56 protein-coding genes and 1 pseudogene (1 of these 57 cut by a window edge) are annotated in these 57,529 nt (G+C 61.1%); 14 read left to right on the top strand and 43 right to left on the bottom strand.

Annotation, left to right across the window (positions count from 1 at the left end):
- Positions 1–54: 54 nt before the first annotated feature.
- Both DPV79_RS19205 and DPV79_RS19200 read right to left on the bottom strand, forming a co-directional pair.
- The gene (locus tag DPV79_RS19205; protein ID WP_113046197.1) at positions 55–855 is read right to left on the bottom strand and encodes a lysozyme inhibitor LprI family protein; all 801 of its coding nucleotides are present in this window, start codon (positions 853–855) and stop codon (positions 55–57) included.
- 136 nt (positions 856–991) lie between these two features.
- Positions 992–1,912 (bottom strand): hypothetical protein, encoded by a 921-nt coding sequence (locus DPV79_RS19200; RefSeq protein ID WP_113046196.1) that lies wholly within the window; start codon positions 1,910–1,912, stop codon positions 992–994.
- Positions 1,913–1,993: 81 nt separating this feature from the next.
- On the opposite strand from DPV79_RS19200, the gene DPV79_RS19195 reads away from it, so the two are divergent.
- The 4 genes and pseudogenes from DPV79_RS19195 to DPV79_RS43390 all read left to right on the top strand — a co-directional run.
- Entirely contained in the window at positions 1,994–2,671 is a 678-nt protein-coding gene (locus DPV79_RS19195) for a vWA domain-containing protein (protein ID WP_113046195.1), read from the top strand.
- On the top strand, positions 2,581–3,453 hold the full coding sequence (locus DPV79_RS19190; protein ID WP_341867608.1) for a PP2C family serine/threonine-protein phosphatase: 873 nt from the start codon (positions 2,581–2,583) through the stop codon (positions 3,451–3,453). Before DPV79_RS19195 ends, DPV79_RS19190 begins: the two co-directional genes overlap by 91 nt.
- The gene (locus tag DPV79_RS19185; protein ID WP_113046193.1) at positions 3,437–5,386 is read left to right on the top strand and encodes a helix-hairpin-helix domain-containing protein; all 1,950 of its coding nucleotides are present in this window, start codon (positions 3,437–3,439) and stop codon (positions 5,384–5,386) included. The genes DPV79_RS19190 and DPV79_RS19185 overlap by 17 nt, the downstream gene beginning before the upstream one ends.
- A 518-nt stretch (positions 5,387–5,904) precedes the next feature.
- A pseudogene (locus DPV79_RS43390) lies at positions 5,905–6,186 on the top strand (hypothetical protein); the annotation flags it as partial.
- A 47-nt stretch (positions 6,187–6,233) separates the two neighbouring features.
- Here the strand turns inward: DPV79_RS43390 and DPV79_RS19175 are convergent.
- The 10 genes from DPV79_RS19175 to DPV79_RS19130 all read right to left on the bottom strand — a co-directional run bounded on the left by DPV79_RS19175 (position 6,234) and on the right by DPV79_RS19130 (position 15,507).
- Positions 6,234–7,850, bottom strand: coding sequence for a CBASS cGAMP-activated phospholipase (locus tag DPV79_RS19175; protein WP_113046192.1), 1,617 nt, complete (start codon positions 7,848–7,850; stop codon positions 6,234–6,236).
- 193 nt (positions 7,851–8,043) lie between these two features.
- Complete coding sequence (locus DPV79_RS19170) at positions 8,044–8,706, bottom strand: uracil-DNA glycosylase (protein ID WP_113046191.1); 663 nt, start codon at positions 8,704–8,706, stop codon at positions 8,044–8,046.
- Positions 8,703–9,842, bottom strand: coding sequence for a nucleoside triphosphate pyrophosphohydrolase family protein (locus tag DPV79_RS19165; RefSeq protein ID WP_113046190.1), 1,140 nt, complete (start codon positions 9,840–9,842; stop codon positions 8,703–8,705). The genes DPV79_RS19170 and DPV79_RS19165 overlap by 4 nt, the downstream gene beginning before the upstream one ends.
- A 3-nt stretch (positions 9,843–9,845) precedes the next feature.
- Positions 9,846–10,472, bottom strand: coding sequence for an Nmad2 family putative nucleotide modification protein (locus DPV79_RS19160; RefSeq protein WP_113046189.1), 627 nt, complete (start codon positions 10,470–10,472; stop codon positions 9,846–9,848).
- Positions 10,472–10,939, bottom strand: a complete 468-nt coding sequence (locus DPV79_RS19155; protein WP_054315297.1) for a TIR domain-containing protein — start codon at positions 10,937–10,939, stop codon at positions 10,472–10,474. Before DPV79_RS19155 ends, DPV79_RS19160 begins: the two co-directional genes overlap by 1 nt.
- 201 nt (positions 10,940–11,140) lie before the next feature.
- Entirely contained in the window at positions 11,141–11,794 is a 654-nt protein-coding gene (locus DPV79_RS19150) for an SLOG domain-containing protein (RefSeq protein ID WP_113046207.1), read from the bottom strand.
- A 2-nt stretch (positions 11,795–11,796) separates the two neighbouring features.
- Positions 11,797–12,957, bottom strand: a complete 1,161-nt coding sequence (locus tag DPV79_RS19145; protein WP_113046188.1) for a toll/interleukin-1 receptor domain-containing protein — start codon at positions 12,955–12,957, stop codon at positions 11,797–11,799.
- Between the two features lie 4 nt (positions 12,958–12,961).
- The gene (locus tag DPV79_RS19140; protein ID WP_113046187.1) at positions 12,962–13,450 is read right to left on the bottom strand and encodes a TIR domain-containing protein; all 489 of its coding nucleotides are present in this window, start codon (positions 13,448–13,450) and stop codon (positions 12,962–12,964) included.
- A gap of 45 nt (positions 13,451–13,495) precedes the next feature.
- Positions 13,496–14,311 carry a toll/interleukin-1 receptor domain-containing protein gene (locus DPV79_RS19135; protein ID WP_113046186.1) on the bottom strand — a complete coding sequence of 272 codons (816 nt, stop codon included), beginning with the start codon at positions 14,309–14,311 and terminating at the stop codon, positions 13,496–13,498.
- 209 nt (positions 14,312–14,520) lie between these two features.
- Complete coding sequence (locus tag DPV79_RS19130; protein WP_244321775.1) at positions 14,521–15,507, bottom strand: hypothetical protein; 987 nt, start codon at positions 15,505–15,507, stop codon at positions 14,521–14,523.
- Positions 15,508–16,588: 1,081 nt separating this feature from the next.
- Here DPV79_RS19130 and DPV79_RS19125 point away from each other — a divergent pair.
- Both DPV79_RS19125 and DPV79_RS19120 read left to right on the top strand, forming a co-directional pair.
- Positions 16,589–17,422 (top strand): DUF932 domain-containing protein, encoded by an 834-nt coding sequence (locus DPV79_RS19125; protein ID WP_113046184.1) that lies wholly within the window; start codon positions 16,589–16,591, stop codon positions 17,420–17,422.
- Positions 17,423–17,553: 131 nt separating this feature from the next.
- Positions 17,554–19,794, top strand: coding sequence for a ParB/Srx family N-terminal domain-containing protein (locus DPV79_RS19120; protein WP_113046183.1), 2,241 nt, complete (start codon positions 17,554–17,556; stop codon positions 19,792–19,794).
- A gap of 47 nt (positions 19,795–19,841) precedes the next feature.
- On the opposite strand, the gene DPV79_RS19115 is transcribed toward DPV79_RS19120, so the two are convergent.
- From DPV79_RS19115 to DPV79_RS19105, 3 genes are read right to left on the bottom strand one after another with little or no spacing between them, the layout of a single operon-like run.
- On the bottom strand, positions 19,842–20,555 hold the full coding sequence (locus DPV79_RS19115) for a hypothetical protein (protein ID WP_208866732.1): 714 nt from the start codon (positions 20,553–20,555) through the stop codon (positions 19,842–19,844).
- Positions 20,542–21,249: a nucleotide-binding protein gene (locus tag DPV79_RS19110; protein WP_425267361.1), complete on the bottom strand. Its 708-nt coding sequence runs from the start codon at positions 21,247–21,249 to the stop codon at positions 20,542–20,544. Before DPV79_RS19110 ends, DPV79_RS19115 begins: the two co-directional genes overlap by 14 nt.
- Positions 21,250–21,258: 9 nt before the next feature.
- A complete protein-coding gene (locus DPV79_RS19105; protein ID WP_113046181.1) occupies positions 21,259–21,723 on the bottom strand; it encodes a hypothetical protein in 465 nt (154 codons plus the stop codon).
- Between the two features lie 854 nt (positions 21,724–22,577).
- Between DPV79_RS19105 and DPV79_RS19100 the strand changes: the two genes are divergently transcribed.
- Positions 22,578–23,009 carry a hypothetical protein gene (locus tag DPV79_RS19100; protein WP_113046180.1) on the top strand — a complete coding sequence of 144 codons (432 nt, stop codon included), beginning with the start codon at positions 22,578–22,580 and terminating at the stop codon, positions 23,007–23,009.
- A 251-nt stretch (positions 23,010–23,260) separates the two neighbouring features.
- Here DPV79_RS19100 and DPV79_RS19095 read toward each other — a convergent pair whose 3' ends face one another.
- The 27 genes from DPV79_RS19095 to DPV79_RS18950 form a co-directional block, all read right to left on the bottom strand.
- Complete coding sequence (locus tag DPV79_RS19095) at positions 23,261–24,274, bottom strand: relaxase/mobilization nuclease domain-containing protein (RefSeq protein ID WP_113046179.1); 1,014 nt, start codon at positions 24,272–24,274, stop codon at positions 23,261–23,263.
- A 1-nt stretch (position 24,275) separates the two neighbouring features.
- Complete coding sequence (locus DPV79_RS19090; RefSeq protein ID WP_113046178.1) at positions 24,276–24,812, bottom strand: plasmid stabilization protein; 537 nt, start codon at positions 24,810–24,812, stop codon at positions 24,276–24,278.
- Between the two features lie 8 nt (positions 24,813–24,820).
- Positions 24,821–26,344 carry an LPD7 domain-containing protein gene (locus DPV79_RS19085; protein WP_113046177.1) on the bottom strand — a complete coding sequence of 508 codons (1,524 nt, stop codon included), beginning with the start codon at positions 26,342–26,344 and terminating at the stop codon, positions 24,821–24,823.
- A 56-nt stretch (positions 26,345–26,400) separates the two neighbouring features.
- On the bottom strand, positions 26,401–28,254 hold the full coding sequence (locus DPV79_RS19080; protein ID WP_113046176.1) for a PriCT-2 domain-containing protein: 1,854 nt from the start codon (positions 28,252–28,254) through the stop codon (positions 26,401–26,403).
- Positions 28,251–29,969, bottom strand: coding sequence for a type IV secretory system conjugative DNA transfer family protein (locus DPV79_RS19075; RefSeq protein WP_113046175.1), 1,719 nt, complete (start codon positions 29,967–29,969; stop codon positions 28,251–28,253). Before DPV79_RS19075 ends, DPV79_RS19080 begins: the two co-directional genes overlap by 4 nt.
- Complete coding sequence (locus tag DPV79_RS19070; RefSeq protein ID WP_113046174.1) at positions 29,966–30,340, bottom strand: hypothetical protein; 375 nt, start codon at positions 30,338–30,340, stop codon at positions 29,966–29,968. Before DPV79_RS19070 ends, DPV79_RS19075 begins: the two co-directional genes overlap by 4 nt.
- A 9-nt stretch (positions 30,341–30,349) precedes the next feature.
- On the bottom strand, positions 30,350–31,468 hold the full coding sequence (virB11, locus tag DPV79_RS19065; protein ID WP_113046173.1) for a P-type DNA transfer ATPase VirB11: 1,119 nt from the start codon (positions 31,466–31,468) through the stop codon (positions 30,350–30,352).
- A complete protein-coding gene (virB10, locus tag DPV79_RS19060; RefSeq protein WP_113046172.1) occupies positions 31,465–32,691 on the bottom strand; it encodes a type IV secretion system protein VirB10 in 1,227 nt (408 codons plus the stop codon). Before virB10 ends, virB11 begins: the two co-directional genes overlap by 4 nt.
- Positions 32,684–33,508, bottom strand: a complete 825-nt coding sequence (locus DPV79_RS19055) for a TrbG/VirB9 family P-type conjugative transfer protein (protein ID WP_113046171.1) — start codon at positions 33,506–33,508, stop codon at positions 32,684–32,686. The genes virB10 and DPV79_RS19055 overlap by 8 nt, the downstream gene beginning before the upstream one ends.
- Positions 33,505–34,200 carry a VirB8 family type IV secretion system protein gene (locus DPV79_RS19050; RefSeq protein ID WP_113046170.1) on the bottom strand — a complete coding sequence of 232 codons (696 nt, stop codon included), beginning with the start codon at positions 34,198–34,200 and terminating at the stop codon, positions 33,505–33,507. The genes DPV79_RS19055 and DPV79_RS19050 overlap by 4 nt, the downstream gene beginning before the upstream one ends.
- Before the next feature lie 209 nt (positions 34,201–34,409).
- A complete protein-coding gene (virB5, locus tag DPV79_RS19040; RefSeq protein ID WP_113046206.1) occupies positions 34,410–35,105 on the bottom strand; it encodes a P-type DNA transfer protein VirB5 in 696 nt (231 codons plus the stop codon).
- Between the two features lie 16 nt (positions 35,106–35,121).
- Entirely contained in the window at positions 35,122–36,285 is a 1,164-nt protein-coding gene (locus DPV79_RS19035; RefSeq protein ID WP_113046168.1) for a TrbL/VirB6 family protein, read from the bottom strand.
- The gene (locus DPV79_RS19030; protein ID WP_113046167.1) at positions 36,282–38,750 is read right to left on the bottom strand and encodes a VirB4 family type IV secretion/conjugal transfer ATPase; all 2,469 of its coding nucleotides are present in this window, start codon (positions 38,748–38,750) and stop codon (positions 36,282–36,284) included. The genes DPV79_RS19035 and DPV79_RS19030 overlap by 4 nt, the downstream gene beginning before the upstream one ends.
- Before the next feature lies 1 nt (position 38,751).
- On the bottom strand, positions 38,752–39,072 hold the full coding sequence (locus tag DPV79_RS19025; protein WP_113046166.1) for a VirB3 family type IV secretion system protein: 321 nt from the start codon (positions 39,070–39,072) through the stop codon (positions 38,752–38,754).
- A gap of 17 nt (positions 39,073–39,089) precedes the next feature.
- Entirely contained in the window at positions 39,090–39,383 is a 294-nt protein-coding gene (locus DPV79_RS19020; protein ID WP_244321776.1) for a TrbC/VirB2 family protein, read from the bottom strand.
- Positions 39,384–39,476: 93 nt separating this feature from the next.
- Positions 39,477–40,154, bottom strand: coding sequence for a lytic transglycosylase domain-containing protein (locus tag DPV79_RS19015; RefSeq protein WP_113046164.1), 678 nt, complete (start codon positions 40,152–40,154; stop codon positions 39,477–39,479).
- 357 nt (positions 40,155–40,511) lie between these two features.
- Positions 40,512–41,357 (bottom strand): ParA family protein, encoded by an 846-nt coding sequence (locus DPV79_RS19005; protein WP_165843532.1) that lies wholly within the window; start codon positions 41,355–41,357, stop codon positions 40,512–40,514.
- A 756-nt stretch (positions 41,358–42,113) separates the two neighbouring features.
- Positions 42,114–42,362 carry a helix-turn-helix transcriptional regulator gene (locus tag DPV79_RS18995; RefSeq protein WP_043177505.1) on the bottom strand — a complete coding sequence of 83 codons (249 nt, stop codon included), beginning with the start codon at positions 42,360–42,362 and terminating at the stop codon, positions 42,114–42,116.
- A gap of 254 nt (positions 42,363–42,616) precedes the next feature.
- Positions 42,617–43,075: a hypothetical protein gene (locus tag DPV79_RS18990; protein WP_113046161.1), complete on the bottom strand. Its 459-nt coding sequence runs from the start codon at positions 43,073–43,075 to the stop codon at positions 42,617–42,619.
- 153 nt (positions 43,076–43,228) lie between these two features.
- A complete protein-coding gene (locus DPV79_RS18985) occupies positions 43,229–44,266 on the bottom strand; it encodes a porin (protein ID WP_113046160.1) in 1,038 nt (345 codons plus the stop codon).
- A gap of 61 nt (positions 44,267–44,327) precedes the next feature.
- The gene (locus DPV79_RS18980; protein WP_113046159.1) at positions 44,328–44,882 is read right to left on the bottom strand and encodes an amino acid synthesis family protein; all 555 of its coding nucleotides are present in this window, start codon (positions 44,880–44,882) and stop codon (positions 44,328–44,330) included.
- Positions 44,879–46,291 carry an amidase family protein gene (locus tag DPV79_RS18975; protein WP_113046158.1) on the bottom strand — a complete coding sequence of 471 codons (1,413 nt, stop codon included), beginning with the start codon at positions 46,289–46,291 and terminating at the stop codon, positions 44,879–44,881. Before DPV79_RS18975 ends, DPV79_RS18980 begins: the two co-directional genes overlap by 4 nt.
- Positions 46,292–46,342: 51 nt before the next feature.
- A complete protein-coding gene (locus DPV79_RS18970) occupies positions 46,343–47,521 on the bottom strand; it encodes an ABC transporter substrate-binding protein (protein ID WP_113046204.1) in 1,179 nt (392 codons plus the stop codon).
- A gap of 8 nt (positions 47,522–47,529) precedes the next feature.
- Positions 47,530–48,300, bottom strand: a complete 771-nt coding sequence (locus DPV79_RS18965) for an ABC transporter ATP-binding protein (RefSeq protein WP_113046157.1) — start codon at positions 48,298–48,300, stop codon at positions 47,530–47,532.
- Positions 48,287–49,021 carry an ABC transporter ATP-binding protein gene (locus DPV79_RS18960; RefSeq protein WP_113046156.1) on the bottom strand — a complete coding sequence of 245 codons (735 nt, stop codon included), beginning with the start codon at positions 49,019–49,021 and terminating at the stop codon, positions 48,287–48,289. The genes DPV79_RS18965 and DPV79_RS18960 overlap by 14 nt, the downstream gene beginning before the upstream one ends.
- Positions 49,021–50,094: a branched-chain amino acid ABC transporter permease gene (locus DPV79_RS18955; protein WP_113046155.1), complete on the bottom strand. Its 1,074-nt coding sequence runs from the start codon at positions 50,092–50,094 to the stop codon at positions 49,021–49,023. The genes DPV79_RS18960 and DPV79_RS18955 overlap by 1 nt, the downstream gene beginning before the upstream one ends.
- Positions 50,095–50,097: 3 nt before the next feature.
- The gene (locus DPV79_RS18950; RefSeq protein WP_113046154.1) at positions 50,098–50,973 is read right to left on the bottom strand and encodes a branched-chain amino acid ABC transporter permease; all 876 of its coding nucleotides are present in this window, start codon (positions 50,971–50,973) and stop codon (positions 50,098–50,100) included.
- A 180-nt stretch (positions 50,974–51,153) separates the two neighbouring features.
- Between DPV79_RS18950 and DPV79_RS18945 the strand changes: the two genes are divergently transcribed.
- Entirely contained in the window at positions 51,154–51,504 is a 351-nt protein-coding gene (locus tag DPV79_RS18945) for a helix-turn-helix transcriptional regulator (RefSeq protein WP_113046153.1), read from the top strand.
- A gap of 64 nt (positions 51,505–51,568) precedes the next feature.
- Entirely contained in the window at positions 51,569–51,895 is a 327-nt protein-coding gene (locus DPV79_RS18940; protein ID WP_113046152.1) for a helix-turn-helix transcriptional regulator, read from the top strand.
- Positions 51,896–52,771: 876 nt separating this feature from the next.
- Here the strand turns inward: DPV79_RS18940 and DPV79_RS18935 are convergent.
- Complete coding sequence (locus DPV79_RS18935; RefSeq protein WP_113046203.1) at positions 52,772–53,608, bottom strand: FadR/GntR family transcriptional regulator; 837 nt, start codon at positions 53,606–53,608, stop codon at positions 52,772–52,774.
- 230 nt (positions 53,609–53,838) lie between these two features.
- Here DPV79_RS18935 and DPV79_RS18930 point away from each other — a divergent pair, with 230 nt between their 5' ends.
- The 5 genes from DPV79_RS18930 to DPV79_RS18910 form a co-directional block, all read left to right on the top strand.
- Entirely contained in the window at positions 53,839–55,098 is a 1,260-nt protein-coding gene (locus DPV79_RS18930; RefSeq protein WP_113046151.1) for an acyl-CoA dehydrogenase family protein, read from the top strand.
- 32 nt (positions 55,099–55,130) lie between these two features.
- Positions 55,131–55,409: an acyl carrier protein gene (locus DPV79_RS18925; protein ID WP_113046150.1), complete on the top strand. Its 279-nt coding sequence runs from the start codon at positions 55,131–55,133 to the stop codon at positions 55,407–55,409.
- Positions 55,410–55,530: 121 nt separating this feature from the next.
- Positions 55,531–56,430: a 3-oxoacyl-[acyl-carrier-protein] synthase III C-terminal domain-containing protein gene (locus DPV79_RS18920; RefSeq protein ID WP_244321774.1), complete on the top strand. Its 900-nt coding sequence runs from the start codon at positions 55,531–55,533 to the stop codon at positions 56,428–56,430.
- Positions 56,427–57,374, top strand: a complete 948-nt coding sequence (locus DPV79_RS18915) for a 3-oxoacyl-[acyl-carrier-protein] synthase III C-terminal domain-containing protein (RefSeq protein WP_113046148.1) — start codon at positions 56,427–56,429, stop codon at positions 57,372–57,374. Before DPV79_RS18920 ends, DPV79_RS18915 begins: the two co-directional genes overlap by 4 nt.
- A 51-nt stretch (positions 57,375–57,425) precedes the next feature.
- Positions 57,426–57,529: the 5' end (the start) of an acyl-CoA ligase (AMP-forming), exosortase A system-associated gene (locus tag DPV79_RS18910; protein WP_113046147.1), read on the top strand. It continues 1,516 nt past the right edge of the window; the window shows 104 of its 1,620 coding nt (coding positions 1–104); its start codon is at positions 57,426–57,428; the stop codon falls past the right edge of the window.

Raw genomic sequence — 57,529 nt, 5'->3', positions numbered from 1 at the left:
CCCTAGTCTCGAGAAATCGGCTGAAAAACCACTACCGCGACCCGAGAAAAAACTTTACTGCTTCTCGGTCTGCGAATCGGTAGCAAGCAACGGCTTCGAGCCCATCGATCCCAAAAACTGCCCAATGCGTTCTCCGTACAAACGACGGAGGCAATCAACGTCCTTATCGCACATTCGCCGAGCCAGCACCCAATCAGACTCAGACCGCTTCAGAGCCTGCGGGTCCGAGATAGTTCTCATCGATGCAACGTACAACTGACTCAACCGCCGGTCCATAGCTGCCAGCCCCGCATCGCCGCAAATCGCAATTTCATCGTCGTGAGTTGCCCGCCTGCAGTCGAAGCTTGTCACGAACGTTTGCGATCGGCCTGTCGGCATAGCACCTGCATCTGCAACACTGCCGTTCCGTGGAAGTTGTGCCGGTTTGCCCCCATCTCCGGAGACTGCATCAGAATTCGAGATACGCTCATTTGAGGCCAGCACATCGGGACTCTGCTGAGAGATTTGTGCAGCGCTTGGATCTAGCTTTACCACAGCAGTTGACGACAGGTTTGCATCGCTGGCGGCAGCCAAAACAGGTTCCGGTGCAGCCGCGTGCTGGCTTTCGACGGTGGCTGCAGGGGGCACTCCGTCTTTCGAATCAAGGAAACTATTGACAGCCGCTCCGATGATGCAGATTCCAATCCCGTACAGTAAAACCTTACCTGCGCGGCCGAAATTTCGGGTATCAGGTTCGTTGTTCTTATAGCCGGTCTTATATCGCCGATCCACCTTACGGGTGTCGACAAAGCCTCCCACGCCCGCCAAGGCTGTGAGCACACCAACTACCATCAGGCCACTTCCCAAGGCTGCCATGCTGTTCCCCAATAGCACGCTGAGCGTGCTAATAACTGGTCTTGTGTTTTCTTGTGCGTGCAAAGCTCATCAGTGCTGGACCACCTACCCTGCGGATAGACAGTATAACTGGCAATCGAATTTTCTACGAAACAGTTCAAAGTTCTGCTATGCGATTCGCCGCAAATCCCTCAAAGCATTGGAATCGCTCCTGCGATATAGGCGGATATTTCTGACATTCGCTTTGCGCCGCCTGCTCGTACACCTGCTCTGACGCCGCAAGCTCGGGTGAACCAACTGCCCCACCCGCAGCCTTCAGGCGTCTCAAATAAAGGCTATGTTCCGTCGCCTGCGCACTAGCTCGCTTGTATTCCAACGACGGATTCGCCTTTATCAGAGAAGAAATAATTATCGTTGCGCCAGCAAGCGTGCCTTTTATATTTTCAGTGCAATATAAAAGGGTCGTGGGGCGATTGGCCGCCAGCATATATGCGTAGAGACAAGACTGTTGGCCCGAAGATGACAACGCTGGTGGACCCGATGCGGTTCCATGAATCGCAATCGCGCCAGGAGTATCTGCTTGAGGAACAAGTTCAGCGTCCGTGAAAGCCGCGCTCGTCACACGATTCGCCTCGTTCCCAAGTTGCCGGGTCAGTACGTCAGCAGGCAGCGTATGCAGCGATTGAATTTCTTCTTCGAACCATGTTGCAGGTACAAAACGGTCGCGCTGTGTAACCACACGCACCTGCCAGTGAGGATCATCAGCCGCTGCATTTGATGGCTCGCAGATACTGACTTCGTCTTCGCCAGGCCCTGGCCGTATGCATTTTGCATTTCCCGGCAACACAGGCAGCGCCGCGCGCAGTCGCAATGAGCCCATACTCAAGGTTTGCGACTTCCAGACAACAGGTTTGGCAGCGCTTACATCTCGCTGTAGAGTCGCGGTTGCCGGCGCGCTCGCAATCTCTGGAGAAGGAGCCGCAGCGCTCGGCGTAGTCCTATTTGCCCCAGAAATGAGCACGCCAGCAGCGACAGCGACGAGCAAACTGAAGTACGCCGGAGCTTTACTTGCGGACATGTTTCTTGGATTATTATCACCTCAAGAATGAATACTAACGCGCGGTTTCGCGAATAGCTAGCGCCGCACAGCGAGAAGACCATGAACGAACTCAACGACTTCGCCACCCAGGTAGCGTTCGGCACGGACAACTTTGCCGAAAACCCCGAACAACGATGCCCCTGCGTCTTGGTCCTGGATCGCTCCGGCTCGATGGCCGGCGACGCGATTACCCAACTGAATGCGGGATTGGTAACGTTCAAGGACGAATTGGCAGCCGATTCGCTCGCGATGAAGCGCGTTGACACGGCGATTGTCAGCTTCGGCCCCGCCACGCTGGAAATGCCGTTTCATACCGCGCCGAACTTCTTCCCGCCGACGTTGACGGCACAGGGTGATACACCGATGGGGGCGGCAATCAACCTCGCACTGGACACGCTTGAGGCACGCAAAGCTGAGTACAAGGCAAACGGAATTTCGTACTATCGTCCTTGGGTATTCTTGATTACGGACGGCGGCCCGACTGACTCGTGGCAGGCAGCAGCGGCGCGCGTTCGCGAAGGCGAAGCTTCGAAGAAATTTGCGTTCTTCGCGGTGGGCATCCAGGGCGCAAATATGGACGTCTTGGCCCAGATTTCGGCCCGTCAGCCAGTTTCCCTGCAAGGTCTCAAATTCCGCGAGCTCTTCAAGTGGCTGTCGTCCTCTATGGGCGCCGTCTCCCGCTCCACTCCAGGCACCGAAGTCCCGCTTGCAGTGCCTACTGGCTGGGCGTCGGTGTGAACTGGGCGGTCGTTGGTGCTTCAGTCGTCGGTAGCTCCCACAGCCATAGCTCGGACCCGTGCCAAGACAGTTGCTTTTACCATGTAACCGTTGACGCCGCTGGTGCGAGTTATCTTGTTGCTTTGGCTGCAGACGGTGCAGGGAGCGCGAAATTCGGCGAAATCGGCTCCGAGATTGCATGCGAGACTGGCGGACAGACTCTCCTCGCCGAAGTGGAAAGATCTGGCGAAGGAGCATTTTCCCCATCGCTGGCATCACGGGTCCTCGATGCCGTACAAGCGAAGATAGAAAGTGCAGCAATGGAACGAGAGGTCACGACCCGCGACCTTGCCTGCACTATGCTCGGCGCGATTATTGGACCGACACAGGCGACGTACTTCCAGGTTGGAGATGGAGCAATCGTCGCGCGCCGTGACGGTGTCTTGTCGCCGGTCTTTTGGCCAGAGTCCGGCGAATACGCCAACATGACCTACTTCGTGACCGACGCGAACGCCGCCGCGCATCTTCGCTGCGAAACTCGTGACACAACGGATGAGGTCGCATTGTTCACGGACGGGTTGCAGCGATTAGCGCTTGTTTTCGCAACGCAAACGGTACATGAGCCGTTTTTTCAGCCGATGTTCACGGTTCTCCGGGCCTCTTCGGATGACCAGACCGATGAGCTTTGCTCCGCACTCAAGCGGTTTCTGGCTGGCGACGCGATTAACGAGCGCACAGACGACGACAAGACGTTGATTCTTGCTACGCGAATGTCAGGAGCAGGCAGTGTCGGCGGCGTTTGATGAGCAGGGTAACCAGCTTCAACTCGGCAAGAAGCTCGGTGAAGGCGGTGAAGGCGCTGTATTCGACGCCGTGCATAATGGTGAAAACGTTGCTGCGAAAATATACCTGCACGCACTTCCCTCTGAACGCCAGGCGAAGCTTCGCGCGATGGCGCAAGTCGGCGACTCCTATCTCAAACAGATATCCGCATGGCCTATCAGCATCCTGCTTTCGAAGCGTCCGGGCCCTGTCAGCGGCTTCACCATGCCGAAGTTCTCCGGCTACCACCCGGTACACGAACTTTACGGTGTGGGAAGTCGTCGTCACCAATTTCCAAAGGCTGACTTCGCATTCCTCGTCGGAACGGCGCGCAACGTCGCGGCGGCGTTTGATGCTATACACGCCCACGGCCATGCCATAGGCGACGTCAATGAAAACAACATCATTGTCAGCCATCAAGGGACCGTCAAGCTACTCGACTGCGACTCGTTTCACGTCAATACGTCGACGACAAGCTACCCTTGCACGGTAGGCGTTCCTCATTACACGCCGCCCGAGCTTCAGGGGCTCAATTCATTCCACGGAGTGACCCGAACGGCGAACCACGATAACTTCGGACTCGCCGTCCTCATATTCCAGTTGCTCTTTATGGCGCGGCACCCATTCTCGGGTGTTCCGAAGACACGCTACGACCTCCCGCTAGAACGATCGATAAAAGAGTTCCGTTTTGCGTACGGCCGAGACCATCTCGCCCGTATGAACGACATGCCGCCCAAGGCCCTGAGTTTGGACTATCTGCCGTCCAACATCGGCGATATGTTCTGGCGGGCCTTCACGGAGGTCGGCGCGAAGTCCGGCCGGCCAAAGGCTGCAGAATGGGTTAGCGCGCTTGAGGGACTGCTGCACTCTCTTCGAGCGTGCAGTGTTGAACCAAAGCACAAGTACCCTAATCATCTGCATACTTGCATCTGGTGCGAGAAAGATAAAGCGGGGACGCCATACTTCACGCACGCGGCAGCAACGGGACCGAACATCAATTTTCAGACTGTCGGCGCCAATATTGCAGCGCTATGGTCCCAGATTCAGACACTCGGCACGTTGCCAGCGCTACCTGCGTTCACGCCGTCACCACTTAACCCGACCGGCGCGCCAATTCCAGCGTCCGCCCGCAAAGGAGTGTCGAATGTCACGTTCGCGTATGGGTTCATTTGCTTCATCGCTTTTGTGCTGGCCCTAATAGCACCAAAGCTTTGGTGGCTGTGGCTGTTTGCAGGCGGGTTTGCAATCAGGGGCATCAACCCACCCTCCCCCGTCGAGCTGAATACCCGCAGAGCCAAAGTTGATGTCGCACAGCGGAACTACGATGGCATCTTGCAGGAATATGAGCGCCTGCGAGCCGACCGACGAGTTGGACAGGTGATGCGAGACCTTAGCCAAATCAAAGCGCAGATTGACGATCTACCCCAAGCACTCGCGCGCGAAATAAAACAGCTGCACTCGACACTGCTGGCGCGTCAGCTGCACGTTTACCTAGACCGGCACTTCATTCGTTCGGCCAAGATATCCGGCGTTGGTGAGCAGCGCAAACTGACTCTCGCATCCTTTGGCATAGAGACCGCCGCAGACATCACGCCATCGGCTATCGCAGCCGTGCCTGGCTTTGGCGCTGGATTGACTGCTAATTTGATGGGTTGGCGAAAGACTCTTGAACAGCGGTTCGTCCCCTCAAACACTATCGCACCCAGTCCTCAGGACGTCAGTTCCGTGAACTCAAAGATTGCAGGCCTCCGAGCGCGCCTTGAGCAACAGTTACGTGACGGTGCGACGCATCTTCAAAATGTCCACAACGAAATCGTCGCTCGACAAAACAACACGAAAGGCTCCTTGGAAGCGGCACATCAAGCGCTGGCGCAGGCTAAGGCCGACCTCGATGTAGTGTTGAGGAAGCCATGATTGATACACGGCACCATAGGATTTTCAAGCACTTGGTAGTACTCGCTCTCTTGGCTGGCGGGTCCCATGCCGTGGTAGGTCATGCGCAAGACGCCACTCGGCAAGTGGAGCAGTTTTTAAACGCATTCCGTGGGAAAGCCGTTGAGCCGGTGACACCGGCACCAACACAAATGCCGCCACCAAATCAGAACGTTGCAACAACAAGCGGTTACTCCGCGACGCCACCCCAGGCAGTCGCGTCGGTAACATCACCGAATTCCGTCGCCAGCACGCCTTCGTGCCCTCCGGGGGTTGACCGACTTGGCTGCCCTAGCGCGTTACGGCAACCGTATCCCACTTACTGCCCTGCCGGAACAACGTTCGGGCCCAACGGTTGTGTGCCGTTGGCGATGCCTGCAAATGCGCATCGCGTGTCGGACGATGGACAATGGCAATGTGACGACAACTATTTACGCTATGGAGCTACCTGCATTCCCCTTCATTCATCTGCCTCTCACTAGAACGTAGGTTCGCCAACCGAGATTCAGCGCATCTTGCCTTCCCATCTTGATCTGCCAACCTGGCGCCGAACTACCGCATCGCTCGGTCTTCCAGCACGCTGCCTGTTTACTGACAACTTTGCGCGCGTCGCCCATGTGACGGTCAGCGATCCATTCATCAATCTCGCCGACTGCGATGATCTGGTTCCCGGTAAGCCTTTCCTGCTATGCGCCCGCGGAGTGGGAGGATTTTCCGCGGCGGCGCACAGTGCCAGCCAGATCAGCTTAACTCGTCCGACTGAAAGTGGCCGCGCGCCTTGATGATCTTGCGCAGTTGCATGTGCAGAGACTCGATGGCGTTGGGCCGCTCAGTATCGTTTCCAGTCGGGCGCATGCACGCCGTCCAGAAACCGCGATCGGACCGAACCGAACGTGTCCTTGCCCGCTTCGTTTCCTCTGGCCGCCATCTCGTTGATCGCCTCGGCATCATCGAGCTTGATCTCAATCGGGGTTTGCTGATTCACCCGGAGATGGCGGGTGGGTCCCAGAAAGCTCTCTGCCAGAAGCAATGCGCCATGTTGCTGGGCCGCGAAGAACAGATCCACGCTATGCAGGGCCCACCCGGCCTTACCCTTTCCGAGTGAGTCCGTAAAATCGGACTCACTGCTCAACGTGCCAATACTCAGGACGTCAATCCGGTCCAATGGAACCTTCAGATGCCGCACCGACTCCGCCAGCGCTGGCAGGATCGGATTGTTTGCCCAGACACCGCCGTCCAGAAAAACTTCCGGCACGATCGGCCCATTCCATTGCGATTCGTCAAAATAGGTCGGCGCAGCTGACGAAGCCAGCGCAGCATCCACCGCGGGAATCTCTCTGAATGCGGTTCGGTCAGGACTGTGCGGTGTAACGAGCGCCTCGGCCTGACCATGCTTTGCCCTGACGGTCGGGATGACAAGCCGGCACGACGAGTCCGACAGCTTTCGGTCTCCATAGACCTGCTGCAGCAGGCCGCGCAGCGTCGACGACTCGTGCTTCGAGCGTAACCAGTGCTTCAGGCTCCGGTCTTTCGGGAAAATCTGCGGTCCTTTTTCCCGGTAAAAACCCAGTATGTGAGCCGGCTTGATCCCCAGCCCCAGCCCAATCGCCAGAATGGCGCCGGTTGATGTTCCAGCCACCAGATCAAAGTGGGACACTAGGCTGTTGCCGCCACCGCTGCGGAGCATGTCATCCCACTTGGCCAGAACGGCCGCCGTAAATGTGCCGCGCAATCCACCCCCATCGAGCGCAAGGATTCTGAAGTTGCGACCGCGCTCAACGCTACGTCGCACGAGCGGCAAGCGCTTTAACTGGTTGACGATTGAAGCGACGAGACTCTCAACGGAAGTTTCATGCGCGATTTTCCTGTTTTCTACGTCGGACAGGCCGTTTTGCAGGCTCGACAGCAAACCCGGATGATCGTTCAGGTAACCCGAGATGGCCCCACCAAAGCCGGCGACAACAAAGCCGGGCTTACCCAGATCAAGCATTGCATCAAGCTCAGTCGGCACGCCGGCCCGCGCCTTATTGGTGTCCCACCATCTTCCGCCCACGCACACCACCACGTCGGATCGCTCCGCCATCCAGTCGCGCATCGGCGTGAGTTCGCTGCCATGCTCGCCCTCCGCTTCAGCAGGGACCACCTGCACAACTGCGAACTCGCGTTGCCTTTCAATGTCGTCGATCTGCTCAGGTGTCGCGGCAAACTTCTCGGCGCGCACCAGCGTCAACGCGCCGACTTCGCCGCCCGCGTCGATATACGCCCGTGCCGCCTCTTCCAATGGTTGTATAAAGCTCGGATGACTGCCGTGAATGACAGCGCCCCCTTCATTGAAGATCGCTGCACAAAGCCGTTTGACGAATTGACATATGTCGTCCGCATGCGTGGTCGGGACCGATCCCGACAGGTGAACACGTACGCCCGCGAGCGCTCGCCTGGAAGCCATTGAGATATCCTGTCGATGAACGTTTGAATGTTTGAATTCGATGAATCGCTCGCCGTACCCCCGCCGACGACGTCCACGCAGCCCGTCCCGGGCGACGGCGTGGGGACGTCGTCATCGATTGCGGGCAAAGCCGTAGCATGGGCGATGGCTGCGTAGTTCAAGCGAGCCGGGATCCATCGGGAGACGTCACTGATCAAAACAGTGAATTCGCCCTCGCCGAGCGCCCATACAGCTCGGCGACCTGCGCCTGAAACTGCGTCTGACCACCATAGCTGGGGTGTCTCACACAGATTACGGGCACGGAACCGGTAATGCGATTTGCTGCCGCTGCGGCGTCGTTGCCGATCGCGACGATCCGGGCCGGCCGTAACAGCACGACGAGTTGCTGCAGCAGTTCCTCGCCGGCACGTCTTTCACGGGCGTTGTGTTGCCGGTTGGAGAACGGTTCGCCCGCTTCATGCGGATGAAGCGGGAAGACATTCCACAGGAAAATGCGCGCATCAATAGGCTCGAGCATGTTCCAGATCACCGCGGCAGTGCGTTCCGACACCGCGCTGCCCTTCGTCGGGCGCTCGTCGGAAGGCGCAAGATTCCACCGCCGGGCGTGGTCGTTGATATGCACGTCGTCAGTCAGCGCCAGCCCGGTACGGCGCCCGCCCCGGTACCCGAGGTCGCGCCCGATCCAGATCGCGTCCACGGGCTGCTGCACCGCGCACCGCAACATGGCGGAAAGCGCGGCCGCCCGGCGACGCGGTGCGTCGCGCCGGTCATGGACTTCGCAACGATCCGAATAGGGATTGAAGCAATCTTCAAACTGCAGCGAGGCCACCGCCTCAACAAACGGATGATTCTTCATTCCCTTGACTCAAGTGGCAGATAGGCGATGGAACGCGCTTCCCGGTCACCAACGATCCACCCACCTTCATGTTCTTTCATTTGACGGAATACCGCGTAACCGTCGAGGATTGCCCGTTCCCACAGCTTCAGCGGGCATTGCTCGACTTCATAGCCGCTCACGAATTCCGCAATCGTCTTCAGGATGCCGAGCGAGACCTTCTTCTGGTTCTCGAAGAAATTGAGCTCCTTGGCCTTCGAGAAAATCCACGCCGTCAGCCCTTCTTCGACGACGATCGCCCGCCCGCTATCCTGCTCTTCATCGTAGCGCGAACTGCTCTTTCGCTTGTGCCTGATCAAGGCGCGCATCACCGGCGACCAGTGCAATATCGCCGCATACGCGAAATGGAAGACATCATGAAAGCGGTAACCATCGCGGTCCGCGATGTTATCCGTCAACGGGTCCCCGATAAAGACGCCGTTCCACTGGAGATAGCTCTTGCCACTGCCGCGTTGATTGACGCGGATGCGGAACTGCCGCGGCAACTGTTCTTCGGGTCCGAACTCACGGTCGAAATCGAGGCTGGCGAGGTCGACCGTCTGCGGCTCCAGAAACGCGCCGCGCGCTTTGCGAATGTTGCCATGCGCGACCTCCGAAAAAGCCAGCTTCGCCGCATGCATCGCATCCAGATAGGCCCGCGCAAACGCGACCAAACCGGCACGATCCGGGCTCGCCGTTCCGAGCAGCGCGGCGGCTGACTGCCCCAGCTGGACTAGGGTCGTGTCAAGCGCAACGGGCGCCGCGACCGGCACGGCAATGTAGGCCATCGCGCCTTCCATGACGTCGCTTGCCGCGCCCACATTCCGGAAGTTGCCATGATTGGCCGCCTCGGCAAACACCCCTTCCAGCGGGATATCAAGCCGCCTGCAGATCGCAGCCAGATACCATAGCGTATCGCCGAATTCCTCTTCCGCGGCTTTCCTGAACCCCGGGAACGCGGATTTTTCCCGCACATGCTTCTTCGCCGCCGCCATGATCCCGCCGACCTCGCCATACAGGCCCTGCAGGACGGGATTGAAATCGCTGCGGCCCAGCACGTCCGTGGCTGCGATCTGCGCCGCGTAGTCGGACAGCAGGAGTGTGCCTTCCTTCTTCATCGTTCACCTGCGAAGCGTCAACCATTCGAACGGCGCACCCTGGTACCCGGTCGCCCCCAGACTGCGAATCCATTGCTCCAACCCGGCAACGAGCTGTGGATCGTCGAACGTCGTCAGGCCGATCCCCGACTTGCAGAGCAGACGACCTTGCCGGTCTTTCAGGTCCCGGGGAAACGCGGGCCCCTCGCCGCCAAAATAGACAAACTCATCACTGATCAGTACCCGGTCGACGCCCGTGTCCCTGCGTACGTGATCAGGATTAAGTGATCCATCGGGCAGCGAATGGAACGAATCACGCTGTTCCCACGGCGCCTGCGGCCCGTCCCGGAAGTAGATGTTGTCCCCACAGCTTTGTTTGCGGCTGCCGTGACGAAACGGCTTCTTCAGGCCGAACCTCGGATCTGCGTCATACTCGTCAAATGTGCGCGTGTCCGTGACCCGCATCGCGTACACCAGATGCCCGCCGCGCCGCACGGATCGATTGTTGCTGCCACTACCCACCACCCAGTCGCCAACAGCCGCACTGCGGCGAATCGACGGCTTGCAGGTCGCGAGCGTGCAGTAGCCGTAAAAGGGATTCGGTGCGAAGCCGCTGTCGTACCGCACCACGTAGGAGTGAATGCGCGCCATCAGCAGGGATGCCGCTTCAGAGGTACCGGATCACACGGGCCGCCATCCGGCTTTTCCCACGTATCCTTGCCGTTGATCGCATCGATGATGGCGTCGCCATTCCACCCCACCATCGCATCGGCATACTGCTTCAACGCCTCCGGAAGATCACACTCCTTCTCGCCATGCTCCCAGACGCCCACGATGCGCTTGCCCTGCTTGGCCGCATATTCGATCTCCCAGTTCACCCATTCACTGTTCTTTGTGAGCGGCGAGACGTAGCAGACGAACACACCGGCCCAGTTGATCGCCGGCGCCAGGATCTGCGTCTTGATGTAGTGCTCGTCGGTCGCGTTGTTGAATTTCCCCGTGTGAATCGAGGAATCGCGCACGTCCACCCCTTTCGGCGCCAGCAGGTCCTTGAACTTCTGGAGCCCCGCATCGTCCTCATGCACGTGACTGATAAATACGTTTCTCTGTTCTGCCACTTCCCGCCCCCGTAGACGTATGACAAACCTCAATGATCGTTACCGCCCTGCACGATTGACCGCATTTCAAAACACTATTCTTTTTTCAGGGAATCGGCGCCATCGCGTGTCTGCACCGATCCGGCATCTGAACCCGCACCGGCAGCAACACGTCCTGGCGCGCCCACGTCCCGAGTCACTCGACGCCGTGCATTAGAACCACTATTGCCGCCTGGGTGTCCAGAAGCGCGCCTGCACGTCCTCCGGCTGCATGTCAGGCGTGCGATAGCGTTCCTCTTTGACCGATATGTCCAGATGCCGATGGAACAGCGCGACATAGTCATGATCATGCGACAGATCCGCGGGCAGGTACTCGCAGCGCTCAGCCAGGCGCAGCGCCGCACCGCCCGTGGAGAGCACCGGAATCACGCGGGCGTGCGGTTGATGTCGCCGGAACAGTTCGAACTCTTCCACAATCCCGCCCATCCCGCCGATAAACACCGCCGCCTTGAACCGGTTCTCCGAAAACATGCGCTCACGCATGCGCAGCAGGCTTTTGTCACGGTCAGCATCCATCACCTCCGTGAATGTGACGTTCTGGAATCGTGCATTCTCTTCCGGGAACTCGTCCCGGAAAAAGCTCGACTGATACAGCCTGACCCACTTCTCGTACTGGACACCGATATCCTGCGCGACGACCCAGATCATCGGCGTGATGGCGGGGTGACCACCCCAGACCAGCGTTCGGCGCCCCAGCGCCACATGCACCAGTGCGGAAACGGCGGCGGCGATCGCAACACTGTCCGCGCTCGCCGCATCATCGGGTCCCCTGCGCGGATCCGGCACCCCGGCCGAAAGGAAAATGGCGTCGTCCACGTTCAGTCTCCCCACCCGGCCAGCGTCCACCCCGCTTCGGAGACCTTGATGGCACGCACCGCGCGAATGTGCTCGTCCAGCCAGCGCAGATGGTCGGTCCACGCGTCGCGAATCCCGATATGGTCGTAGACGAGCACCGGCGCCTCGCGCTGCGCGGCACGCTGCGCCTTGTCCGCAACATCGTGAAGCGTCTCGGCTGTGGGAATGCCGACGATCGGGTAGGCCCAGATCTTCCGGTCATCCAGCAGACGCAGTGCGATCGCACGGTGCGCGCCGATCGCTTCTACCGCGCCGCCGATCTTCTCGACGTCCGCGCGAAGCTTGCCGGTGATCGACATGTACCGCGAAGCAATGCTGCGACTGCGCAGCCGCTCGACGCGCAGGACAATCGCATCAGCGGTGACGGGCGCAATCGGCCCATCCGCACCCTGGAGCTCGCCCGCTTCCAGGTACACGGTTTCGGAAAGGTCGGTCAGCCTCGTCGGCACGTGCTGTGGCCAGATCACGCGAAGCACCTGAATTTCCTTGGCCCGCGCCCGTCCGATTTCCTGCCGGGTCCAGCGACTGTCGAAATACTCGGGCGTGTCGAGCATGACCATGACGTCCGAGTCCACTAGTCGATGCCAGAGCACATCCTGGAACGGATCGCCGGGGCGGATGTCGTGCGTATCGAGAAACACGTCGAAGCCGCGCGAGGACAGCAGATCATGCAGCTGCAGTGCCGCGGCCCGCGACTCGGTGCGGCGATAGCTGACGAACACGCGCCGCTGGCGCCGCAGCAGCCCGACACATTCGAGCAGCGCTGAGGCGAGCGCCGTCATCCCCGAGTCGTCATCGCGGCGCGTGAGACCATTGGCTGACTGCAGGAAGTCCGGAATCACGACACCAAACGGCTCACCCGGCACAACCGTCGGGATCACGGCCGCACTGGCGGCGACGAGCTCCCGTGTCGCGTCGACATCCGCCAGCGGCGCGCCGCCAAAATAGGCGGCGGCAAAAGCGGCACGCAGATCGCGCGTCTGTACCGACGCTCCGTCGTGGATCAGCACGTCCGCGCCGAGCGTCATGCCGAAGTCGCCGATCATGGCTTCGATCGTTGCGCCCAGGCGCTGCCGGTCGGCATCAGTGGCGCTGCCCAGGATGGCCAGTTCGTACAGGCTCATACGCTCAGTAACCCGCGGCCTTCGCCGCGGCCTCGATCCATGAGGCAATATTGTTGTATCCGTCGTCCCGTACCCAGTCGTAGCAGCGGTACAGGCTGCCGAGCGACACCTTCCTGCCGCCTTGCTCGACCTGCCAGTAGTCGAGCGGATTGGTGCCCTGCACGTCCGTGCCCCATTGCGGATCCTTCACGTTATGGATGTCGATCGCCAGCAACCCCTTGCCCAGCTCATGACTGCGCCTGATCTCATGACGGACCCACTCACGCTCAGCGGTCTGCGCACCAAAGAGCACAACCGTCACCGAGGTGCCCTTCATCTGCGCTTCGATCCACTTCTCGATACCGCCCGCGCGCCTTTTCGCTTCTTCAAAGTCCGCCTTGTCGTAAAACGGCTGCGCTTCCCCTTTTGCCCGCACCACCCATGAATTGCGCACCTGCACGATCCGGCGGACATCGCGTTCATAGTGAAAGCTGAAGAACACCCTGCGTGCCATCTTCTTCTCCGTTCAGATCATCAGGCGTCGCCCGACGAGAAACACTCACTGCGCGGGTTCTGTGAAATCCTCACGCAGCAGCGTCGGCTCGGGGTTCAGTTCGTAGAGTGCATCAAGGGCGTCTTCACCCATCGTTTCCGTCTCCATCCACGCGACGAGATCCTCCGCTGCAAGCGGCGTCAGGTCGTTCAGGTACAACGGGTACTGGACCTCGAGGCTGTCCATTGCACCTTCGTTCAGACGCTCCATCGAGGCCTTGGCCATCCAGCGACCGGCCGACCTGACGGGCTCCCTGCGCCGGATCACCTGCATCGTGACCAGTTCCGCGTAGATCCACGGCGACGAAGTCTGGCCGTCCGAGTCCTTGTCGAGCAACCCGTCCGTCGTCATCGCCGCCGGCGTGTTCAGAAAGATGACGCACTCGCAACTGTCGATCATCTGCGTGAGGGCGGTCGAGAGCATCATGTGCACGTGGCTGGTAGAGCGGTTACGCAACCGGTAGTTATACGTCGTGCCATTGAGCTTGCAATACTCGTCATCAATGGACCGGAGCAACTCGCTCGCGTGCCCCCAGACGCACGAGTCAATGAAAGCGTCGAGGCCGAATTCCTCACGCAGCCATCCCGCCAGCCCGACAGCAATGGCCTCGTCTCGGTGCGCGTGCGAAATGAATACATTCGCCTTGACCTGCCCGAACCAGTCTGCCTTCACCTTCAGGCCGTTGATGACGTCGTTGCGGACGTATGACGTAATCGCCCGACGCACGGCCTGCCGCTGCCCGGCGAAGTGCGCCTCCCCTGAGGCTTTCCACGGCGCAAAGAGCGTGTCGTCGGCGCCTTCGAGATTAAAAGCACGAAACATATCTGGTCTTGTATCGTTGTCTGAATCTGTAGTCTGCTGCGGCGCCCGTGCGCTCACGCACCTTCGCACCCGCTACCCGTCTGCGACGAACTGAGCCTGCATCAGCGATGGTAGGCTCGCACCGCGTCACGCATGCCTTTGAAACACTGCCCCCCCGCGACTGACCTCAGGCTCGTTGGCCACGCCCCGGCAGCACGAGCGCGCCCCGGTCATTCGTCCGTTCGCATCACCTGGCGCCGGAATTTTGGCTCAAGCATCAACTTGTGCGTGACGTACGTGACCGCCTTAGACGGATCGCGCGCGTCCTTGCCCTGCTTTTCTACTCTTGCCTGGGCCCGCAAGATACCGAACATGACGATGTCGGCACCCACCGGGAAGTCCGAAAGCCACTTTCCGTCCTCATGCGCGACGCTGACTTCAAACGTTTCGACACGGTCGGGCGCGCCGGTTTTCCGGTACAGCGACTCGCAGTTCAGAAACGCGTTCCGGTACCGGTCGCCCGGTGACGGCACGTAGTGCGAGCGCACGGTCGCCGCCAGTGCGATCGGGAAGGCATTCGTGCCGCCCGCGGTCACCAGTTCCCATGCTTCGTCGTACCGTTCCCGTTCGAAGAAGAAGTCCTTCCATGCGATGCGCCGCGTACCGAAGCGCAGCACCAGTTCGGAGGCCAGGAACGTGTCTGATTCGCACAGCGCCCGCAGCGCGACGAGATCGGCCGTCGTGCGCACGTAGCCCGACAGCTTTTTCGCCGACTCGACGACCTCGATGGTGGCGTTGCTGGCATTACCACCCGGCTTGCCCGCCTGCGTGCCAGGACCGACCGGCGTGGCGCCCGAAAGCCCCTGGCCTCGCAGCCCGTTGTGAAGTACCAGCAGCCGAAGCTCCCGTTTGCCGGTGTCGAGCGCCTTCACAAAATCCGGGTCGGAATGCGCGAGGATCGCCTTCAACCGTCCGGGCGCGTCATAACGGCATGCGGTGACATGCTCGGAATCACTCGTCAGCCCGATGTAGGCAGGCACATCGATCGGCTCGATCCGGTTGGCGCGGTTCTGCTGGTAGCGATGCACGAAACGCACAGCACATCCGCAGCCCGGATGATCGCAGACCAGCTCCGGTATCTCCTGCTGGCCGTCGTGCAGCGCCTGCAACGCCTCGACGGTCCATGCTCTTCCCCGTTGGTCCAGTGCGGACCGCATCCTGATTCCCTTTCCCATCGTTTTGCATCTTTTACTGTCAGGAGCATGCATGTTATCCCAACAGGCAGCCTGCGTGCGCGCATCGCCCATGCCGAAATCGCAAAAAATCCGGGGGCGTTGCGGCGTGACCGGCGAGCCCGAGCCTGGGGCAGCGCCAGGCGCAACCGGCCTGCATGCGGATCAGATCACCCGACGCACACAAACGGCCGCGTGATCCATCCAAATACCTAATTGGCACGCCGGATTCAGGCAACGACATGCATCGTTTGCAGAAAAACGGATCCCGCGGGCCGCGCGGCTGCCGCGGCGCCCATGCCGAATTCAGCTTTGACCTATCCCGGGCATATGCATTTCGCATGCGAAGACGCCCCCGCTGGCACGCCGAGGTGTGACGCCGTTGCAACAGTGGCGGGTCGTCCGACGCCAGTTCGTTTCGCGCAGGCTGGATGGCGGAAACGTCCTCACGCATGTGTAGCCCGCTAGGGCCCTCGGGAAAACCCTCCGCACCTCATCAGCTCGCGCGCCGCTGTTTCGCTGCATATGCATCCGTCACCGTGCCGACCGACCGTTGCAGCACGCAGCCCTTGATGCCGTGCGTCGTTGAATCTCCGCGGCACAATCCGCTGGTTGTAAGCAACGCAGGGCAGCTCGCGTTGCGTCGTCCCGGATCAATTTCGGGCGCCTCACGCCGCGCATGCGGCATGACCGGGCTTTCGCGCGGTGCGTCGAGCCGCGTTCCGCGTCTCGCCCCTGACGGGCATCAATCCCTGGCGCAACACCGGGCGCCGGTCCACCCGGGACATGGCATCGGCACTGGCTCCCAGGCTCCCGCCCTTGAGCCGCGACCGTAGCCGATCGCGAGCAGGCATCAAGGGGCTCGGGACCGTGTTGCCCGCACCCTTCCCTCGCCTTTTTCCTTGACGCCTGCCCGCGATCGGCTCCTTCAGTCGCACGGGCGGGAACCCGGGAGCCTGGCGGCAGCAAAGCCAACCCCGAGTTCCACCGGGAGGTAGCCAGCCGCAATGGCAAGACACACCTCCTCGCCCGGTTCAGGTCCTCAACCTTGACTGTGGAGATTGCCATGCGACTCGCTTCCTCATTCCATTACAGCTCTCCGATGCTACGCGCCGATGCGCCCCTTTCGGACGATCAGATTCGCCACGTCGCCCCGGCCATCTTCGCGGACGGCAAGCATGAAAGCCGCTCCGAGCGCTACACCTACATTCCCACAATCGACGTGCTGCGCGGGCTGCGCAACGAAGGCTTTCAGCCTTTCATGATCTGTCAAACGCGCGTGCGTGACTCTGGCAAGCGCGAATTCACCAAGCACATGCTTCGGCTGCGCCATGCCGACCGGATCACCGGCGAGGAAGCCGATGAAATCGTGCTGCTGAATTCGCACGACGGCACCAGCAGCTACCAGATGCTCGCCGGCACATTCCGCTTTGTCTGCCAGAACGGCATGGTCGCAGGCGAGAACATCGTCGATATCCGCGTACCCCACAAAGGCAACGTGGTGCAGAACGTGATCAACGGTGCGTTCGACGTGCTCGACGGGTTCGAGCTAGTCCGCGAGCAGAAAGACGGCATGCGCTCGGTAACGCTCGACCGCGAAGAACAGCACGCGTTCGCCCGCTCCGCGCTCACGCTACGGTACGACCCGGCCGACGCCGAAGCCCCGGCGCCCATCAGTGAAAGCCAGCTACTCGCCCCGCGCCGTTTCGCGGATCGCCGCGACGATCTCTGGACTGTCTTTAACCGGGTGCAGGAAAACCTGACCAAGGGTGGCCTGCATGGCCGCTCCCGCTCGGGCCGCGCGATGTCGACGCGACCCATTACCGGTATTGACCAGAACGTGAAGCTCAACCGAGCGCTGTGGATGCTCGCGGACGCAATGCGCCAGATGAAGGCGTAACGACTGCTACGGGCGGCGCATCCGCGTCGCCCTGCTGTTCGGTTTTGCGCCATGACGTCCGTCGGGTCACGTCCTGACGCATCCGCACCTTACTGACCCGGCATCTTCCTTCCTACTATCAGGAGCCGATCATGCAAGCCCAATCTGTTGAAACCGTCACATCTGCCGCCGCAGCGGCCGCCGCGCTCGAAACGAACTTCGGCAATGAGCAGCCGGTCGTGACGGTGCCGTATTCCAGTCTGCAACGCTCACCATTGAATGTGCGCACGAAGCCGCCATCCGGCATCGATGGACTGGCCGCCAACGTTCGCGCCAAAGGTTTGTTGCAAAACCTCGTAGTCCACGAAATCAAGGGGGCGCGCGGAAAGCACCGCAAATATGGCGTGTGCGCGGGTCAGCGACGCGAAGCCGCGCTCGATCTGCTGTTCGAGCAGAAGCACATCGCCGCCGACTATCCGGTACCGGTACGCATCGTCAGCGAAGGCGAAGCGCTCGCCATATCGCTGATCGAGAACAGCGAGCGCGAAGGACTTGACCCATTCGATGTGTTGCGTGCGTATCGGATGCTGGCCGACGAAGGTCGCAGCGTCGATTACATCGCCGCGCTCTTTTCAGCGTCGCCCATTACCGTCAAACGGCGTATGAAGCTCGCCAACGTGTCGCCCAAGCTACTGGCGCTGCTGCGCGAGGATGCAATCACGCTCGACCAGCTTGCCGCACTCGCGCTCGCGGACGATCACGACACGCAGGAACATCTGTGGTTCGAGGCCAACGAGTGGCAACGTCAACCGCACTATCTGCGGCAGGCAATCACCCGAGCCGAGATCGATGCGAGCCGAAGCCGCCTCGTGCGCTTCGTCGGCCTCGCCGCCTATGAGGCAGCGGGCGGTTACGTGCGCCGGGACCTCTTCAGCGACGACGAGTATGCGGGCTATATTACCGATGCCGACCTGCTGCAGAACCTTGCCGCACAGAAACTCGACGCAGCGGCCGAAACACTGCGTGCCGAAGGTTGGGGTTGGACGGAAACGCGTGTCGAACGCGACGTGCTGGAACTGAACCGTTACGGCAGACTGCGCCCTGTCCATCGTCCCTACACCGACGAGGAGCAACGCGAACTCGACGCACTCACCGCGCAGCAGACCGAACTGAGCAACAAGCTCGATGCATTGGCGGAGGACGACGAGGACGCCTATGACGAAGCCGGACGCCTCGATGCCGAAAGCGATCAGGTGGAAGCCGCAATCCGCGCGCTCGAAAGCCGTGCCATCGCATGGGACGCATCACAGATGGCCGAGGCCGGTGCGTTTGTGATCGTCGGCCCGCAGGGCGAACTGGTCATCGAACGCGGTCTGGTGCGGCGCGAGGACAGCGCGGCACTCGATGCAGCAGGCGCGGCCGTGAGCGGCACACCCGCCGCCGACGGGCCGGATACGGCGGACGCCCCAGCGAAGATCAAGCCAGTCCACAGCGCGACGCTCTGTCAGCGGCTCACCGCGCATCGCACCGCCGCCATCCACGCGGAACTGATTGCGCAGCCCTCCGTGGCGATCGCTGCCCTGCTGCAGCACTTAATTCCGCAAGCAGTGCCCGAGTGCTACGGCCACGCCTGCGCACCGCGCTATCTGGCACTCTCTGGAAACAACAATCGCGATAGTCTTCTGCGCTCGGCGGACGACCTACCCGAGAGCCCAGCATGGAACGCTCTCGAAGGGCAGCGCGCGCGGTGGATCGAGGAACTGCCGGCAAAACGTTCTGACCTGCTCCCTTGGCTAATCCAGCAAGACCCCGGCACGACGCTGCGCGATCTGCTCGCCTTTTGTACCGGTACGCTGCTCGACGGCGTCGCGGGCGAGGAAAAGCCGCTTGCCGTCAATGCGCTCGCGGATGCGCTGAACGTCGATATGACCAAGTACTGGAAGGCAACTCGCGCCACGTATTTCGATCATGTCAGCAAGGCTCGCATCGCCGAGGTCGTGTCTGCCGCCGTGTCGCCGAAGGTGGCCGCCGATCTCGCAAAGATGAAAAAGGCCGACGCCGCTGCCGCCGCCGAACTGCGCCTCGCCAACGTCGTATGGCTCCCGGAAATCCTCACCGACCGCGACACCCCGGCCATGCCGTCGTGGGCTGTCCGCGAGGACAACGAGGATGAGGATGAGGATGAGGACGACGCCGGTACCGGGGAAGATGGCGGCGCTGCAGAGGGCGACGACGATGCTGATGCTAAGCCGGATACTGGCGATGGCGACAGGCACGTCAACAACACGGTTAGCACGCAAGCGCCTTCCGCTACCCGCACCGGGCAGCCGCCGTGGCCCTTCCCAACTACCAATACGCTGAACTCGGCGCAAGCTGACTCGCGCACCGAGTAGCATGGCCACCGTGCCTCAGAGCGCGACAGAGCAGACGGCAGCGCACTTCAGGGCCTGCCGTTTACTGACCTGCCCTGCGCCGCTTGGCTAACCGTACCCGACGGGTGGTGCCCTGACCGCCCGTCCCCCCAACCACTCGCAACCAGCAACATCAAGCAGAGGACCGTTGCGCTCGCCAACCATAGACACCGCATCGCACGTACAAAACGTCGTTCCATCGCCGTCACCAGCATGTCCACCACTTTCTCGAACCGGCCGATCGTCTCATCCAGCCGCTCACGCTGTTCGCGCCCCGAAATTGCCGCCGCACCGATCATCCGATTGCCGGTCGAGCGCACAACCTGACTGGTCAGCCGCGCGCTGAGCGCTGTCAGTGTCGCCTCATTGAGATTCGCCAACGCTTCCCGGTACCGCGCCTCATGCTCCTGAATCAGGTTCTCCGCCACCGTGATAGTCGCCTTGCATCGCTCAAGCGCGCTGCGGTGTTGTTGCATCAACGCATCGTTCGCGCCACCGATTTCCCGCCGAGCCGCTTCGAGACTGCCCTCGCTTGCCCATCGAATACGCTCCGGCATTGCCTCATACAGACGCGCGTAGTATTCGAGCACCGCGATGATGGACCAGAGCGCGTCGTTGTCCTGTAGATTCAGGACGCCCGATACCCGGCGCATCCGGGCCAGACTCGTGTCGTCCGGAACCTCGCCGGATACCTCCTGAAACAGGCGGATCAGTGGCTCGACTGGCCGCCTACGGCTCATCATCGGTACCGGCGTTATCGATCATGGTCGAGAAGATCATGTCGCACTGCGCTCGCCAGCGCAGCAGTTCTGCGCGCTCGCCGATGTGCATCGTCTCCGACGCGACGCGAATCGACATCCGCTGACTACGCAGTTCGTCTGCGACGCGATCCGCCAGATCCGGGAAGTCGAGTGTGCGTCCCCGTGCTTCGATCGTTTTGCGCAATTGCGACGCCTGATACAGCGTGAACTTGTCCGGCGTGCCGAAATAACCGTTGCGCACGACATGGATCGTCGCCTCGGGAAATGTCGGACTGAACGCGCGCAGCAGTTCCAAACTGTCGCGCTGCCGGTTGATCACCCACAGGACGACGAGTTCGCGCCTCAGTTCGCCGAGCGTACTGGCAAGTGTCGCGCCAAAACGGGTAATCCCCGTTTGGCTGCGCGCCGCCGTGTTGACAACAATGGCTGCGTCCCGGCGTTCGTCAATGAAGTTGACCAGACCGATCCAGCCTTCGGCTTCGTCCAGGCTGTAGGCAACGCACGGTACCTCGTCCTGAATCGCTTTCATCACATCGGGATTGGACGTATCGGTTTCGACCAGCGCGACAGGAAAATCACGGCGCTGGAGGTAGTCGGCCAACGCGAGCGAGACAAAGCTCTTGCCCACACCGCCCTTGCTGCCGCCCACCAGATAGATTGGGTAAGTCGTCGCCATACGCATCCTCTACAGGTTCTCGGTGTCCGGCGCAATCTCGAACGAGAATGCATCCTGAATCAACATGCCCCCCGAATTGGTCGTCGCCCTTCGTCTATCCTTTCGGTCTCGATTCTCTGTTTGATCGACAGTCGGTGGTCTCATTTGCTTCGGCTTCTTGATTCGCGGTGACGCAGTAACCTGACCCGGCGAGGCGGCTCTTTCTACATGCCCGGCCTTGTGATCTTTCGCTACGCGCTGCATCGCGTAGCGCAAAGTGCTGGCGCTGATGTCGACGCCCTCTTCTGCCAGTTGCTGAACGATTTCTTCGAATGTGTAGCCCTTCTGTTGCGCGCCGTTGATCTGCGGCCGCATTGCATTCACCGCCTCACGCACAGTGACATGATGCTCGTGTGCAGGCTTTGGTGGCAGCGCGTCGAGACGGCGAGCTACCGCGTCCCATTGCGCTTGGGTATAGTGCTTTACGACCGGCATGATCCCCCTCGACACACTGCCTTAATACCATCTTGCTTATGGTAGAGATGGCCGTCAATGCCCGAAAACGAGCCGAACTTCGCACATCGGATCGCACAAGAATGGGCCGGAATTGCACGGCATCACAAAATATTTTTTGTCGTCGCGCCGAGGCAACACGAACTCGCGATCGACGATGCCTTAAGTAGAAAACGACAATTGGAATCGGATGAATCTGATCACGTGAGCGAAGATCGTGGAGCGAGCCTCTGTATTCGACCGATGCGAATTGCTCCGCATCCGTGCTGCTGCCTACTGGTTGAGTTCGTGCTCGCACTGATGCTGTCACGTGTTCAATCAGTCGTTTCCGTTGCACCGTGTATGACGGATCCGATCGCTCATGTCGCTCACAACACTTCGTTTTTCTACGTCACCTGGCCAAAGGATTGACATGACGCAACCCGTGCTGTCTGCGGTTTTTTGCTTACATGCGGATCGTCTTGTTGCGCGAGACGTGCACCCTTCCCTCGCGCCGTGGACGCGTCTTTTTGCAGCCACCGCTCAATCTTTCTGCATGAGCACACCGCGTCGCGCGTGGTATTTGACAAACGGCAAGATGAAAGGACAAAAGACAAAGGACGGCAGGATAGGCTTGCGCCGATTTTTGGCACCATTGCGATGCTCCTCGAAAAATCACGTCCGATCCCATGTCCCACGTTCGACCTGCTGAATTTTTCGAAGTCGAGATCGCTCGTTCACGGCGTAGCAGTCTATATTGGAAGGAGGGACAGTCGACACATCACATTTCCCCGCGGAGCCCTTCATGTCGGCAAAGGGGGCATCCTGATCGGGGCGACAGTCTGGAGGAATATCCCGTGGAATTTCTCAAACTCGCGATCATCTTTGGTACCGTCATCGCGATTGCAAAAGGCATTCAGCTTTTTAGTCGTCACTCGCGACACCAGTACGGTTACAGCTTCTTCACGGCACGTGGGTTTTGGCTTGCCGCAGTCGGTATCAATCTCACATGGTGGGGATACGTCGGATGGGGAACCGCACTACTGCATCACGAACCGACGTGGACGGGCCTCGCTCTCATGACCATGGGGCTTGCGGTAGTCGTCCGGTTGATCTACGAAAACGTCAGGAACACGGCGCCCATTTTCGGCATTCCCGGGTCGATCCTGCAGCTTGTGCTGTTTTTTCCGGTGGCAATCTACGGCATCCCGCTTCTCGCGATCACGTTCCTGTTTCTGCTCGCCCTGACATTCAAGGTCGGGCCAGCGTGGTTTTTCGATCGCGAATGAACCCCGCGACTTGAGATGGCAGTCTCAAGTCGCGACACAACGGGCAATATCCTCGGCACTGTTCAAGCTTGCCGCCAACCGGCGGCCGACGGATTATCCGGGGTCCAGCGTAGAAGACCGCGTCGCATGTGGCAAAAAAGGCGCCGCGTACCCAACCAGGCGCGAACTTTCCATACACCCGGGATTTGGCTCGCAAGTACGATAGCTGTCGATCCGCGGCATGATAACGACAGCCATCGTCGCCCTGACCGTCAACGTTCCACATCCTGCCTGGCGTCGCCTGAACGCTCGAAGGTATCTGGCAGCTGACGATCCGGCATCTCGCTCCTGTCATCCGGCACACGTCCTACCATTGGTCGATCTCGTTGCACCGGCATGGACCCAACGAAGTACGCCATTTCAATGGCCATCGCGCGATCCTCGCGGACACCCGACCTCGCCATTGCGTACGCAATTTCTCGCCAGGCGGTAAATACTCCACCTTGCGCGACCCATACCGCATCGCGCTGAGCATCGGTCGGCATTGATTTCCAGTACCTCGGCGTTTCGCCACGCGCAACCATATGGACGACGGGCTGCTTCGGGTAGCGCTGCGCCACGCCGCGAACCCGCCGAGGCGTCGCATTTGCCTCGACACCGTGCTCACGCAGCTTCTCCGCAAAACGCTCACGCCATCGCTGAAGATCCTTATGGCGGGGATTCAGGCGATGGCCGTCCGGACCACGTACCTGTACGCTCAGATGCACATGCGGATGCGCTTCGTCATTGTGCGCGGCGAAAACGTATGCCCTGCCGTCGCCGAACTCAAGTGCCGCGAAATCTCGTGCCGCATCGCGCACTGCTTTCCGATCCGTTCCCGGTGGCATAGACAGCAGGATGTTGAAAGTCTCGCGGCGCTTGCTGGTCTCGGGGATGCCCCACCCGCCGAGTTGCCAGGTCTTCACGAGATCGCTCACCGCATCCTTGCCTTCAATACGGTCACCGTTCTGATCCTCCAGTTCGATCCGGCCGTTACGAGAGATATAGCGCAGATGTCGGCGTACCGCTCCCATGCCCTGCGCACTCGCCGCCTTGTTGGTGATCTTGACCATGACTTCCGGGGAGCGCCCCAGCGTGCGGGCGACCTGCGCGCGCATGCGAGCGGCAGCGTCGCGAATGCCCACATGTGAGAGCCGCGACGCTTGCGCATGTCGTAGCGGATCATGAAATAGGCGGTCACCCCAGTTCACGAGCATCGCGTCGATGTAGATTTTCGGGTATGGCATGTCAGCGGCTCCATCGATCGAGGTTCGCGCGCATGATCGCGGCCGCCGTACGCAGGTGTTCGTCAACACGCTTTCGCAATTCCGCCCATTCGGACACCAAATCTCGACGCACTGGCTCGGTTTCGTCGGCGCGTGCGAGTTGACCCAACAACCGGCCGATCTCAGCAAGTCGCCGGTTCGATTCGAATAGCGCATTCAACTCGCGCTCGCCCAACTGCGGTTCCCGGGTCAATTGTGCCCGAACCAGCGACACGATCCAGCGATTACTGCGCAGGCCCATTGCTGTGGCGCATCGTTCAACCGCATTCAACTCCGCACTCGTCAGTCGAATTTCGATGCGATGATGCCGCTCCCCAACGATCGGTCGAGGCAAGCGCCACATAGTCGTGCCGGATTCGCCGTCCGCATCGTCACGGATGGCCGTTGCGATCAACTGACGCACGCCTTCGCCCGCCGTCACACCTCGGCGAGCACACCAGGCGTCCCAGCGCAACCTGATTGCCCCAAGTTCGACGCACAAGCGCTCGCGCACGACCACGACTTGCCTCAGCGAGACGGTGATGACGGCGACGGCTCGGCTGGCGTGCGCTCGATCCCGCGGGCAGGCGTGCGTTCGGGCGCGTGATGCTTGCGACGATCCCGCCCCGATGGCGCGTTCGGATCGAATACTTTCGGCGTCGGGACTGGAACGCCCTCGCGCTGGAATGCCTCGAGCATGCGCTCAGCGTGCTGCCGCACACGGGTAACGGAGCGCTCGCTGAAACCCTGTTCGCGCATGGCGGCCGTCAGCACGGCGACATGCAATGCCCGTTCGCTGCCCAAATGGCGCGCATCGTGATTGCCGTGCAGCTCTGCCTCGTCGACTGGAGCACCGAGAGAATCTGTAGATCGGGCGTGGCCATCCTGCGGATGGTCCGGCTTCTGCGCGACTGCAACGTCATGGCCCCGCTGCATGACCTCTACCTGCCAGGTATTGCGATGCACGGCCTTCTCTTCTTCACCGATCACCCTTCCTTCCTCATTCAGGATCGGCATTCGCACGGTGACAAGCCGTTTGCCGAGATTTTCGAGCGTCACCTGCTGCCCGATCTCGGCATTCGCCTCGCGGACCGCACGCTCGAGATCGACACCCCACACCACCTGATCAACGCCCGCCACATCGCGAAACACGACGTAGTACGAGTCGCTGCGCGCTGGATTGTGCTGATACGGGGCGCCGCCATGCTCACGCAGTTCTCCAACGTATCGCCGCGGGAGATCGGCTTCGTCGTTTGCAGCACTCTGGCTGCCTTCAGGAATAGGCGGTTCCGATGCCGACACACGGACCGATGTGGATGGAGAGTTTGGGTCGCCATTCGAGCCTACGTCGACTCGGGGCGCGCTTGAAACCATAGCCGGATTATCTGCGCGAGCTGGCGCGCTCGTGGCAGTTGGCGCCCCGACCTGCTCGACCACCGCGATGCGATTGTCCAACCTTGCCTGCCGTGCATCAGCCAGCCGCGCCAGATCTGCCGCTTTCGGCTCGTAGCCGTTCACTTCAATGCCAAGCAATGTGCCCTGCAACCACACCTCCGTACGAAACACCTCGTGGCCCGACACACGAATGCGCCGCCACGATTTCGCGTGCACCATGTCAATCATCGACTCGACCACATCCGGCCGGTTGTGCTCGGTGACGAGGTATGGCCCTAAATCTTCGAACGCGAGCTGATACGGTGCGTCCTTCAGGAAATACTGATTGCCCGCGCGCAAGTAGCGCTTGCGTACGCGTTCGGGCGGTTGGTCGAGCGGCATACTGGTCGCTTCCATGTCGGCCGGCGCCCCGCTCGGCGATCGCGTCTCGGCCCTCTGCAGCGTGGTGGCATCGTCACGGATTGCCTGCTCCCGCAATCGTGCCCGAGCGGCATCGAACTCACGTCGGCGTCGAGCCGATACGGCAGCTATTGCAGCCGATTCCAGCCTGCTCCGACGTTCGTCCGACGTAGCCGGTCCGCCACTGTTGATCGGCAAATCCTGTTCGATCACGTTGATAACCGGATCGGCATCGCCCGGGGAAGTTCTCAGAGCCATGTAGCACCTCGCATTCTAGAGATCGGCGTTGAATGTCGACGCTATCCTGGTGTGCCTTATCTGTCAGGCATTGAACCGGCTTCGCGCGACGCTTCCTGTTCCCGCGACTTTTCCAGTGCGGCCGCACGCGCTTCGCGGATGCGCGTCCAGGATCTCGCCTGCAACTGATCGAGCATCGCCTCCAGATTGGGGCTGTAATTCAACTCACGTGCCGACTTCTTCAGCGAACCCACCATACGTTCGAGCAGATCGCGCGCCCGGTCCCACGGATAGACCTTCGCGTGGCCCCCCTCATAACCCACTTGCAACTCGGATCCGTTCAGCCGGGAGTTTTCATCCATCCATTTCAGACGGTCGGACACAAACGTCATCCGATCTTTGCGGTGGAACACGACACTGCGTGTCGCGACTTCCTGGATCAGGTAGTGTTCCGTGTTGAACACCTCTCCCCGATAGGGGCCGCCGTTTTCGCGCGGCGCGCCTAGCCTCAGCGGTGAGCCAAACCGATGCTCCGCGAGCGCCTTGACCTCATTTGGAACGTCACCAACGCCAAACAGCGGCTCGCCGATTGGCGGACGCGTCGACGCAAATCGAGGCAGATCGGCAGCCGATGGCGCCGCAACCGGCAGAACGTCAGGCGGAGAGTCCACCGTGAGTGATGCCGAGCCAGATGCACGATCCGTTGCCGACACATCCGGCGTCGCCTGTTTCGGTGCACCGCGCTTTGAGGGCCGACGACGCGACGCGCCGTCATCTTCTGCCAGCAGTTTTTCCTTGACGTTGCTCATTTTTCCGCTCTCCTCATGCTCATCGAACTCACCCACGCTCACACCGGATTCTGTGGAGATTTCCGATTGACCATCTGCCCTTGCAACAGAACGCACCATGGCACGCAGGTATTCACCGACCACTTCAGATCCGCTCAGCACCACCATGTCGCTGAAGTCGTTCGGCACCAGGTCGTGGATGCGCGCATCTGTGGCGAACCGCGGCCAAACCAGATGCGCCCTGGCATCTTCCGCCGCCCGCCGCGCCTGCGTCTCGCCACTACCCAGTTCACCCAGCACGATCAGTTCCGTAGCGGGATACTGTTCACGCAAACTCTGCGCCACCAGTCCCAGGTTCCCGCTAGACAGTGCCGCTGTCGCGAACCAGCCAGTGGCTCTTGAAGCCGCCAAAGCCGTCGCCATACCTTCCGCGATTAGAACCCGCGAGGGTGCGCTGGCCGGAACCCATATCGGCTCCGTCGTCCAATGTCCCCCTCGCTTCGCGCCGCCAGCTAGGGACGATTTGCGCCCGTGTTCGTCGATCAGTTCGAGCGTCGAGATCGATCCATTCCAGACCGGCACGATCAAAACACGTCCATTCAGCGGTACTTCCTCACTGGCCGGCAGGTAGCCAAGTAGCGCACGCAGTTCAAGTGCATCGAGCTCGCGCAGCGTGTATGTAGGTTCAAGGCGCTTACGTACAAGATAGGGATGGTCCGGGCCGACTGGCCTCGCCCACTGCCAGATCGATGCGGCCTCGTGGGCAACAGCTGCGTGACGGGCGTGCAGTTGAGCTTCCTGCCGTGCGCGCTGAGCCAACACCGCGGGTGGCGCCGCGAGTATCGCGGTCGTGCGATCCGGATAATTCGCCCGCTTCAGATCGAAGCCGTGCTGACGCGCCTGCCAGAAAAGCGTAGCGAGTGTCTTGCCACCCGAGGCACTGGCCGAGCGCCATGTGGTCCGGGCCGCACGCTCGTTGTAGTTGGCTGCGGTCCGGCTCCACGCGTCCCAGATTTCAAAGCCTTCGTCACCGAATCCTTGCTTGAGCGCGAACGCCATGTCGACCCAAGTCTGGTAGTCGTCAGCCGGAATGACGGCAAGCGCTGCTCGTGCACGGTCCGCATCAAGCACATTGGGTATCATTGCCGGGCTCCCACGACGGGCGGACCGCTCACGGCCACCCGGCGCGCCGGTTCAACAAAATCGAGTTCAGCCACATCAAGATCGCTCACGCTAAGGCAACGTCTCGCCTGCTCAACCTTGCTTGCCGGCACACCCAGCAGCATGAAATGCCGCTCCACGTATGCCACAGCCTCCTCCTCGCTGATGTCTGCGAGGTTCGTCGGCAGATCACGCGGATTCCACGCCTGCAATACTTCCAGGTACTCGTGCGGAAGATGGATGAGCCCCGCGCCCTCCGGGTCGAGCTCAACAGGATGCAGGTCACGCAATCGGCGCTCGACCACCGCAGAGAAATGCGCCATGTTCAGGGCGGGCACGGACGGCGCGGGCACGACGCGGGACGCAAACTCGGGATCGCGCCAATAGCAAATCTTGTCGGCCAAAATCGGCTTGGTGTTTTCGAGCAAGATGATTTCCTTATCTCGCTCCAGTTCCTTCAACTCCTGGGGCAACAGCAACGGCCGACGCTGTTCGGATACGCTTTCGCTCGAGCCACCCCGGCCGCCGAAGAATGCGTTCGGGCGGCTCACGCTGCGCGACTGGTCCGTGAACGTACCGAGCATTTCCGAGTATTCGTTGGCGTCCTTCTGCTCGCGCGGTGCATAGAGGATCTGCATCGCGTGGTTCGTGATGATGGTACGGGCATCGGATCGCCCGTAAACGGATTCGAATTGCGCGATCGATTGCACGATCGACAGCACGCGCAGGTTGAAGCCCGGCATATAGGCAATCGCGCGCGGAAGAATGTGGATCTTTCCGATTGCTGTCATCTCATCGAACAAAAGCAGGCACTGGAACTTGAGTGTCGGATCGGCTTCGGGCAGTTGCTTCGTGTTCAGGTTGATAATCTGCGAAAAGAGCAGGTTCACGATCAAGGCCGCTTCCGACAGATGGTCGGGCGTGACACCGATATAGATGGAAATACGTCGGCGCCGCAGATCACGCGGATCAAAATCGCTCGCGCTCGTTGCTGCGTCGACAATCGGGTCGGACCAGATCGTCAGCGGCGCATTGAAGGTCGCCAACACGCTCGCCAGCACCTTGTCGTCATTGGACAGGAAGCGATTCAGTGCATCCACGCATTGTTGCGAGAGCAAGCCACGATGCCGGACCAGCGCTCGCTGCAAATAGGTTTTGACCGGCATGCCATTGCCCGACGACTGCCGCAGCACTTCGCCCATCGTGACGGGAAAATCGGGAGTCGACGCATCCTTGCCGGCCCGGTGTGCATCGCGCCATTCGCACAGCAGAAGCACGATACCGAGGAACAGATTTCGCGCCTGATCTTTCCAGAAGTCGTCATGGCCGCCGGGTGGGTACAGTGCATAGCCGATCGCGAGAATGTCGCCCACCCGGAACAAGCCATCGGAGATCGCCGACAGCGGGTTGTAGCGGTGTGTCCGGCCATCTTCGGCAAACGGATTGAACAGATACACATGCTGCCCATGCGCGCGGCGAAAGCCGGCTGTGGCCGCATAGTTTTCCTGCTTGATGTCGAGCACCACCACCGAATCGGGAAAGGTGAGAAGATTCGGGATGACTACACCGACACCCTTGCCGGAGCGGGCAGGCGCAGCAAGCAGCACGAACTGCTGACCTGCAAACCGCAGATAGCGGCCGCGCCATACCCCCACGACAATCGCAGGCGACGTATTGAGAGGGGCACGCGTCGTCATAGCAGCCCTGCCTGCCGGATTTCCGACTCGTTCGCAAACCGCGCACTGCCATAGAGACGACGTCGATGCGAGCTCGCCCATAGCGCATGGAAGCCCAATACCGAACCACCCAAGGACACGAGTACACTGAACAGCGCCGCCCCCACGAGCTTGCGCCCGACGCTCGGCATCATCCCGTCTCGCCACGTCAGCGCGGCATCGAGCCAGCCCCACATTCCCGCATGCAGCGGATTAATGCGCAGGCTGGCATAGAGGAGGAACGACGCGAACCAGAGCGACGCTGCCAGTCCCGCCATCAGACAAGCCAGCGCGACCAACGTCACGACCGCCGTCCGAATATGCTGGCGCAAAGGCGAAGATGGATGATCCATGGCCGCCCCCTATACAAACGCGGTGCGCGCCTTGCGCCCCGGATCGAACCAGACTTCGGTCAGGCCCCAGCGCCTGCCGGTCTGCTCACCCTCTGCGTCGAACACCGGACGTGACTCCATGTGCGCGACGACATCGACTGTCAGGAACAGCAGCCTCTTGAGTGCGGCATCGTCCCAGGCGGCGGCCTCCGGATGTTCCTTTGCCATCAGCGCGAATCGCTCGATCGCGACGGTCACATTGGGCGCGTGATAGCTCGTGATCGACCCTGCATGCCCTGTCGTCAGAAGCTTCAGGAATTCGTAGGCTTCGGCACCGCGCAGTTCGGCCAACAGCACGCGATCCGGGCGCATGCGCATCGCGCTTGCAATCAGGTCCGCGGGCGTCACCTGCGCGTGGCCATGCCCGCCCTTGCTGTATAGAAGATGCACGCAGTTCTCGACGTGCCGGATGAATAGCTCCCGGACGTCCTCGATCGTCACGATCCGCTCGGTCGCAGGAATCGAGCGGCACAGGGTCTTCATGAAACTGGTCTTGCCGGACCCTGTATTGCCGACCACCGCGATGTTGCGTTTTCCCGTGACAGCGTGCTCGAAGAAGGGAACCCAATCATGCTCTTCCAGGCATTGGACGAGATTGCGGTCTTCTGCGGACAAGTCCGCCAAAGCTGAGTCGAGCCCGTCCGGCCTACGCCATACCGTCGCATCGAACAATCCCTCGTCGCGACACGCATCGAGCGTCTTCTCGTCTGGGGACGGGCGGCGGATCGTGACCGACACCGTCCGCGCCGGCACGACCGGCGGAACCACGATCTGGATACGCGCGTCGTCCGGCAACAGCGCCGATAGAATCGGATGCTGCGACGATACTTCCTGGTTGGTCAGGGTGGCGACCGAGATCGCGAATGACATCAGCCGCTCGAAATCGAGATCGGCGTAGTCGTGGCCGTGCCAACCGACCGAGTTCTCGGTCAACACGCGCTGCGGCCGATTGATCACCAGTTCAGTCACGTCGGGATCGTCGAGCAGCGGCGCGAACGGTCGCATCAGTTCGCGCACGGATGCGTCCTCGGGTAACCGAGCCAGCACCACGCCGCGCGACGCATCCAGCAGGGGCGAGTGAGTCATCATCGTGTGCCCTCCGGCTGCAGGGCATACACCGAGCCGAAGTCGAGATCGCGCGCAATCACGATCGTGAACTCTGCGCCCTGGTTCTGGGTGAGCGTCGGTGGAATACCGATCGTGCTGTCGAGCACGCGCGTGGCCATGTCGTTGCCCTGCTGTTGTGTGCTCTGGAACACCACCGATCCGTTGGTGTTGCCGCCGCGCGTCGACAGATAGCCAATCGCGTCCTGGGTAACGCCAAGCAGCATTGCTGCACCAATGCGCTGACTCCAGTGGTTGTCCACGTAGCCGTCGATGCCCATGCGGCCGAGTGCGTCGGCCGCCGGCGAATCGATCTCGACCGTGACACCGTTGGGTGTCTTGATACGGGCCGACAGCACGAATACCCGCTTCTGTCCCGGAGACATGTTCGAGCGATACTGGCTGTTGATCTGCGATCCTCGTTCGATCAGCACGACGTTGCCATCGTCGGAATACACGTTCTTAGTCACCGTGCAGGTCGACAAGCCAGCCTCGGTCGAATCAAACGCCGTATCGCCCGCGCAGTCGATCTTGGCGCCCTGCGCAAGCATCAGGCTCCGATTGCCGAGCGTCCCGGCCTGAACACGCGGTGTCACAGTCGGCATCAGCGCCTGGGCAAGCCCGCCCCCCATCTGCCCCGAACCTTGAGCTGACGCGCCTGCACCACCGTTTCCGCCGGCGGTAAGCGGGAAAGGTGCACCACCCGACCCCGGCACGCCTGGCGCCACACCCGCGAGTTCCTGCCCACCGCCCGTTGCAAGCAGCGGCGCATCGTAGTAGCTGCGAGGTGTCGCAGCATGTGCGATATGAGCAGGCGTGACCACACCCAAAGTCGATGCGGGACGCACAGCAACCGCGCTTGCTGGGACCGTGGCCGAGGCTGCGCTACCGGCCGACGACGCGGGCAGATCGTTGAACATGCGTCCCTGGGAAGACGTACCGGCCATCGAATCGCGGCGCGCCTTCGCTTCGGCATCGTGCCGCGTGAGAAAACCGTGTACGGTCCAGACGGCACCCGCCCCAACGATCAGCACGATCACGATAGGCGTCAACCACCAGGCGCGCGGGCGTGCACCACGGTATTGCCCCAACGCTGGCATACCGCGATCAGCGGAAGCATTTGATGCGCCCGCGTTCTGGCCACCTTCAGACTGACGGTCGGAGCCATCGTCTGGCTCAATCACGTTGTGCGGGGTATCGTCATTCATCTCGATGGCTCCGCAGAATGCGCTTCACCCCGTTGACCGTCGTGCCGTCATGAGCCGGCACGCCGTCGATGTCGTATGCGTCATTCCAGATTCCAACGACCTCTCGTGCGAGCCGCAACACGAATCGCTTCGCCACCTCGTGTATGACGATCGTGTCGCCGTCGATGTGCTTGTCGACCACGCTTTCCGTACCGTCGTCGGCCACCCGAAAAATCGCCGGCATGCGGCGGTTGTTCGGGATACGCAGATACGTAAAACGTCCGTCGTCCCATGCCGCGGTCGGTGCGATATCGTCGGAGCTCGGCATCACCTGCATCGAATACCGTGCGTTACGCACGGCTGCCGGCTGCGCCAGACGCTTCGCAACCAACTCGACGTCCGATTCCCTCGACGCCCGCTTCGCCAACTCGTCCGGATAGACGAAAGTCACGCGATACATCACGCGGTCATTGCCGAACCTCGACTTCAGCGGAAGCACCACGAGATCAAAGCTGTAGCTGTGCCGGTCGGTGCGAATTTCGAGATTCGAATCGTGGGCGGCAAGCTGCGGTTTCAGGTACACATCGTGATCGCCCTTGTTCGCCACCACCTGCCAGCCGTCTCGATCTCCTGGCGCGACCACCTGAATGTGCTCGTGGGAACCCAGCGCGATGTGCGTCGCAAAGCCGCGTTGAGCCTCCACGCGCACCACCTCATCGGCTCGATAGATCACCTGGCGAACGCGCGAGTCGCCGTTCCAACCGGGCAGATCAACCGCCCTCGCGCCCCCCACGAACAGCAGGCTCGCCAGCGCGATGCCGAACGGACGCACTCTCATGGTGTGCCTCCTACTGCCGACGCCGACGGCGTATATTCCGCATCTCGGCTATAGGCTGTGACCTTGAAGCCGAACGGATTGGCGATCGCCACACTCTCACGCGTGAACACGGGCGGCCGGTAGGTATAAGCCAGCGTGATCACGAAACGCTGGGTTGGCTCGGCATGGGCTTCGCCATTCTTGAACGACGTCCGCTCGACGTGCACAACCGCATGGCCGGGTTCGTCGGGCGGCAGCGTGACCGAGAGAATCCGGATGCGCCGCTCGACACCAGCCCCCAACTGCCGATCCAGTGCATCGGGACCACTGTAGATGCCACGGTAATCGCGAGCGACGACGTCATCGCTCATCGTGAGCACGCTGTCGTAGTCCATCTGCAGCAGACCCCAGTCATAACGCTCACGTGCACGCACATAAGTCTCGACCCAGTGCTTATCCTGGATTTCCTTCGTATGCACATGGCGGGCGTCGAGCACGTCGATCACCTGGGACTCGCCCGTCAGGCGATCGACCTCGATGGGCAGAGGCACTACGCGATAGAACGGCACCATCACTGCGAGTGCTACCGTGCTCAGCACGGCAATACCAACTGCAGCGTAAGCGACGTGCCATGCACGACGCTCGGAGCACTCCTGCAGGTGCGTCAGCGACGCCTCGATGTCAAGCACGCGGCCATAACTGTGCGAGCTCATGAGTGATCTCCAGCATCCGGCAACGCAGGCTGGTCCGGAGCAGCCGGCACGGTCGTTGGCACGTCAGGCACGGGCGGTACACGATTGACTGGCACGCGGTGCAGGCCGTCCGGCAATACAGGCTTGGGTGGCCCACTACTGCAGGCGGCAAGACTCCAGACGAGGCACCCGGCAAACGTCAACGAACTCAGTATGGTCATGGTGTCGCCTCAGTTTCCGAATGATGCGGGCACCATCTGGTCCTGGAGCCGGTTCGTCTTACCCGCTCGGCTCAGCACCAGTTCACTTTGCTGCTCGGCTACGAGCTTGTCCTCCGTCTCGGCCAGCATGCGAAAGAGCTGCAGTTTGGTCATCTCGTTGCCGACCGCGGTGGATTCGGTCTGAATGCGCGCTTGCAACTCCGCGACGCCCTTCGGGTCCTGCGTCGCGTTGATCTGTTGCGCAAGACTCTGAATCTGGTCCAGCTCCTGCAGCTCGGTCTGGTATGCCTGCAGGCCGAACGCCTTGTCCTGGTAGGGCTTGTTGAGCGTGCGCCGACACACCTGCTGATCCATCCCAGTCTGGTCCTCGCAGTCGTAGATCCGGTTGGCCGAGCGCAATGCCTGCGCACTGCCCGTCAGGCCCGCGTAGCCGCCGTTCTGGATCGCGGTATAGACGCTCTGCCAGTTCGACGGCAACGAGTTGGCGACGACCGGATTGCTCAGAAGCGCGCCGAAGCCGCGTGTGCCGATCGTCGACTGGTAGATCTGCATTTCTTGCTGCACTTGCTGCTTGAGTTGGCCCACGGTGGCAACGGCCTGCACAACGCTCTGCGCGTCGTAAACCGGGATCCCTTGCGCGTGAGCACCGGAGCACTGCGCCGCACACACGAATGCGACAGTGATCCATTTGCTTCGTCCGTTCATGGTCATTACCTCCTGGTCAGCCGGCCTGCTGGCCCAAATTCGCGCGTGCAGCGCGCTGGTAAGCTGGGGTCCCGCCGCCGCCTGACCCAGATCTCCCGCCCGAACCCGTCCGATCACGAATTTCGCCACCGGAGGGCGGGCCTCGTCCGTTACGGCTGAACGCCCGCCCAATCGCCGTGACGAGGCTTCGCGATGCCATGCCGGCCACAAACGCGCCGAAACCCGACAGAGTGGCGCCGCCAGACAAACCCGCTGCAACCGAAGGCAACTGCCAACCGACCGTCGCGAGGAACATCCCGGTCGCAAAGAGCCCAATCGCGGCCGCCGCTGCGGCGGCATCGTCTAGGGAGGCGGAAACGGCTTGCATCAGGGCTGACGAATCGGCACCGGGTGAACCGTCCGTCACGTGGAACGAAGTGAGATCGGCCGAGAACGCCGTGAGCGCCATACCGAGGAAGGCAGCAACCAGAACCTGTAGCAGCGCGTAATTGGCAACCTTCGCGGTCCACGCTTCGAAAAATCGTGCAGTCGGCGCAAACGCAGCGCACGCGATGAAGATCGGGCCTAGTCCGAGCACAAGATCGAGCAGCATCCTCGCCATCACGACCTCGAAGGCCAGCACGATCAAAAAGATGGCCCCACCGAGCGCAGCAATCAGGCCGCAGAGGAAATCCCCAATCGCGGCGGCCAGACCGCTCGGACTGATTCCCTCATGCGTCGCCTTGTTGAAGTAGGCGTCCATCACGAGGTCGACCTGTTGGTCATAGCAATCGAGCGTCTGGTAAATGCTGGTCGCGGCGCCCTGTCCCGTCACGGTGCTGCCGTTGGCCGACCCGCATCCCGGGTTGCCGCCGCCCGTCGTGTTCGCCGCGTTCTGGATGGTCTGGGCCAGCCCGGTCGTCGCGCCGTTGACGGCGGTGACGACCTGCTGCTGGTAGATCCCGGCGCTCAGCGCGAACGCCAGCGTGATCGACACTTTCAGCCCGCGCCAGGCAAAGGCCGGCACCGCCTCGTGGGCTTCGCCACGCACCACCGCAAGACCATAGGCCAGCACCCAGATCGTGACGCCCGTGGTCACAACCGGCACGAGTGCGCCGGAAAGCGCCGACGATACGGCCGTCACGTAGGTCGACATGCCGTTTTCGAGTGTGCCGCCCACGGCGGTAAAGAGGCCGCTCATCGCGCACCTCCCGACCCGGGTGTCGGCGACAAGCGCGAGTTCGCATGAGCCGCCCGGCGCTTGGCGAGTCGCTCATGAAAAACGGGTAACCAGTCTTTCGGCATATCTCCGACTTCGGCACGGATCGCATCGAGCAACTCGACATTATCGGTCGTGCCGGACAGGACATCGAGCACATCGCCAAGCCCTGCGAGATCGAGTCGGCCGATCGCGGAGCGATGGCCCTGCTTGACGAGGAACAAGCGGCTGCTCTCGCCCAGGTTGCGCACGATATTGAATTCGGCTTCGGTCAGCTTGAAGCCATGCACATAATCGTCGTAGTCGGCACGTGGATTCGGCAGGAAGAAAAACGTCGCACTCTGCTCGATCAGCGCACTGGCGATTTCGCTTCGCAATACGTCGGCCGGTGACTGGGTATCAAAAATCCCCAGCCCGTTCTGCTTGCGAATCGTCTTCTGTTTGTTCTTGGCAAAATCCGTGAAGACTCGGTCCCCGAGCCGCTTCCAGAACTCGGTCATCACATAGATGAAGCGTCGGCCGTCGATCAGGTTTTCGGTCCGATGCAGGAGGTACATCGTCACCGGCGTCGACACCTCGGGATCGTCCAGCAGCTCGGTGTCGTCGAAACCAAACAGTTTCGCGTGCGCCAGATCGATACGATCCGCCGGATTATCGAGTACCCACCCCAGACGTCCGCCCGCGCACCATTTGGCCAACCGAGCATGCAGGCTATTTTCGCCCACGTTCGGTAGAAGCTGCCGCACCATCGACAGACGGCGCAGTGGCTTGTCCATACGCGCGACCTCTCGCACGGCACGTGAGATGTCGAGTTCGTCCTTTGCAGACAACGTCTCGCCAACGTCGACGAGTTTGCGCACGAGGCGCTCCCAGAAATCGATCACCGGCTCATCCGGTGCCATCTGGAACGGATTCAGACCGGTGGGCTCGCCGCGGCGGAACACGGTATAGGTACCGCCCATCGCACGAATCGCGATCTCCGTGCCGCGATCCTTGTCGAACAGCACCGCCGTAAGGTCATACTTGGTCGCCATCGCGAGCAAGAACAGCTCGAGCACCGTCTTGCCCGCTCCAGCCCGGCCGATGATCTGCGTGTTGGCGAGTGCCTTCTCGTCGAGTGAGTCGTGCTTATCCGGTGTCGCGTGAAAGTTCAGATAGAGCGGCTGACCGCTGGGTGTCTTGACGATCGTGATTGCCTCGCCCCACGGATTGCCTTCGCGCTTGCCAGTCGCGAAGTTGTGCAGGCTTGCCAGACCGCAAAAATTGCGCGACGTGAGCTTCGCTTCGCGCGGCCGGTAGCGCCAGTTGGCCGGTAGTTGCGCAAACCAGGCCGCATCAGCCACGAGATCGATTAATGCCGTCTGGAACCCGGCGTCGGCCAGTTGCGTTCGTGCCTTCGCGATGCTTCGAGACACTTCATTCAGCGAGTCGCCGAGCACCGCCAGCGAGTAGTGATACTCGCCAAGAACAAAATTTCCGTTGATCAGGTCATCGAGCGCGCGGTCGATGCCGTCGACCTGGGACAGGGCAACGTCCTCACCGGCGATAAGCTGATTGCGCTGCCGCTCCAACGCCTCCTTCGCCGTGGGTTTATCCAGAATCGTGAAGCTCTGCGTCTCGATATATTCGAAGTCGCCGTACAGCAGGCCATTGAGCATGCCCGGTTCGGTGTCTTCCGGATAATCCTTGAGGTCGAGCATCGCCGCGAACCGCGTTGCCGTCGGCATGCGAATCTCGATTTTTTCGGCACCCACAAAGAGCCGCGAAATCGGCAGCGCCTCGCGAATCGTGCCGGCTGGTACGGGCTCAGATTCCCAGACTCCGTTGACCAGATAGCCCAGCAGTTCCAGCGCTGACGAATAGCGGCGCGAAGTGGCCACAATGGGACTCGGCCGGCGATACACACCGAGCGCGACCGGTTCATAGGGTTTCAGGCTCGCTTCGACCTGAGCGGCGAGCTCCGACATCATCTTCAGTGCGTCGAGTTGATCGCGCCGGATATCGTCGCGCGTGCGGCGTGCCACACGGCTGAAGACACGTCCGAGGCGGGTGCGGTTTGGCCGGTAGACCACCGTCAGATACAACTCGTTGGCCATCATCCGGTAGCCCGCGAAACTCGCGTAGTAACGCGTCGCCAGTTCCTCGCAGAAGCGGTTGCCGTACTGCGTCGAGAATCGGTCCGACACTCGTCGGCGCAGACGATGCGACCACAGCGCCACATGACCGCCCGCCAGTCCGCGCACAAATTGGTTAAACCCCTCATGCCGCGCGAGGATGTCGGCGGGATCGGCTGCCTCGAACGCAATGCCGGCGATCTTCCAGACTTGTAGGTAGTCGCCTTCGCGCGTCTTGATGACGTGGTCGGTCACATGTGTCGAGTACGGGATATAGCCGGCAAGCGGCACTTCCCGGCTCGCGACGGATCCGATGTGCGATTGGCGGGCCATGTCATCCCCTCCTCTTCAGGCGCACCGGAACATAGGCCTGTGCGCCCCAGAAGCGGCGATTGCGCTGACGCAACGCCATGCGAACGCGTCGCGTGTGCTGTGCAAGCCGTTGATCGTCACGGCGCGTCGTCACCCGCATCGCGACGAACACCGGAATCATCAAAAAAAGGATCGCGACACCCAGCGCAGGGCTGACCAACAGTGCCCAGATCGCGGGGATCAGCATGCAGCCGTTGACCGTCAGGAAAGGCACCAGCGGCACACCCCAGAGCATCGCGGGACGCGTACAGCCTTTGAAGACGGGATCCTTGAGCGAATACATGGTTCGGGGCCCCCGGATCAGCTCGAAGGAATCAGCATGCCGGCGATGACGGTCGCGCAACCGACGAACAGGCCGCCGATAAACACGTTCGCAATATCACCGAATCGGGCGTGCTGGAACATCATCCGAAAGCCCGCCCAGATGATCGAAATCGAACAGATCACACCCCCGACACCCAACAGCGTCGTCTGGATCGTATTTAGCAGCGTGTTGACCTGCGAGAGTTGCGCCCGGGCCGGAGCCGTTAACATCAGCGACGAAACGGCCAGAGCGAATGCCCGCAGCGCCCTTCGATCGCATAGCAATCGCATAGTCATTCTGACGAATCTCCGCGATTTATACAGCAATCCTAAGCACATGTTCGACTCCTTCGGTATGTCGCTATCTATTTCGTCGACGGCGAGTTAGAACACCACTGCGCTGCTGTCCGGTTTGAGACGCTCCTCGGTAACTGGCGCAGTGGTGTTCACCTCATCCCGATCTCGCCGCAACGGCTGCCCACCCGCAGGCCCGGAGCGAGGGACACGCGTTGGCGCTGCAGAATTAATCGGTATGACGGGAATAGATGTGATTGCAGGCACGGAACGCTCCGGGAAGGCCTGCGCCGCTGCGCTCTCCACGACACGCTGGACGTAACCCGTCTGATAGCCGGTCGAGAAATTTCCGCTCGCATAGCAGGACAGGCTCGCGCGTAGCGCAGCCTGTATATCAGCGTGATAATCAGCCCCTGCGTGGAACTTTCCGGTCGTCACCGCCGCGGCAAAACAGCGGTGGAGAATGGCAGCACCTGCTGCCAAGTTTCGACAAGGCTCGAATGTGTTCTCGGCGGTCAATCCATAGGCCGGCCAGTTCGCTCGATTCACCTGCGCCAGCCCGACACTGAAATTCCAGCCGCCTGCCTCCAGCGCGCGTACCGTCGCGACCGCTTCGGCCACATTCAATGGCTGTCGTCGCAGCCGCCCGTGAACGACACCGATTGCGTAGGGATTGAATCCTGATTCGGTGCGCACGATCGCCGCCATCGTGGCCGGGGCTATCTGCGGCGCGCAATCGTGCATGAGCGACAAGAAATCGAGCGGCATTATCGATTCCCCTCTCCATAGAGAGCGACCTGCTGCAGGCGATACACTGCCAGCGGCGCGGGATAATGGGCGGAAACTGCATTGTTGCTTGCCGTTCCGTTCAGCGTGCCAGCAGTAGCAAGATCACAGGTTGGAAAAGGATCGCCGTCTCGCAGTGAGGCCCATAGCCTTTCAATTGGCGGCACGCATTCTGCGTACTGTTCCGGGCCGCCTGGATTAGACAGGCACAACCTCACCTGACAACCCCAATCGTCCGCCCGCGTCACATCGGGCCACCCCACCGACATGCCAAGTACGACCATGAGCGACGCCACATTGCGCCAGGCGCTTCGTCGTACGTCCGGAATCAACATGGAATTACGCATGGCAGGCCTCGGTCGATTCCGACTGTGATGCCGGTTCCCTCGCTGAATCGAGTCGCCGAGCGAGCACATCGAAACACGCGCGCATGGCCTGCCATTCTTGATCGGTTGCCAAATCGGCCTGAACGAGATTCATGATCGAGATCCCATTCGCCTGGGCCTGCGAAATGGTGCTGAGCCGCGGTAGAAATAGATGGCCCCGCGAACTCTGATCGTGAGGAACCAACCAGGCTTCGATGTACGCCGAGAATCGCTTGAACCGAGTCTGCTGCCGCAGCCCTATCTCGACGCAGTTGGGCACGATGCCGATAAAGCATAACGACGGATTGAGCCGGGCTCGAACACTGCGCACGCCATTGCTGCCATTGACGAATTCAACCACCTGCTCAAGCGTGTCAAGCGACAACAGAACGGGGCTGAGCACCGCATCCACGAGCGCCGCTGCACAAATGGCTCGCGTATCAGGCCACGGCGGACTATCGATCAGACAGACGTCAAACAACGGAGCGACCTGAGACAGTACGTGCCGCAAGTTGGCGTAGCAGCGCGCGCCGACCGGATCGTCTCGATACTCGATGCCTGCAATGGCGTCCGCACCAAGCACGCCAATGCACGGGCCGGCCGTATCCGGCAGCCTGTCAGACCGAACATTGAGCCCCCCGCACTTCATCGATCGTGCGCTGGCACCACGTGTAAGCGAAATGGCACTGCATGCCGGCTCGGCCAGATCAAGCACCAAAACCCGCAATCCGCGCACAAGACGAAGATAGTGTGCGAACTGGCACACCACCGTCGTTCTACCTGTTCCACCATGGGCCGAAGCCACCAGAAGCGATTTCATGGTCGTCATTCCTCGAATGGGGCTCCGAGCATCGACGTCCCTTCATGGAAATGAGAGAGCCTGCGGCGTGTGGAAAGGTCGCGACGTGTTCAACTGGCATTGTCGATTCCGCGCCAGAAAACAAAAAAGCCTGCAATTGCAGGCTTTCCCACGAATGTTACGGCACGCTACTCCATCACAAAGATGTCGATGCTGCGGGCCGCTAACGCGTACTCGGTCGTGCGATGCACGTTGACCGGATCAGATTGTTGGCTTCACTGTAGGTCAGCCGCCACGCCGATTCAAGAGCCGGCGTACGTCCAAGCGATGACACGATATCCCTATCGTTCCGTGAAGCTCCTCGCCGCTCCTATATTTATTTCGCGTTCTGGATGACCGCGATCTTGTCCACGGCGCACCATCGCGAAGCGAGTGCGACCGATGCTGCGCGAGCGCCCATGCTATGGAAATCACCTCAGATGTATCCCGTGAACGTCACCGTCACTTCTTTCCTGTTGCAAGGCCCGGGCAAGCGCCGACCGTGCCGCTTGGAGTTCCAGATCGAAGTGTTGACGCGAATGGCGGGCAATCTTCAGGCGGCGACATACGACTTCGCGACTCGCATGCCAGAGATAGACCATCCGCAGTAGCTCCTGATTCCGTGGCGACAGTGTTCTCCATGCTCGGGTCACATACTCGGCGTCAACGGGATCATAAGCGCCACGATTCGACTGTCCCCAGTTGCGAAGACGCTCATCGAGTGACGGCGGCGGTTTATCATTGTTCACCGCCGCCACCTTGCTCTTCAGGTTCGCGCGCCTGCGAAGCGCGATATCGCGCAGGATCTGCCAGGAACTGTTCGATATCCGCCGCTCGCCACCCTACCATTCGCCCGCCAAGCGCTATGGCGCGGGGAAACGTTCCGTCTTGCATGCGCTTGTAGATCGTCGACCTCGATAAACCGGTACACTGCTCGACCTGTCGTCGGCGCAAGATTGTCCGAGCTCCATCATCATTCCAAGACATGATTCGCCCTCCATATCCGGCACGAACGTGGCCGGAACTGAAAGGCATTCAAGCAGCGAAGATGACGATGGACCAAACCCGTCTTATCGACGGGACATCCCGTCGGTTCGGCGCGGAATCTCGACGGAAACCGCGGTTGGCATGACGGAGGCCCGCCGAAGGCGCAGTGCAGGGTCGCCGCGGCGGAAGACATCGCAACTTCCCTATAGGCAGGAAGGGCGGTCTCCGAGTGCTTTACGCGAGGCTTGTCGGTCTCACGGCGCCACGCTCGGCGTCGCGATGGGTGACGCGAGCTGTCCCGTTATCAATCGCTGGAGCTTTTGCCAGGCAGCGTAGTACCTGTGCATCGGCACGGCCGCCAACTGTTCGTCATGGACAACCAAGATCTGCTCGATCGTGGACTGCTCTCGATCGAGCAACAGCCAAGCCTCACCCTGCTCCGCACGTGCAATGCATGCATCCAACGCGGCCTCGGCTTGGCGGTAAGCACTCAAATCCGCACCCGCCCCGGTCTCACTGCGCATATAGAACGCGAGATAGACGACCCGTAGCAAACAACTGATTTGCTCTTCTCCCCCATGACCGGCCCGCACAGCGGCCAGCGCCATATGATTTTCGAGGGACAGCGCACGGACCCTCGCGGTCGGCAATGGCAAGAGGTCGCCTTTCGTCAGCGGCTTGCGACCCGGGCGTCGGACTTTCGGCAAAACCATGAGCCAAGAAGTGTTCGTGATGATGTTGGGACATGATACCGCGAGCCTCACATCAAGCCGAACGCAAGCTGTCGTCTCGAACTCGAGTGAGCGCCGGGCTGAAGGCCGGATACCCGGGTCCGGCCGTGCTCTACCGTCGCGGTTTCGTGCTGCTCAGAATCTGACCCGCATACCGGCGCCCACGCTATTGCCGGTCGACACACCCGTGATCGTGTCATAACGCCAAGCTGCATACACATCGGTCCGCTTCGACAGCGGGTAGTCGTAACCCAACGCGAATGTCGACCAACGGATATGATCGCCTACCGACGGTCGCCGCCGCGTTCCCGCCCACGACATCAGTACGCTTCCTAACCCTATTCGAACACTTGCGCCGAGTTGCACCGTGTCGTCCGTGACGTGATTGTTATTGTCCACGCGTTCGTACTGTGCGAACAGCTTAACCGCACGCAACCGATACGCGCCACCGGCCATCCAGGCGGTCTGCGCAGTGGCACCGTTAAGAAACAGCGATGCCGTGTGCAGACTCTGCACGGCGGCCGTCGCGGAAAACGGGCCGGCGAAGTACAACACGTTCGCGCTATAGTTGGCCTGTCCTGCATGGCCGGCAACGCCGGCGTTACTGTAAAGCAGGCTCCCCGACAGACCACCCACCTCGGGCGTCTGATAAAGGAGCGAATTGTCGATCGCCGTATCACTCTGGAGTGACGCAGCACCCATGGCCGAGCCAAGGAAACTGTGCACGACGATCGGCGAGAAGACGAACGAATTTCCGAACGGATTGAATAGCAGCGTCGACACGAACAGCGGCGCGGTATTGCGCCCCAGCGTCAACTCTCCGAAATGGCCGCTCAGACCAACGAAGGCATTTCTCCCGAAAAATGACTGTTCGGGAAACGAGCCGGCCTGACCGCTGTTGATGCGATAAAAGCTCTCGAGCGTGAAGACGGCCTTCATGCCGCCGCCCAGATCCTCCTTACCAGACATCCCCCAATACGAAGTCGTCATCCCGCCAGAACCGACTTGCCACGCGTTGCCGGCTGCACCGGCAGGATGCACTTCGCCAACGAATGCGTCCGCCAGCCCATAGAGCGAGACCGATGATTGTGCATGCGCGATCCCAGCACAAGTGCACACGCCCAGCACCACAGCCAACTTACCCGCGCTTCCCCGAAATCTTCTTATCCGCATGATGTCTCCTTTCTCTTTGTGATTGTTTATTCGTGTCATGCCGTGTTGGCATCGACACTGTTCAGTCCGGTCGCACGCGCGCGAGCGGTCTACCGCTGTCGGCCAGCGCGATCGCCACCACGATCTCGTTCGGCGCTGGTGCATCGGCGAGCGTCAGCGAGACCGTGTCGAAGTGGTCAAAGCTCCACATGTCGGTGCTGCCGTGCAGTGGAACGTCGATACACGTCCCTGGCGCGCCGCGCTTGGTCACTGACGGAATCAACGATGTGGCGCCAGGCAAGCTCTCGCGCATGGCCTTGCCCATGCGGGGATGCAAGATCGCCGCCGCACATTCGAGCGGCACCGCGCTGCCCACAAGCGCGGCCTTGCCGTAGGCCTGAATTGCCGACGGCGGGACATCCAGCGCCCATCGCGCACGGCCTGTGAGCAATGTGCCAAGCTCAGCGCCCAGTTCATAGAGCGGCTCAAGCGTCGCGAGTGGCCCATCCGCTCGCCAGCCGTCGAGCCGCAGGACCGCCGCCACCACGACTTGTCGATGCGGCGGGTCAACCGTTACGTGTAGTTCTGCACGTCGCTCGACCAGATGAACCAGGATCTTGGTGATAGGCGGACTCACGCACGCACCTCCGTGTCCTTGATCCGATCCCGGATCGCATCTGGCGGAGTCGGAAACGGACCGCGGGCGCACTCGTACGCGCGTGCCGCACGCAGCACCAGCGCATCGCCGCCCGACGGCCCGATGATCTGCAGGCCCGTCGGTAACCCGCCAGGCAAACCACACGGCACGCTCGCTGCCGGCAGCCCCGTCTGGTTGCACCACGACGTCAACGGCGGCGCCATGCGGGAGTGCTCGGGCCGTCCTTCCGCGAGCGGCGGGGCACAATGGAACGTCGGCGTGAGCAGCAGGTCGTAGTCTTCAAAGAACGCATCCATCGCGACCGTGAGCGCGTGACGCGCCTGAAGTGCATCGACGAAGGTTGAAGTGAGGACGCTGACGCCCGCCTCGGCCAGTGCAGACACATCCGGATCGAGTTGCGGCCGCGCGGATGGAGGAAGCTGCCGGGCCCGTTGTGCAAAGAATACGGCCCACTGGATCGCGTGCATGCGACTGTCCAGATAGCCGTCCAGCGGCTTCACGTTCGTTTCCTCGATCTGTGCCCCGAGTGCCTCGAACATGCCCACCGCCTGACGGACGCTCACGGCGATGTCAGGCTCAACCGGTACGCCCGCAGGCGCCGGGCAATAGGCAATGCGCAACCCGGCGATGCCATCATCCAGACCGATGCGCAGATCGGAGCAAGCAGAAGCAAGACTTCGCGCATCACTCGGGCGAGCCATCACGGTCAGCATGAGTGCCGCGTCGCTTACGCAGCGCGCGATCGGACCAAGCGTCGACAGGTGAGTCCAACTCACCGCCGCGCCAGCTGGCACCCGGTTGAACGACGGTTTCATTCCGACCACCCCGCTCCAGCATGCCGGAACGCGGATCGACCCGCCGCCATCGGTGGCCAGCGACAACGGTCCCATGCCAAGCGCAACCGCTACGGCAGATCCGCCGCTGCTCCCGCCGGACGTGAGACGCGGGTCCCACGGGTTACGGGTAATGCCCGTGAGCAGGCTGTCCGTGACGATCTTGTTGCCAAACTCGGAGGTCGTGGTCTTGCCGAACAGCAACGCGCCGGCCTGTCGCAGTCGCGCGACGGCGGGTGCGTCATCGGCCTCCGGCGCACTGGGTGACGTGAGCGACCCGTATCGAGTAGGAAGGCCGCGCACGGCGACGAGGTCCTTGACCGAGACCGGTACGCCATCCAGTAATCCACAGGCCTCCCCGCGCATCCAGCGTCGCTCCGACTCGCGAGCGGCGGCCAGTGCGCTTTCCTCGTCGAGGCTGCACACGCCGTTGACAAGGGGATTGACGAGCGCGACCCGGTCCAGCACCGCGCAAATAACCTCGACGGGCGAGAATGTACGGCGCCGGTAGCCAACCATTAGCTGCGCGGCGTTCATTCCGAGTACGTCGTTCATATGTATTCCTTAATAAATTGGGGAAATTCGGACGTTTTTGATTACCTCATGCTATCCCTTGCACTGCGGTGGAATCGGTCCGGCCGAGTCCAACACTGCGAAACTGTTGTCCGCCAGTGCCCGTCCGATGCGGGTTTGGCACAACACATGGTCGCCGTCCTGGCTCACGCCCGTCTTGCCACGCGGCAGATTCAACGAAACACCCGGCAGCGCCGCTTTCACGCGCGCAACGTCGACGCTGCCAGCCACCTTGATGGCCGCTGCAAACAGGCGAAGTCCGGCATACGTGCACTCGCCGTGCGGTAGCACCACGGCCAACTGCCCTAATCGAGGGTCGTGAGGCCCAGCTTCATGCGCTGTGTAGCGCGCGAGAAAATCACGGTTCTCAGGGTTCTCGAGACTCATGAAGTACGAGGACACGCCTATGATGTCGGTCGATGCCCCGGCGGTCGCGATCGACAGCGACTCGTGCGCGATGTCGGTCACGAGTTGCGGCTTCATGCCGAACGAGCGGTATTGCTTGACGAACGTCACCGGATCGTCGCCGATGCTATGCCAGACGATCTGCGGGTGCTCGTTGGCGATCTGCTGCAGGACCGCCCCGTAATCGCGCGTACCGAACGGCAGCCAGTACACGTTGAGAAACTGTCCGCCGTGGCGCTTGACCGCCGCCTGCAGTGCGGGCACGAGCACCTTGCGGTTGCTGCCGATGTCCGAGACCACCACGCACACCGAGCGGCCGCCCTCGCGCATCAGCCAGCCGATCAGTGGGTCGACGCGCTGGTTGACAGTCAGGCCCGTAGTGAACAGATTCGGATCGCAGCGCCCCTCGTCGAAGTTCGGGTAGATCACGAGCCGCCCAGCGGACTTGGCTGCCTGCAGCGCGGCTTCGCGCTCGGACGGTAGCACCATGCCGGTCAAGACCGCGACCTCATCGCGCATCAACAGTTGCCGGGCCTTCTGCAGCGTCACGGCGGTGGACATCTGGGTATCTTCGACGCTCAGTTGCAACGGGCGTCCCAGCAATCCACCGGCGGCGTTGATTTCGTCGACCGCCAACTGCGCGCAGTTGCGGTTGGTCTCGCCCACGCGGGTGAGCGGACCGCTCAGCGGTGCAAGCAAGCCAATCTTGAGCGGCGTGGTGGCCCGTACCAACGATGGCATAGCGGAACTGGTGAGAGCGCCGACGGCACTGAATAAGGCGGTTCGGGTAAAGGCACGGCGGTTCATCATGGTCTTCATTGGATGGAGTTCAGGTTGGAATGCGTCGAATGTGGTGAAGAGATTGAAGGCGTGTCAGCCTCGGCGGCCGGCGACAGGTATTGCGCCAACGGATGAGCCCCGGCGGCACCGCCTCGCGGCTCGATGCGGCCGGCATGGGCGAGTCGTCCGTTCTTGAGTACGATGCAGCGCTGCGCACTGCGCAGCACGAGATCGAGGTTCTGCTCGACCAGGAGCACGGTGAGCTGCGATCGGCGGCACAACGTTGGGATGACCTCGCCGATCAGTTCGACCAGATTCGGCTGCACGCCATCGGACGGTTCGTCCAGCAACAGCAATTTCGGCCGACCGCACAGCGCGCGGGCAATCGCGAGCACCTGTTGCTCACCGCCGGAGAGCGTACCGCCGGGCTGCGAGAGTCGGGACTTGAGAATAGGGAAATACTCGAATACCTCGTCAAGAATCGCCCCACCACCCGCAGCCTGCGTGCCCATCACGAGATTCTCGCGCACGGTCAGCTTGGGGAAAATCCAGCGTCCCTGAGGAACCAGTCCGATGCCGCGTCGGGCGATCGCATGGGTGCGCAAGCCGGTGATGGATTGCCCCTGAAACCGCACGTCGCCTGTCACGCGCGGCAGCAAACCCATGATCGCTTTGACGAGCGTCGTCTTGCCCGCGCCATTACAGCCGAGCACGCCAACAACTTCGTTTGGCCGGACGTCGAGGTCGACTTGATGCAGCACCGCGACGTCACCATATCCGGCGGACAGGTTCTCAATGTGTAGCATGGCCCGCTCCCTGACCTAGATAGATGCGCCGGATTTCCTCATCGCGCGCGATGTCGGCATACGAGCCTCGTCGAACGATCTGGCCGCGGTGCATGACCCATGTCTCGCACTGCAGCGCCTCGACAAAGCTCAGGTCGTGCTCGATCGCGAGCACCGCGCAGCGCTCGCGCAAACGGTGAATCAGGCGCACGAGCCGCTGCGCATCGGCGGCCGACAGGCCTGCGGCCGGCTCATCGAGCAAGAGCAACGCCGGTTGGCACATCATGGCCATACCGATCTCCAGCCACTGGCGTTCACCATGCGGCAGGGTCATCGCACATAAGTTGGCCTGGTCCGACAGTCCTATCTCGTCCAGAATGGCGTCCGGACTCGGCATCGGCGTGTCCCGGTACGAGGCAACACCAAGGCCCGCGACGACGAGGTTCTCGCGCACGCTCATCGAAAGAAATGTGTTCGTGCCTTGGAACTTGCGTACCACACCGCGTCGGCAGAATCGGTGCATTGGCCGACCGGTCATGCGCTCCCCGGCGAGATACAACTCTCCGGCCCCGGGCACGATCGCACCGGACAACAACCCGACCAGCGTGCTCTTGCCAGCGCCGTTCGGACCAATCACGCACAGCAGGTCGCGTGAGCCAATCGACACATCGACGTTGTCGACCGCATGAATGCCGCCGAACGCGCGCTGCAACCCTTCACCCTTTATGAGCGGCGTATCCATTACCGGCCTCCTTCCACGCGTTCGGCACGATGTAAGTGACTACGTCCCCGTCGAATTCGATCGATCCGACGTGCCCCGGCGATCAAGCCACTGATTCGTACGCCGTTGGGCAGAAACAGCACGCAGCAGAGAAACAATGCGCCGAGCAGCAGCGGCCATCCGTCAGTAGTCGCACTCGATACCGTCTGCTTGAGCAGCGTCAACCCGACGGCGGCGAGCACCGGACCACCGAGGGTTCCTTTACCGCCAATCGCCACCCATAGAATGACTTCGGTGGCCAGCACCGGCGAGAACACATCGGGCGCCACTACCCCCGAACAGGCGGCCATCAACGTTCCTGCGATAGCGGCAAGTCCGGCTGATGCGACGAACACCAGCAAAAGGTGCCCCGACGTGTGATAGCCGCAGGCCTTTGCGCGCCATTCGTTCGTCGCGATCGCGGTCAGGACTTTGCCGTACCGACTGCGGCATACGAGCCAGGTAGTGACGAGCAGCACGGCAAGCACGGCCACTACCGTGTACCAGGACCCGCGCGCTCCGCTCAAATCGAACGTGTGCCCGACCGGTGAGAAGGACAATCCCGGAATGCCCAGGAGACCAGTGTCACCGCCCGTGATCGACTGCCAGCTTGTCGCCAGTTGCTGGACGATAATCAGCACGGCCATGCTGATAATGGCGAAAAAGTGCAACCGCACACCGGCGAACAACAGGAAATAACCCAACACGGCCGCAACGACGATGGCACAGACCAATCCCACGATCACTCCAACGGCGGACGTCTGTCCATATTGCACGGTGGCGATTGCGAAACCGTACGCGCCGAGCCCGAAGAATGTCGTGTGTCCGAGCGTTAGGACACCAGCCCTGCCCCACAACAGGTCGTAGCTAAGCGCCAGCAGTCCCATGATCAGCGCATCCCGCACGGTCGAAAGCAGGTAGCTCCCCAGGCAAACCGGCAAGACCAATGCGGCCGCAACAATCGCGGCGCCGATTGCCATCGGTGAGATGTCTTCGATACCGATCGCTGGCTGAAACAGCCAGCGGCGCGTACTCGCAAGAAGTTGTCGGAGCATGATTCAACCTTTACCGTGGAGCTGATGGGCGGCGCTGAAACCGGGCAACAGGCCTTGTGGCCGAAAACGGATCAGAACGATGGACAAGATCAGCACGATCGCCGACGCGAGTGACGGATCCACGCGATAGCTGAGCAGCGTTTCGGCCGTGCCGACGAAGGCACTTCCCAGCAAACTGCCGGCGATCGAACCGATACCGCCCAATACGATCACGAAGAACGCCTTGGCCAGATAGGCGACGCCAAGATGGGACTCCACCGATATCATCGGCGCGACAAGTACGCCGGCCAGCGATGCGAGTGCGGCACCGCCGCAGAACGCCAGCCGGTTCAGCTGTCGCGTGTCGATACCGACTGCCTCTGCCATCGCCGGGTGCTGGATCACAGCACGCAGTTGAGTTCCGAAGCGCGTATAGGCGAATAGCAGCCAGCAACCGGCCGTCACCACCGCTGCAATGCCAATCACGAAGAGTCGATACGCCGGATAGCTACCTCCCGGCACAGGAATCGCCCCGTCTACGGGCGCGTACACCAACATCGGATGTGTGCCGAAAATCAGTTCGAGGGCTTTCTGGACGATCAAGCTGATCGCGTACGTCGCGAGCAATGTGTCGAGCGGACGGTCGTAGAGCAGTCGGATCACGAGGCGCTCAAGGAACCAACCGAGCGCCGCACCAACCACCGGCGCCACAAACAACGCGAGCCAGAACGCATGCGGCCCGCCCAACGATTGCGCCACTGCCAACGTGTAGGCCCCGATCGTCACCCATTCCGCGTGGGCGAGGTTCACGATGTCCATCAAACCGAAGATGATCGCGAGACCCAGCGCGACTAGCGCGAGGATGCTCACGTAGCTGAGGATGTTCAAGATTGTCGCCATCGGCAAAAGTCCGTCATGTCATGTCCGCCATGCGATCCTGTCCAACTCGAAAAGCTGCGGCCTCCTTGTTTCACCAAGCAGAGAAGTCATCGCTTCCCCGCCATCTACCTAAGGAAATCTTAGCTTTCAGGCTAAGAGATACTTAGTAAAAATCCCGCGATAACTAAAGAAACTCTTAGGATGTCTCGATCGTCATCGACATCCGCTGTTTTCCCCAAGCGCCTGAAACAGGCTCGTCTGCGCGCGCGCCTGACCCAGGAGCAACTTGGGATCGCAGCGGGAATCGACGAATTCTCCGCAAGCGCGCGTGTGAACCAATACGAAAACGGAAAGCACACGCCGAAGCTGCAGATGGGGCAACGGCTCGCCAGCGCCCTGCAGGTTCCGACCAGTTTCCTTTACGAAGAAGATGATCTTCTCGCAAGCCTTCTCGCGACTGCCGCAAGGTTGCCTCGCGAAAAGAGAAAGGCCCTCCTCAAGAACGCAGAAACGTTGACGCAGACTACCGACCTGACCTCCAAGACCAAGTAAGTTTTAGCCTCAAGACTAAGAGTTACTTAGTAAAAACTGCGTGCCTTTCCCGGACACTCCGTGAATGTCCAGCGATGCCACCTCTCCCTCCGTGTTTCCCAAGCGCCTGAAGCAGGCTCGGTTGCGCTCGGGCCTTACACAGGAACAACTCGGCATTCAGGCTGGCATCGACGAATTCTCCGCCAGCGCCCGCGTCAACCAATACGAAAAGGGCAAACATACGCCCACGCTTCAAACCAGCCAACGTCTGGCGCGCGCGATGCTCGTCCCCACCAGCTTCCTCTATGAGGACGACGACCTGCTCGCCAACCTTCTTGCCATCGCCGGTCGACTGAGCAAGGAAAAGAAAAGAGCACTCGTTGCGAGCGCAGAAGCGCTCGTGCAGGAATAACGCTCAAAGTCGCGCCTCGTCGGGCGCATGCTCGCAGCCCCCTCCGCGCCGGCACGGCACGACATACCCTCCCAAGACACTACTGTTCTCTCAAGCAAACGACGCGTCGCCGATATCGGTGACCTGCCACCTTGCACCCCGAAATACGTGCGTGTCACGAATTCCGCGTCTCTGCTCCGCGGCGCGCTTGGTGTTCCGGGTATTTATTATCATTAAATCTACGCTCGTCGCGATCGCGCGTCAACGTGTTGGTTCCAAGCGTTTACCCGACATTTCACCCACTTACATGTCTTCCGTCGCGAAAAATATGACCAACCGCACCCTCTTATGCCTATTTATTATAATTAATTTAGGTGGCCATGGGAGCGATCTGTGCGACCTGACTACGTACGACCTTGGCGCGCTATATGCGACCGGTCGCTGGAGGAATACGCGTAAGCCGACAACAGCATTTCGCCGGATGAGCTACCGGGCGTGCCGATTCGAACGAGGAGAACCGGGGACCGCTGTCAGTGCGTTCTTCGAGCGGCACGATCTCTTCAACTGCCCGGTGTATCACGACGCGCCCGCCCCCCCTTGCCGAGGTGAGTTCGAGCAACGCGTTGTTTGCGCATTTCCCGGCATGGTGAATCAGCTGGGACTGCCAGCGGCAAGCCTCTATGCCGGGATGATCGCCACGGGCCTGCCCGTCGCCGTTCAGACTGTAGACAGTCACCATGGCGACTGCATTGGTGTCGTGGGCGAGCCATATGCTCGAACGCGCGTTGTGGCGTGCCCCGTTCGCTGAGCTACCACGCTGCTCTATGCCGTTGCGGCCGGTGCAACGCCTGCCTGATGAGTTAGGAGCAGAAGTGGACTGGATCCCATCTGAACGCTTTAGCCAGCGTCAGGATCGGAACTCAGGTCCAACTCCGAATCCAGCACCAGCTTCTGCTGCAGCGCAGCGTGCACTGTGCGCAGCTGCGAATGCGCTTCGTCCATGTGCTCGGTCATGAGCTGTGCGACCGCGTCGGCATCTCGGCGTCGCGCAGCGTCCAGTATCGCGCGGTGCGCGGCAACCGTGTGCCGCCCGAATGACTGATAGTCCTGCTGCGTCACGTTCCCCGCCACGATCACGAGCGTGTGCAGCATCTGGTTGATGATCTGGCACAGGCTGCGCAGAAACGCATTCGGATGTGCAGCCGCCAGTACATCATGGAAATGGATATCCTCGTGTCGCTGGTCGAGCGCCTCGGCGTGACGTGCCTCGAACGGCTCGCAGACGGACACACTGCGCTCGAGCGCATCGAAGTCCACGTCGCTCAGATGGGGAACTGCACCGGCCGCCACCATGGGTTCCAGCGTGCGGCGCACCGCATAAATGTCTTCCAGCGTAACGCTCTCGAAAAATAAATAGTTTTGCAGCGACTGGAATGCTCGGGCCAGTGGCACACGTGTGATCGTCGCTCCGCCATCCGGGCCGGTGCTCAGGCTCACGAGCCCTTGTATCTCCAGCGCCTTGAGCGCGTCGCGCATCGAGCCTCGGCTGACGTTGAAAATCTGCTGAAGCTCGGCCTCCTTGTTCAAGCGCTTTCCTGGACGTGCCTGCCCGTCGTTAATCCAACGCTTGATCTGCTCGGCCACTTGGTCGCCGCGCTTGATAGCTCGCGAGCCTCGTTTATCCGGCTGCGCCGGCGACATCTTCTTTTCGGTTGTCGGTTTTCGCCCTGCCATATCGGTCACGTCCGTCGTTGGCCATTCGCTGCTGTATTCCGGCGCCATTATCAGGCATCCGCGCCCCACACGGCCAGATTTCCCACTCCATGCAAGCCCTCCCAACGTTGGGAGTAGCCGGGATGGGTGGCCAAGACCTACGCTGCAATCCGAACGTCATGCGCCGAGTACCCGTCACTTCCATGCGTATCGGGCACTCGATATAGGTTGCCAACAGGAGGAAATTCCTCATGTCACAGTCGGTGAAGCCGCCTCAGGTGCAATCCATGCTTGCGACAATCCGGGCCACCCTCTCGGCCGATGGGTTAGAGCTGGATCAGCTGGCTGCACGCATGCGATTGCACGGCCCCGAAGCCGACCGGACACGGCAGATTCCAGATGCAGTTTGGACACCCTCGAACGTACCTGCGCTGAACTTGAATCTCGTTCCGGCCGCGTATGGCGGTTGCACGGACGTGCAATCCCTAATGTCGCGCGCCACACTGATGGAATATCTCGGGTACGCCGACGCGGCACTCGCGCTCGCGCTGCCCGGCCCCGGCCTCGCAATGCCGCCCGTCCTCGCACTCGGCAGCGGCGAGCAACAGGCCCGCTTCTTCGAACGATTTCGCAGCGACACACCGCGTTGGGGAGCGTTTGCCATTACAGAGCCCGACTGCGGCTCGGATGCGACCGCGATGCGGACCACCGCTCGCAAGACGGCGCGCGGCTGGGTGCTGAACGGCACCAAGTGCTTCATTACCAACGGCGCCCGCGCAGACGACGTGATCACGTTCGCCACCATCAATCGGCAAGCTGGTCGTTTCGGTGTTCGAGCGTTCCACGTTGATAGCAATATCCCGGGCTTCTCCGTCGACCGCATCGAGCAAATGGTCGGTCTGCGCGCCAGTCAGCTCGCGGTTCTCTCTTACAACGACTGCGAAGTGCCTGACGACGCGCTCCTCAGACGCGGTGACGAAAAACCGCTCAACGATGCATTTTCGGGCGCACAACACGCATGGGACTACTTCCGTCCCTTACTTTCTGCGGTCATGGTCGGCGCATGTCGACGAGTACGCGACGATCTCACGGCCTACTTCGACGCAGGCGGACATCCCGTTAATCAACGCCGGCGCACTGCCGACGTGAATGAAGCTCTGCTCGACATCGATCGGCAAATCACTACAGCCCAGTTGCTCTGCCGACACGCGGCGTGGAAAACCGATCAAGGCATCGCGAATTCCATGGATTCCTCAATGGCCAAGGCGTACGCGTCACAAGTAGCCGCCCGCGTCACCCGAGCGGCGATCGATCTCGCCGCCCTTGATGGTATCGCTGCCTTTCCCTCGCTTGAGCAAAGCTATCGCGATGCAAAGGCCTTCGACATCATGGAAGGCACCGGGGATCTGCAGCGGCTCATGATTGCTCGCTCCGCGCTACGCTCGGCATCTCTTCCCTGGGAGGCCGTCTCTCCCGCGTCGCATCGCTCTATAGAAGCGCACCCATCCTGAACCCGCCCGAAATTTCGCACTGGAGATCGTTCATGGCAACCCATCCCGCTTCCCCTAGCTCCGCCAGCGTGGCCGAGACAGTAAAAACCTGCTTGCTATCGGTACTTGGCAGCACCCTGAGCACCGATCTCATCGGAGATGACACCAACCTCTTCGACGTCGGCGTGGATTCAATGAATATGACGGACTTGCTGCTGCAACTCGAACAGCGCTTCGGCTTCACGCTGGCTCCCGAGGATCTATCCGCCGATCTATTCCTGCGCTTCGGCAATCTCGTCTCGTTCGTCGAATCCCATGCGTCCTTCGAGTAGCTTCACGGGCGACGAACCGCGCATTGTCGCCACGGCACGATATATCCCATCGCCCGGTGTCGCACCCGATGCACATCTCGAACCGTTCATGGTTTCGGGTCGGTCCGCACGAGAGCACGTGATGCAAGCAGTGTATGCCGATACGCTGCGGTGGCGCGATTGTGGTGCGCCATTCGGCGTGGCCGGTATTCCGTTGCTGCAAGCATCACGGGCTACTGATAACCGGGTCGCTGTGGAAGCCGACCAGACATTGTCAGACATGGCACTTGCAACCGTGCGAACGCTGCTTGAATCGCCGTCTCAGGTCGACGCGTCCACACCCGATCAAATCATAGTATGCACAACGAGCTTCGAGCATGATCTGGCATTGTCGTGTGCCTGCCGCCTCCACAGCGAACTTGGATCAAGCCGAGCACCGCTTGCGGTCGGCCAGATTCAAGGCGTGTCGTTCCTGATGGCGGTGGAGATCGCCGTGGCGATGATGGCCGCTGACATCCGACTGAAAACCGTCGTGATCGTCGCCGCGGAACGCTGGCGCCCGCCGTTCTCACGTCGGATCGGTGCACTGATCGACATGGGTGACGGGGCCGCTGCCGTACTGATCGCGAGACAGCCCGGCCCGGGATGGCGGATACGCGGGCTCACGCTACAGACGCCCGACATCCCGCCTCTCGCAAGCGAGCACGACGCCGTCTACACGTCAACGCTCGCCGACGTTATTAGCGAAACATGCGCAAGTGCCGGTTTGCAGCCTGCCAACGTCGACTGGGTACTTCCCGCGCCGATCGATACTCGACTGGCTCGCGAGATCAACGCGTACTGCGGGCTGCCGCTCGAGCGTGTCTGCAACACACGCCTGGATGCGCCCGGCCATTTTTGCGCAGCCGACACGCCTGCACGGCTCGACGCGCTACTGCGGTCGATCAAACCTAGCGAGGGACAACATGCCCTCGTTTGGTCCGCCGGCTTCCAAGGGCAGGCCGGCTGCGCTCTCCTTGAATTTCGTGGAGGTGGCTCATGAACGCGTCGCAACCCGCTGGCTCGCTTTCACTGTCGGGCATCGCCTTCAGCCTCCCTGAACTGACGGTGGACGCACATCGCTGGGCCCAGCGCTGTGGTCAGTCATCGACTCGCGCGCGGGCACTGATCGAAAACGGTGTAACGCAGTTCCACGACGCGGCTGGTGGATCGCCCGTGGCGCTCGCCGTCGACGCTATTTCATCCCTGCTGCGCGACACCGGAACAGCGCCCGAAACAATCGATGCGTTCGTGTACACGCACACGATTCAGACCAGCGTCATCGCACCACCCGCGAGCACTACTCAACTGATCCAGTCCCAGTTGAGTCTGAACCGCGCGCTCGCATTTTCGATCGCGCAGCAGCACTGCGTCTCTCCAATGGCTGCAATCCGGGTGTTACAGGTGCTCGCTCTGCGACGGCCCACTGTCCGGCGCGCAATCGTGGTCTGCGCCGATGTGATCGGTTCCCACTGCGATCGACTGCGAGCAATCCAAGATCTTGCGCTCCACAGCGACGGTGCCTGTGCGCTGCTGCTCGAGCGAGACGGCCACCGAAACACCATCGCGGGCCTGCACTCGTATACAGACGGACGATCCTTCCGCGGCACCGACGAGGATTTGCAGTTGCTTCCCGACGATCGATACTATTGGTCTGCGTTCACAACGATGCGTGCCGCCATTCAACAAGCAGGCGTCACGACACGCGAGATTACGCATGTACTGCCTCATCACGCCAATCTTCCAGGTTGGTCCAGGCTAATGGCAATGCTAGCCATTCCTCGCGAGCGGCTTTTCACGGCGAACTTCGCATCAATCGGCCACGTCTTTGGCGCCGATCCCTTCATTAACTTCCAGACATGTTCGAACCGGGAACCTGGCGGTTGGTCGCTGCTGTTCTCGTGCGGCCTCGCGGGCTGCTTCGGTGCCATGGTGGTCCGCCACTGATCGCCTGAACGATTTCCCTTTCAACGCTCGACATTTGATCCGGATACCATCATGAGAAACGTCCTCGAACTCGTGCAAGCCGCTGCAAACCGCACACCTGACGCGGAAGCTCTCGTCTGCGGTTCCGCCCGGGTAACCTATCAGGACCTGGTTCA

This window comes from Burkholderia reimsis (assembly GCF_003294055.1).
In the GTDB taxonomy this organism is placed as follows: Bacteria; Pseudomonadota; Gammaproteobacteria; order Burkholderiales; family Burkholderiaceae; genus Burkholderia; species Burkholderia cepacia.
This window is presented reverse-complemented; position numbering and strand designations above follow the sequence as displayed.

Bases quoted from the DNA above. Each gene is read 5' to 3' on its own strand.
- DPV79_RS18990 (WP_113046161.1), bottom strand. From the start codon at position 43,075: ATGGTTTTGCCGAAAGTCCGACGCCCGGGTCGCAAGCCGCTGACGAAA.
- DPV79_RS19070 (WP_113046174.1), bottom strand. From the start codon at position 30,340: ATGGATCATCCATCTTCGCCTTTGCGCCAGCATATTCGGACGGCGGTC.
- DPV79_RS19025 (WP_113046166.1), bottom strand. From the start codon at position 39,072: ATGTATTCGCTCAAGGATCCCGTCTTCAAAGGCTGTACGCGTCCCGCG.
- DPV79_RS18970 (WP_113046204.1), bottom strand. From the start codon at position 47,521: ATGAACCGCCGTGCCTTTACCCGAACCGCCTTATTCAGTGCCGTCGGC.
- DPV79_RS19175 (WP_113046192.1), bottom strand. From the start codon at position 7,850: ATGGCTTCCAGGCGAGCGCTCGCGGGCGTACGTGTTCACCTGTCGGGA.
- DPV79_RS19085 (WP_113046177.1), bottom strand. From the start codon at position 26,344: ATGGCTCTGAGAACTTCCCCGGGCGATGCCGATCCGGTTATCAACGTG.
- DPV79_RS18960 (WP_113046156.1), bottom strand. From the start codon at position 49,021: ATGGATACGCCGCTCATAAAGGGTGAAGGGTTGCAGCGCGCGTTCGGC.
- DPV79_RS19120 (WP_113046183.1), top strand. From the start codon at position 17,554: ATGCAAGCCCAATCTGTTGAAACCGTCACATCTGCCGCCGCAGCGGCC.
- DPV79_RS18985 (WP_113046160.1), bottom strand. From the start codon at position 44,266: ATGCGGATAAGAAGATTTCGGGGAAGCGCGGGTAAGTTGGCTGTGGTG.
- DPV79_RS19055 (WP_113046171.1), bottom strand. From the start codon at position 33,508: ATGAGAGTGCGTCCGTTCGGCATCGCGCTGGCGAGCCTGCTGTTCGTG.
- DPV79_RS19110 (WP_425267361.1), bottom strand. From the start codon at position 21,249: ATGGCGACGACTTACCCAATCTATCTGGTGGGCGGCAGCAAGGGCGGT.
- DPV79_RS19020 (WP_244321776.1), bottom strand. From the start codon at position 39,383: ATGCGATTGCTATGCGATCGAAGGGCGCTGCGGGCATTCGCTCTGGCC.
- DPV79_RS19015 (WP_113046164.1), bottom strand. From the start codon at position 40,154: ATGCCGCTCGATTTCTTGTCGCTCATGCACGATTGCGCGCCGCAGATA.
- DPV79_RS18935 (WP_113046203.1), bottom strand. From the start codon at position 53,608: ATGGCAGGGCGAAAACCGACAACCGAAAAGAAGATGTCGCCGGCGCAG.
- DPV79_RS18930 (WP_113046151.1), top strand. From the start codon at position 53,839: ATGTCACAGTCGGTGAAGCCGCCTCAGGTGCAATCCATGCTTGCGACA.
- DPV79_RS19125 (WP_113046184.1), top strand. From the start codon at position 16,589: ATGCGACTCGCTTCCTCATTCCATTACAGCTCTCCGATGCTACGCGCC.
- DPV79_RS19130 (WP_244321775.1), bottom strand. From the start codon at position 15,507: ATGCGGTCCGCACTGGACCAACGGGGAAGAGCATGGACCGTCGAGGCG.
- DPV79_RS18925 (WP_113046150.1), top strand. From the start codon at position 55,131: ATGGCAACCCATCCCGCTTCCCCTAGCTCCGCCAGCGTGGCCGAGACA.
- DPV79_RS18950 (WP_113046154.1), bottom strand. From the start codon at position 50,973: ATGGCGACAATCTTGAACATCCTCAGCTACGTGAGCATCCTCGCGCTA.
- DPV79_RS19105 (WP_113046181.1), bottom strand. From the start codon at position 21,723: ATGCCGGTCGTAAAGCACTATACCCAAGCGCAATGGGACGCGGTAGCT.
- DPV79_RS19165 (WP_113046190.1), bottom strand. From the start codon at position 9,842: ATGAAGAAGGAAGGCACACTCCTGCTGTCCGACTACGCGGCGCAGATC.
- virB11 (WP_113046173.1), bottom strand. From the start codon at position 31,468: ATGATGACTCACTCGCCCCTGCTGGATGCGTCGCGCGGCGTGGTGCTG.
- virB5 (WP_113046206.1), bottom strand. From the start codon at position 35,105: ATGAACGGACGAAGCAAATGGATCACTGTCGCATTCGTGTGTGCGGCG.
- DPV79_RS19005 (WP_165843532.1), bottom strand. From the start codon at position 41,357: ATGAAATCGCTTCTGGTGGCTTCGGCCCATGGTGGAACAGGTAGAACG.
- DPV79_RS19200 (WP_113046196.1), bottom strand. From the start codon at position 1,912: ATGTCCGCAAGTAAAGCTCCGGCGTACTTCAGTTTGCTCGTCGCTGTC.
- DPV79_RS19115 (WP_208866732.1), bottom strand. From the start codon at position 20,555: ATGATGAGCCGTAGGCGGCCAGTCGAGCCACTGATCCGCCTGTTTCAG.
- DPV79_RS19135 (WP_113046186.1), bottom strand. From the start codon at position 14,311: ATGTTTCGTGCTTTTAATCTCGAAGGCGCCGACGACACGCTCTTTGCG.
- DPV79_RS19075 (WP_113046175.1), bottom strand. From the start codon at position 29,969: ATGACGACGCGTGCCCCTCTCAATACGTCGCCTGCGATTGTCGTGGGG.
- DPV79_RS19170 (WP_113046191.1), bottom strand. From the start codon at position 8,706: ATGAAGAATCATCCGTTTGTTGAGGCGGTGGCCTCGCTGCAGTTTGAA.
- DPV79_RS18995 (WP_043177505.1), bottom strand. From the start codon at position 42,362: ATGTCTTGGAATGATGATGGAGCTCGGACAATCTTGCGCCGACGACAG.
- DPV79_RS19160 (WP_113046189.1), bottom strand. From the start codon at position 10,472: ATGGCGCGCATTCACTCCTACGTGGTGCGGTACGACAGCGGCTTCGCA.
- DPV79_RS18955 (WP_113046155.1), bottom strand. From the start codon at position 50,094: ATGCTCCGACAACTTCTTGCGAGTACGCGCCGCTGGCTGTTTCAGCCA.
- DPV79_RS19030 (WP_113046167.1), bottom strand. From the start codon at position 38,750: ATGGCCCGCCAATCGCACATCGGATCCGTCGCGAGCCGGGAAGTGCCG.
- DPV79_RS18965 (WP_113046157.1), bottom strand. From the start codon at position 48,300: ATGCTACACATTGAGAACCTGTCCGCCGGATATGGTGACGTCGCGGTG.
- DPV79_RS19195 (WP_113046195.1), top strand. From the start codon at position 1,994: ATGAACGAACTCAACGACTTCGCCACCCAGGTAGCGTTCGGCACGGAC.
- DPV79_RS19145 (WP_113046188.1), bottom strand. From the start codon at position 12,957: ATGAGCCTGTACGAACTGGCCATCCTGGGCAGCGCCACTGATGCCGAC.
- DPV79_RS18975 (WP_113046158.1), bottom strand. From the start codon at position 46,291: ATGAACGACGTACTCGGAATGAACGCCGCGCAGCTAATGGTTGGCTAC.
- DPV79_RS19140 (WP_113046187.1), bottom strand. From the start codon at position 13,450: ATGGCACGCAGGGTGTTCTTCAGCTTTCACTATGAACGCGATGTCCGC.
- DPV79_RS19035 (WP_113046168.1), bottom strand. From the start codon at position 36,285: ATGAGCGGCCTCTTTACCGCCGTGGGCGGCACACTCGAAAACGGCATG.
- DPV79_RS18940 (WP_113046152.1), top strand. From the start codon at position 51,569: ATGTCCAGCGATGCCACCTCTCCCTCCGTGTTTCCCAAGCGCCTGAAG.
- virB10 (WP_113046172.1), bottom strand. From the start codon at position 32,691: ATGAATGACGATACCCCGCACAACGTGATTGAGCCAGACGATGGCTCC.
- DPV79_RS19095 (WP_113046179.1), bottom strand. From the start codon at position 24,274: ATGCCATACCCGAAAATCTACATCGACGCGATGCTCGTGAACTGGGGT.
- DPV79_RS18920 (WP_244321774.1), top strand. From the start codon at position 55,531: ATGCAAGCAGTGTATGCCGATACGCTGCGGTGGCGCGATTGTGGTGCG.
- DPV79_RS19205 (WP_113046197.1), bottom strand. From the start codon at position 855: ATGGCAGCCTTGGGAAGTGGCCTGATGGTAGTTGGTGTGCTCACAGCC.
- DPV79_RS18915 (WP_113046148.1), top strand. From the start codon at position 56,427: ATGAACGCGTCGCAACCCGCTGGCTCGCTTTCACTGTCGGGCATCGCC.
- DPV79_RS19050 (WP_113046170.1), bottom strand. From the start codon at position 34,200: ATGAGCTCGCACAGTTATGGCCGCGTGCTTGACATCGAGGCGTCGCTG.
- DPV79_RS18945 (WP_113046153.1), top strand. From the start codon at position 51,154: ATGTCTCGATCGTCATCGACATCCGCTGTTTTCCCCAAGCGCCTGAAA.
- DPV79_RS19080 (WP_113046176.1), bottom strand. From the start codon at position 28,254: ATGATACCCAATGTGCTTGATGCGGACCGTGCACGAGCAGCGCTTGCC.